Origin of the sequence: Kitasatospora sp. NPDC051164 (assembly GCF_044455625.1) — a bacterium.
Classification (GTDB): domain Bacteria; phylum Actinomycetota; class Actinomycetes; order Streptomycetales; family Streptomycetaceae; genus Kitasatospora.
In genome coordinates this window covers 1-55,229 of record NZ_JBITFB010000047.1, presented here as the reverse complement: position 1 = coordinate 55,229, position 55,229 = coordinate 1, and the positions used below count along the sequence as shown (strand labels likewise).

General features: G+C 73.8%; 53 protein-coding genes and 2 pseudogenes (1 of these 55 running past the window's edge). 20 read left to right on the top strand and 35 right to left on the bottom strand.

Going from position 1 to position 55,229, the window contains the following annotated elements:
• Positions 1–70 carry the final stretch of a serine hydrolase domain-containing protein gene (locus ACIBEC_RS42640; RefSeq protein WP_360509413.1) on the top strand. It extends 1,160 nt beyond the left edge of the window, so the window shows 70 of its 1,230 coding nt (coding positions 1,161–1,230); the start codon falls outside the window, past its left edge; its stop codon occupies positions 68–70.
• A gap of 417 nt (positions 71–487) precedes the next feature.
• Here the strand turns inward: ACIBEC_RS42640 and ACIBEC_RS42635 are convergent.
• The 4 genes and pseudogenes from ACIBEC_RS42635 to ACIBEC_RS42620 all read right to left on the bottom strand — a co-directional run.
• Positions 488–1,036: pseudogene (locus ACIBEC_RS42635) on the bottom strand (acyltransferase family protein); the annotation flags it as partial.
• 9 nt (positions 1,037–1,045) lie between these two features.
• Positions 1,046–1,330: a hypothetical protein gene (locus ACIBEC_RS42630; RefSeq protein WP_360509412.1), complete on the bottom strand. Its 285-nt coding sequence runs from the start codon at positions 1,328–1,330 to the stop codon at positions 1,046–1,048.
• A gap of 145 nt (positions 1,331–1,475) precedes the next feature.
• On the bottom strand, positions 1,476–2,210 hold the full coding sequence (locus ACIBEC_RS42625) for an HAD family hydrolase (RefSeq protein ID WP_360509410.1): 735 nt from the start codon (positions 2,208–2,210) through the stop codon (positions 1,476–1,478).
• Positions 2,211–2,340: 130 nt separating this feature from the next.
• Positions 2,341–2,751 carry an ester cyclase gene (locus ACIBEC_RS42620; RefSeq protein WP_360509408.1) on the bottom strand — a complete coding sequence of 137 codons (411 nt, stop codon included), beginning with the start codon at positions 2,749–2,751 and terminating at the stop codon, positions 2,341–2,343.
• A 193-nt stretch (positions 2,752–2,944) separates the two neighbouring features.
• Here ACIBEC_RS42620 and ACIBEC_RS42615 point away from each other — a divergent pair, with 193 nt between their 5' ends.
• Positions 2,945–3,568: a helix-turn-helix domain-containing protein gene (locus tag ACIBEC_RS42615; protein ID WP_360509406.1), complete on the top strand. Its 624-nt coding sequence runs from the start codon at positions 2,945–2,947 to the stop codon at positions 3,566–3,568.
• A gap of 231 nt (positions 3,569–3,799) precedes the next feature.
• Here the strand turns inward: ACIBEC_RS42615 and ACIBEC_RS42610 are convergent, their stop codons facing one another.
• Positions 3,800–4,165 (bottom strand): transcriptional regulator, encoded by a 366-nt coding sequence (locus tag ACIBEC_RS42610; protein WP_360509404.1) that lies wholly within the window; start codon positions 4,163–4,165, stop codon positions 3,800–3,802.
• 133 nt (positions 4,166–4,298) lie between these two features.
• Here ACIBEC_RS42610 and ACIBEC_RS42605 point away from each other — a divergent pair, with 133 nt between their 5' ends.
• Positions 4,299–5,477: an MFS transporter gene (locus ACIBEC_RS42605; protein ID WP_360509402.1), complete on the top strand. Its 1,179-nt coding sequence runs from the start codon at positions 4,299–4,301 to the stop codon at positions 5,475–5,477.
• A 92-nt stretch (positions 5,478–5,569) separates the two neighbouring features.
• On the opposite strand, the gene pgm is transcribed toward ACIBEC_RS42605, so the two are convergent.
• Together pgm and ACIBEC_RS42595 are read right to left on the bottom strand one after the other, a co-directional pair.
• The gene (gene pgm, locus ACIBEC_RS42600) at positions 5,570–7,210 is read right to left on the bottom strand and encodes a phosphoglucomutase (alpha-D-glucose-1,6-bisphosphate-dependent) (protein ID WP_360509401.1); all 1,641 of its coding nucleotides are present in this window, start codon (positions 7,208–7,210) and stop codon (positions 5,570–5,572) included.
• 138 nt (positions 7,211–7,348) lie between these two features.
• Positions 7,349–7,648: a YciI family protein gene (locus ACIBEC_RS42595; protein WP_360509399.1), complete on the bottom strand. Its 300-nt coding sequence runs from the start codon at positions 7,646–7,648 to the stop codon at positions 7,349–7,351.
• A 304-nt stretch (positions 7,649–7,952) separates the two neighbouring features.
• Here ACIBEC_RS42595 and ACIBEC_RS42590 point away from each other — a divergent pair, with 304 nt between their 5' ends.
• Entirely contained in the window at positions 7,953–8,300 is a 348-nt protein-coding gene (locus ACIBEC_RS42590) for a hypothetical protein (protein ID WP_360509397.1), read from the top strand.
• Positions 8,301–8,363: 63 nt separating this feature from the next.
• On the top strand, positions 8,364–9,866 hold the full coding sequence (locus ACIBEC_RS42585; RefSeq protein ID WP_360509395.1) for an FAD-binding protein: 1,503 nt from the start codon (positions 8,364–8,366) through the stop codon (positions 9,864–9,866).
• Between the two features lie 92 nt (positions 9,867–9,958).
• Here the strand turns inward: ACIBEC_RS42585 and ACIBEC_RS42580 are convergent, their stop codons facing one another.
• Positions 9,959–11,500, bottom strand: coding sequence for a multicopper oxidase domain-containing protein (locus ACIBEC_RS42580; RefSeq protein WP_360509393.1), 1,542 nt, complete (start codon positions 11,498–11,500; stop codon positions 9,959–9,961).
• A gap of 452 nt (positions 11,501–11,952) precedes the next feature.
• Between ACIBEC_RS42580 and ACIBEC_RS42575 the strand changes: the two genes are divergently transcribed.
• The 3 genes from ACIBEC_RS42575 to ACIBEC_RS42565 are packed head-to-tail and all read left to right on the top strand — an operon-like array spanning position 11,953 to position 14,788.
• The gene (locus ACIBEC_RS42575; RefSeq protein WP_360509391.1) at positions 11,953–13,449 is read left to right on the top strand and encodes an aminotransferase class I/II-fold pyridoxal phosphate-dependent enzyme; all 1,497 of its coding nucleotides are present in this window, start codon (positions 11,953–11,955) and stop codon (positions 13,447–13,449) included.
• Positions 13,446–14,114 (top strand): hypothetical protein, encoded by a 669-nt coding sequence (locus ACIBEC_RS42570; protein WP_360509389.1) that lies wholly within the window; start codon positions 13,446–13,448, stop codon positions 14,112–14,114. Before ACIBEC_RS42575 ends, ACIBEC_RS42570 begins: the two co-directional genes overlap by 4 nt.
• Entirely contained in the window at positions 14,111–14,788 is a 678-nt protein-coding gene (locus ACIBEC_RS42565) for a DUF6875 domain-containing protein (RefSeq protein ID WP_360509387.1), read from the top strand. The genes ACIBEC_RS42570 and ACIBEC_RS42565 overlap by 4 nt, the downstream gene beginning before the upstream one ends.
• A 172-nt stretch (positions 14,789–14,960) precedes the next feature.
• On the opposite strand, the gene ACIBEC_RS42560 is transcribed toward ACIBEC_RS42565, so the two are convergent.
• Positions 14,961–15,452, bottom strand: a complete 492-nt coding sequence (locus tag ACIBEC_RS42560) for a cupin domain-containing protein (protein WP_360509385.1) — start codon at positions 15,450–15,452, stop codon at positions 14,961–14,963.
• 142 nt (positions 15,453–15,594) lie between these two features.
• On the opposite strand from ACIBEC_RS42560, the gene ACIBEC_RS42555 reads away from it, so the two are divergent.
• Entirely contained in the window at positions 15,595–16,200 is a 606-nt protein-coding gene (locus ACIBEC_RS42555) for a helix-turn-helix domain-containing protein (protein WP_360509384.1), read from the top strand.
• Positions 16,201–16,353: 153 nt separating this feature from the next.
• Entirely contained in the window at positions 16,354–17,187 is an 834-nt protein-coding gene (locus ACIBEC_RS42550; RefSeq protein WP_360509382.1) for a ribosome-inactivating family protein, read from the top strand.
• Positions 17,188–17,255: 68 nt separating this feature from the next.
• On the opposite strand, the gene ACIBEC_RS42545 is transcribed toward ACIBEC_RS42550, so the two are convergent.
• Genes ACIBEC_RS42545 through ACIBEC_RS42535 form a run of 3 tightly spaced genes read right to left on the bottom strand, consistent with a single transcriptional unit; the run spans position 17,256 to position 19,424 of the window.
• Complete coding sequence (locus tag ACIBEC_RS42545; RefSeq protein WP_360509381.1) at positions 17,256–18,119, bottom strand: ABC transporter permease; 864 nt, start codon at positions 18,117–18,119, stop codon at positions 17,256–17,258.
• Positions 18,079–18,945: an ATP-binding cassette domain-containing protein gene (locus tag ACIBEC_RS42540; protein ID WP_360509379.1), complete on the bottom strand. Its 867-nt coding sequence runs from the start codon at positions 18,943–18,945 to the stop codon at positions 18,079–18,081. Before ACIBEC_RS42540 ends, ACIBEC_RS42545 begins: the two co-directional genes overlap by 41 nt.
• The gene (locus tag ACIBEC_RS42535) at positions 18,942–19,424 is read right to left on the bottom strand and encodes a MarR family winged helix-turn-helix transcriptional regulator (protein ID WP_360509377.1); all 483 of its coding nucleotides are present in this window, start codon (positions 19,422–19,424) and stop codon (positions 18,942–18,944) included. Before ACIBEC_RS42535 ends, ACIBEC_RS42540 begins: the two co-directional genes overlap by 4 nt.
• Before the next feature lie 381 nt (positions 19,425–19,805).
• Between ACIBEC_RS42535 and ACIBEC_RS42530 the strand changes: the two genes are divergently transcribed.
• Positions 19,806–20,525 (top strand): hypothetical protein, encoded by a 720-nt coding sequence (locus tag ACIBEC_RS42530; protein ID WP_360509375.1) that lies wholly within the window; start codon positions 19,806–19,808, stop codon positions 20,523–20,525.
• A 334-nt stretch (positions 20,526–20,859) separates the two neighbouring features.
• On the opposite strand, the gene ACIBEC_RS42525 is transcribed toward ACIBEC_RS42530, so the two are convergent.
• The 13 genes from ACIBEC_RS42525 to ACIBEC_RS42465 form a co-directional block, all read right to left on the bottom strand.
• A complete protein-coding gene (locus ACIBEC_RS42525) occupies positions 20,860–21,270 on the bottom strand; it encodes a hypothetical protein (protein WP_360508446.1) in 411 nt (136 codons plus the stop codon).
• Positions 21,271–21,525: 255 nt separating this feature from the next.
• Positions 21,526–22,419: an alpha/beta fold hydrolase gene (locus ACIBEC_RS42520; RefSeq protein ID WP_360508449.1), complete on the bottom strand. Its 894-nt coding sequence runs from the start codon at positions 22,417–22,419 to the stop codon at positions 21,526–21,528.
• Positions 22,416–23,123, bottom strand: a complete 708-nt coding sequence (locus ACIBEC_RS42515; RefSeq protein WP_360508452.1) for an indole-3-glycerol-phosphate synthase — start codon at positions 23,121–23,123, stop codon at positions 22,416–22,418. Before ACIBEC_RS42515 ends, ACIBEC_RS42520 begins: the two co-directional genes overlap by 4 nt.
• A complete protein-coding gene (locus ACIBEC_RS42510; protein ID WP_360508455.1) occupies positions 23,120–23,896 on the bottom strand; it encodes an N-(5'-phosphoribosyl)anthranilate isomerase in 777 nt (258 codons plus the stop codon). Before ACIBEC_RS42510 ends, ACIBEC_RS42515 begins: the two co-directional genes overlap by 4 nt.
• Positions 23,893–25,038, bottom strand: coding sequence for an acyl-CoA dehydrogenase family protein (locus ACIBEC_RS42505; RefSeq protein ID WP_360508458.1), 1,146 nt, complete (start codon positions 25,036–25,038; stop codon positions 23,893–23,895). The genes ACIBEC_RS42510 and ACIBEC_RS42505 overlap by 4 nt, the downstream gene beginning before the upstream one ends.
• Before the next feature lie 127 nt (positions 25,039–25,165).
• Positions 25,166–25,540: an ectoine synthase gene (locus ACIBEC_RS42500; RefSeq protein ID WP_360508461.1), complete on the bottom strand. Its 375-nt coding sequence runs from the start codon at positions 25,538–25,540 to the stop codon at positions 25,166–25,168.
• Positions 25,534–26,448 (bottom strand): tryptophan synthase subunit alpha, encoded by a 915-nt coding sequence (trpA, locus tag ACIBEC_RS42495; protein ID WP_360508464.1) that lies wholly within the window; start codon positions 26,446–26,448, stop codon positions 25,534–25,536. The genes ACIBEC_RS42500 and trpA overlap by 7 nt, the downstream gene beginning before the upstream one ends.
• A gap of 85 nt (positions 26,449–26,533) precedes the next feature.
• Positions 26,534–27,601, bottom strand: a complete 1,068-nt coding sequence (locus ACIBEC_RS42490) for a hypothetical protein (protein ID WP_360508467.1) — start codon at positions 27,599–27,601, stop codon at positions 26,534–26,536.
• A 3-nt stretch (positions 27,602–27,604) separates the two neighbouring features.
• Positions 27,605–27,874: a phosphopantetheine-binding protein gene (locus ACIBEC_RS42485; protein WP_360508470.1), complete on the bottom strand. Its 270-nt coding sequence runs from the start codon at positions 27,872–27,874 to the stop codon at positions 27,605–27,607.
• A gap of 47 nt (positions 27,875–27,921) precedes the next feature.
• Positions 27,922–29,562: an AMP-binding protein gene (locus ACIBEC_RS42480; RefSeq protein WP_360508473.1), complete on the bottom strand. Its 1,641-nt coding sequence runs from the start codon at positions 29,560–29,562 to the stop codon at positions 27,922–27,924.
• Positions 29,563–29,567: 5 nt separating this feature from the next.
• Complete coding sequence (locus ACIBEC_RS42475; protein ID WP_360508476.1) at positions 29,568–30,398, bottom strand: MaoC/PaaZ C-terminal domain-containing protein; 831 nt, start codon at positions 30,396–30,398, stop codon at positions 29,568–29,570.
• A complete protein-coding gene (locus ACIBEC_RS42470) occupies positions 30,395–31,630 on the bottom strand; it encodes a beta-ketoacyl-[acyl-carrier-protein] synthase family protein (RefSeq protein WP_360508479.1) in 1,236 nt (411 codons plus the stop codon). Before ACIBEC_RS42470 ends, ACIBEC_RS42475 begins: the two co-directional genes overlap by 4 nt.
• A 38-nt stretch (positions 31,631–31,668) precedes the next feature.
• Positions 31,669–32,880, bottom strand: a complete 1,212-nt coding sequence (locus ACIBEC_RS42465; RefSeq protein WP_360508482.1) for an aminotransferase class I/II-fold pyridoxal phosphate-dependent enzyme — start codon at positions 32,878–32,880, stop codon at positions 31,669–31,671.
• Positions 32,881–33,561: 681 nt separating this feature from the next.
• Here ACIBEC_RS42465 and ACIBEC_RS42460 point away from each other — a divergent pair.
• From ACIBEC_RS42460 to ACIBEC_RS42450, 3 genes are all read left to right on the top strand, one after another.
• The gene (locus tag ACIBEC_RS42460; RefSeq protein WP_360508485.1) at positions 33,562–34,434 is read left to right on the top strand and encodes a bacterial transcriptional activator domain-containing protein; all 873 of its coding nucleotides are present in this window, start codon (positions 33,562–33,564) and stop codon (positions 34,432–34,434) included.
• A gap of 567 nt (positions 34,435–35,001) precedes the next feature.
• Positions 35,002–35,355, top strand: coding sequence for a helix-turn-helix domain-containing protein (locus tag ACIBEC_RS42455; protein ID WP_360508488.1), 354 nt, complete (start codon positions 35,002–35,004; stop codon positions 35,353–35,355).
• Positions 35,356–35,567: 212 nt separating this feature from the next.
• Positions 35,568–36,545 carry an aminoglycoside phosphotransferase family protein gene (locus tag ACIBEC_RS42450; RefSeq protein ID WP_360508490.1) on the top strand — a complete coding sequence of 326 codons (978 nt, stop codon included), beginning with the start codon at positions 35,568–35,570 and terminating at the stop codon, positions 36,543–36,545.
• Between the two features lie 439 nt (positions 36,546–36,984).
• Here the strand turns inward: ACIBEC_RS42450 and ACIBEC_RS42445 are convergent, their stop codons facing one another.
• Positions 36,985–37,728, bottom strand: a complete 744-nt coding sequence (locus ACIBEC_RS42445) for an MBL fold metallo-hydrolase (RefSeq protein ID WP_360508493.1) — start codon at positions 37,726–37,728, stop codon at positions 36,985–36,987.
• 1,125 nt (positions 37,729–38,853) lie between these two features.
• On the opposite strand from ACIBEC_RS42445, the gene tpx reads away from it, so the two are divergent.
• Positions 38,854–39,354 carry a thiol peroxidase gene (gene tpx, locus ACIBEC_RS42440; protein WP_360508496.1) on the top strand — a complete coding sequence of 167 codons (501 nt, stop codon included), beginning with the start codon at positions 38,854–38,856 and terminating at the stop codon, positions 39,352–39,354.
• An 887-nt stretch (positions 39,355–40,241) separates the two neighbouring features.
• The gene (locus tag ACIBEC_RS42435; protein ID WP_360508499.1) at positions 40,242–41,075 is read left to right on the top strand and encodes an IS5 family transposase; all 834 of its coding nucleotides are present in this window, start codon (positions 40,242–40,244) and stop codon (positions 41,073–41,075) included.
• Between the two features lie 770 nt (positions 41,076–41,845).
• Here ACIBEC_RS42435 and ACIBEC_RS42430 read toward each other — a convergent pair.
• The 3 genes from ACIBEC_RS42430 to ACIBEC_RS42420 are packed head-to-tail and all read right to left on the bottom strand — an operon-like array spanning position 41,846 to position 43,876.
• On the bottom strand, positions 41,846–42,568 hold the full coding sequence (locus tag ACIBEC_RS42430; protein WP_396290353.1) for an SDR family NAD(P)-dependent oxidoreductase: 723 nt from the start codon (positions 42,566–42,568) through the stop codon (positions 41,846–41,848).
• A gap of 29 nt (positions 42,569–42,597) precedes the next feature.
• A complete protein-coding gene (locus ACIBEC_RS42425) occupies positions 42,598–43,581 on the bottom strand; it encodes a ketoacyl-ACP synthase III (protein WP_360508505.1) in 984 nt (327 codons plus the stop codon).
• 34 nt (positions 43,582–43,615) lie between these two features.
• A complete protein-coding gene (locus tag ACIBEC_RS42420) occupies positions 43,616–43,876 on the bottom strand; it encodes a hypothetical protein (RefSeq protein ID WP_360508507.1) in 261 nt (86 codons plus the stop codon).
• Between the two features lie 1,595 nt (positions 43,877–45,471).
• On the opposite strand from ACIBEC_RS42420, the gene ACIBEC_RS42415 reads away from it, so the two are divergent.
• From ACIBEC_RS42415 to ACIBEC_RS42405, 3 genes are all read left to right on the top strand, one after another.
• Positions 45,472–46,365 carry a class I SAM-dependent methyltransferase gene (locus ACIBEC_RS42415; RefSeq protein WP_360508510.1) on the top strand — a complete coding sequence of 298 codons (894 nt, stop codon included), beginning with the start codon at positions 45,472–45,474 and terminating at the stop codon, positions 46,363–46,365.
• A 57-nt stretch (positions 46,366–46,422) separates the two neighbouring features.
• Positions 46,423–48,285 (top strand): NAD(P)/FAD-dependent oxidoreductase, encoded by a 1,863-nt coding sequence (locus tag ACIBEC_RS42410; protein ID WP_360508513.1) that lies wholly within the window; start codon positions 46,423–46,425, stop codon positions 48,283–48,285.
• A gap of 164 nt (positions 48,286–48,449) precedes the next feature.
• Positions 48,450–49,784 (top strand): M64 family metallopeptidase, encoded by a 1,335-nt coding sequence (locus ACIBEC_RS42405; RefSeq protein ID WP_360508516.1) that lies wholly within the window; start codon positions 48,450–48,452, stop codon positions 49,782–49,784.
• Positions 49,785–49,880: 96 nt separating this feature from the next.
• Here ACIBEC_RS42405 and ACIBEC_RS42400 read toward each other — a convergent pair whose 3' ends face one another.
• Both ACIBEC_RS42400 and zapE read right to left on the bottom strand, forming a co-directional pair.
• On the bottom strand, positions 49,881–50,078 hold the full coding sequence (locus tag ACIBEC_RS42400; RefSeq protein WP_360508519.1) for a hypothetical protein: 198 nt from the start codon (positions 50,076–50,078) through the stop codon (positions 49,881–49,883).
• A gap of 100 nt (positions 50,079–50,178) precedes the next feature.
• On the bottom strand, positions 50,179–51,285 hold the full coding sequence (gene zapE, locus ACIBEC_RS42395) for a cell division protein ZapE (protein WP_360508522.1): 1,107 nt from the start codon (positions 51,283–51,285) through the stop codon (positions 50,179–50,181).
• Positions 51,286–51,604: 319 nt separating this feature from the next.
• Here zapE and ACIBEC_RS42390 point away from each other — a divergent pair, with 319 nt between their 5' ends.
• A complete protein-coding gene (locus tag ACIBEC_RS42390; RefSeq protein WP_360508525.1) occupies positions 51,605–52,789 on the top strand; it encodes a chitinase in 1,185 nt (394 codons plus the stop codon).
• A gap of 93 nt (positions 52,790–52,882) precedes the next feature.
• On the opposite strand, the gene ACIBEC_RS42385 is transcribed toward ACIBEC_RS42390, so the two are convergent.
• The 4 genes and pseudogenes from ACIBEC_RS42385 to ACIBEC_RS42370 form a co-directional block, all read right to left on the bottom strand.
• Positions 52,883–53,248, bottom strand: coding sequence for a hypothetical protein (locus ACIBEC_RS42385; protein WP_360508528.1), 366 nt, complete (start codon positions 53,246–53,248; stop codon positions 52,883–52,885).
• 320 nt (positions 53,249–53,568) lie between these two features.
• Complete coding sequence (locus ACIBEC_RS42380) at positions 53,569–54,171, bottom strand: DUF1772 domain-containing protein (RefSeq protein ID WP_396290348.1); 603 nt, start codon at positions 54,169–54,171, stop codon at positions 53,569–53,571.
• A 204-nt stretch (positions 54,172–54,375) separates the two neighbouring features.
• Positions 54,376–55,023: a hemerythrin domain-containing protein gene (locus ACIBEC_RS42375; RefSeq protein ID WP_360510339.1), complete on the bottom strand. Its 648-nt coding sequence runs from the start codon at positions 55,021–55,023 to the stop codon at positions 54,376–54,378.
• An 83-nt stretch (positions 55,024–55,106) separates the two neighbouring features.
• A pseudogene (locus ACIBEC_RS42370) lies at positions 55,107–55,229 on the bottom strand (NmrA family transcriptional regulator); the annotation flags it as partial.

Sequence of the window (55,229 nt, the reverse complement as noted above, 5' to 3'; positions counted from 1 at the left end):
CCTGGCCCGGGCGATCACCGGGATCGTCACGCCGGACAACGTCTACGACGGGGCGGTGGTCACGCGGTAGGCGCACCGGCCCGGCGGCCCGGCGCCGCCCCGGCCCGCACGGGCGCCGCGGCCGGGGCCCGACGTGCGCTCCGCCGGGGCCGTCCGGGCCGGTTCGGGCGCCGCTCAGCCCGCCCATTCCCTCCCCCGCGCCGCCGTGCCCGCCCGTGCCAGGTGCCGCACCGCGGGCCGTTCCACCACCGTGTACGTCAGCGCCCCCGCCCCCAGCGTCACCGCGAACGCCGCCGGCGTGAGAGCGGCCGCGACCGGGGCGGGGTAGGTGCGCTCGTCCAGGAGCAGCGGGCGGCCGTGGAAGAGGACGACGCCCTGGCAGAGGTAGAAGCCGAAGGAGACGCCCCCGAGCCACTGCCCGAACGGGCGGGCGGGCGGGGGCGGGGTGGTGGAGGTCGCGGTGGGCGGCGGCGCAGACGAGCAGGGCCAGCGGCACCAGCATGGGCCGGGTGAAGTCGTACGGCGAGGGGACAGCGAGGGTGAGCGCGTAGGCGGGCGCGATGAGGAGGGCGGCGGGGGTGAGGCCGGGGCGCGGGGCGAGGCCGGCGGCGACGGCCCGGGCGAGGAGCATGCCGAGGACGAACTCCGGCAGGCGGGCCGGCGGGAAGAGGTAGCCGAACCACAACTGGTCGAGGGATACCGGTAGTTGGGGGATCCGGGGCCGGTCGGGCAGCAGGGCGTCGTCGGCGGCGGCCACGGCCGCGGCGGCCGTCAGGGCCAGGGCGATGGCCGGCCGCAGGCCCCGGTCGGGCAGGCGGCGCAGCGTGCGGTGCAGGAGCGGGAAGAGCAGGTAGAACAGCAGCTCGCAGCAGAGCGACCAACTGGGCATGTTCATACCCGAGTTGATGTTGGGGTCGGGTGATTCGGCGTGCACGAGCAGGAGGTTGGGCAGCCAGGTGCGCATCGGTGCGGTCTGGGCGAACAGCAGGAGCGCGGCCGCCCACATCACCAGGTGGGTGGGGTAGATCCGGGCCAGGCGCCGGCGTCAGAAGGCGCCCGGCTTCTCCCCCTCCCGGGCCGACCGGGTCAGGACGAAGCCGCTGAGGACGAAGAAGAAGGACACTCCGGCGTACCCGGCCTTGGAGGTGGCGTGGGCGAGCGTGCCGGCGAGGGGCCGGTCGGCGAAGAAGGTGAGGGGTGCCTGCGGGCGCAGCGGGTCGGCGGTGAGGAAGGCGTGGAAGAGGAAGACGGCGAGGGCGGCGGCGAAGCGCAGGGCGGTGAGGGTGGGCAGGTGCCCCCCGGACCTGCCGGGATCGCTGTGTGCGCGCATGATCTGACTGTAGGTCACGGACGCGTGGGGCCTGCCCGGGGCGGCTCGCTCCCCCGGCCCCGGGGAAACCCCGGTGCGGGGCGGGTGCGGCCCCGGCGAACGGACGCCCGGCGGACGGCGGACGGCGGACGGCGGAACGGGACCGTCAGCCCTCGCTCGGGGCCGCGCCCAGGGCGGCGGGCAGGGCCTCGAGGGAGTGCAGGACGTGCACGCCGTCCGCCACCGGGGCACCGTCGGCGGACCGGTCGAGCCAGAAGGCGTGCAGGCCCGCGTCGCGGGCGCCGAGCGCGTCGAGGTCGTACTTGTCCCCCACGTAGGCGACCTCGTGCGGGGCCAGGCCCAGGCGCGCGCAGCCGGCCCGGAAGATGCCCGGGGCGGGCTTGGCCTCGCCGTGCTCGTCGGAGCAGACCAGCACGGCGTCGTCGAAGTGACCCAGCAGGCCGACGGCCCGCAGCTTGCCGCGCTGGTGGCCGGCCGAGGAGTTGGAGACGATCCCGAGCCGGTAGGCGGGCGCGAGCGCGGCCAGCACCGGCGCGGCGTCCGGGAACGCGGCCCAGGCCGCGTCGCGGTGCGCCGCGTACCCGGCGAACCAGGCGGCGGCCCGCTCGTCGGACAGGTGCTCGGCGTCGTCCTCGCCCAGGCGGGCGAGGAACTGCCGGGTGCGCTCGTACTGCTGGCCCGCGAAGGTCAGCTCGCCGGCCAGGAACCGCGCGTACTGCTCCTCCATGACGCCGCGCCACAGCGCCACCGCCGCCGCGGGCGCCGGGAAGCGGCCCAGCAGGCCCAGGTCCCGCAGGTGGGCGAGGATGCCGGTCTCCTCCGACCCCGAGTAGTCGAACAAGGTGTCGTCGACGTCGAAGAGCACGCCCCTGATCGGCACGATCCGTCCTTCCCGCTGTCCCCCGGCGCCCCGGATGCGCCCGGAGCCGTACGGGAGCCGTACGGAGCCGTACCCTACGCGAGGCCCGGGCGCCGGGCCCCGGGCGGCAGCCGGGGCACCCGGCCCCGGGTCACTCGCCCTTGAGCTGCTGCACCAGGCCGAGCCGGTCGATGACGGCGTGCCGCTCGCTGATGCGGTCGCCGACGAAGCGGAACAGGGCGAAGGCCTCCGTGCTGACGCGCTTGCCGGTGGCCGGCAGGCCCATCAGCGGGCCGGTGTGGGTGGCCGTCATCCGCCAGCGCACGACGACGTCCTCGCCCTCGCCGAGCAGGTCGAGGATCTCGAACGACGGGTCGCTGTGGGTGGCGTGCACCTCGCGGATGGCGTCCTTGAAGCCCTGCGGGCCGCGGACGTTCTGGTGCAGGCCCTCGCTGGTGACGAAGTCGGCGGTGAACAGCTCGTCGGCGACGTCCACATCCCCGGCCTCAAGTGCCTTGTAGAGGCGGCGGACGGCGTTCTTGCGGTACTCGACGGTGGTCATGGGGGTCCCCTCCCGAGGCGGATGCCAGGCGAACTGCCGAAACGGACTGCCGAAACGGACTGCCGAAACGGATTGCCACATGCGGTGGCAAGCGGATCGCCGAGCGACTTACTGAGCGATCCATCAGTAAGTTAACCTCTTACTGAGCGATTACTCAAGTAGTCGGGACGGCATGGAGAGACGGAGGCCGGGCATGGCCCAGGCGCGAAGCGGTCGGCCCTCGACCGGGGTACGGGAGGCGGTACTCAAGGCGACCGAGGAGGTGCTCGGGGAGGCCGGACTGGCGCTGTCCACCAAGGAGATCGCGCGCCGGGCGGGCGTCGCGGAGTCGAGCATCTTCTACCACTTCGGCGACCGACTGGGCCTGCTCCAGGCCGTCATCGGGCTGCACCTGCCGGCCTTCGCCGACGCGACGGCCATCCTCGGCACACCGGAGGCCGAACCCGAGGCCGACGCTCCCGAAGCCGACCTGGAGGCCGACCTCGCCGCGCTGCTCACCCGCCTCGAACAGTTCTACCGCCGGATCATGCCGATCCTCGGCGCCGTCCAGTCCGACGCCGGGCTGCGCGGGCTGCTCGCCGAGCGCGACGGCGAACTCGGCCCGCACCTCGCCCTCGGGGCGGTCGCCGGCGCCGTCCGTGCCCGCCAGGGCGCCGGCCGGCTCCCCGCCGCGCTCGACCCGTCGGCCGCGGCCCTCCTGCTCGTCGGCGCCGCCCACCAGCGCGCCCTGCACACCCATCTGCTGGGCGAGGCCGCAGCCCGCTTCCTCCCCCCGGTGGCGACCCTCGCCCGCACCCTCGCCCCGGCCTTCCGGTAACCCGCCCTCCGGCAACGCGCCTTCGGACGACAGCCACGCCCGGCACGGCCCGCAGGACGGCGATGGCGACGCCGGGCGCGCGCCGGCCGCGCGCCCGGCCTCGTCGCGGAACCAGGCGCCATGAGCCGGGCCACGGCCCCGGCAGCGGAGTTGCCGCGCACTGGAGTTGCGCGTGCGCCCGGGCGCTCCCCCGGCGCCTCCCCCGGCGCCCCAGGGTGCGATTCCGGCTGCTCAGGCGGGAGTCGCGGCCGCCGCGAGGAGGGCGTCGAGCAGGCCGGGGAAGCGGGTGTCGAGGTCGGCGCGGCGCAGGCGCACGAAGCGGTTGCGGCCGGCGACGCGGGTGGTGGTGACGCCGGCTTCGCGCAGGACGCGCATGTGGTGGGAGACGGTCGACTTGTGCAGGTGCTCCAGGCCGAGGCCGCGGGGGTCGCAGGAGTGCTCGGCATCGTCGGCGTAGCTGAGCAGCAGGGTGAGGCGGACCGGGTCGCCGAGGGCGTGCAGGACGGTGACGAGGTCGATGTCGGCGGCGGCGGGCTGGGGAAGCCGCTCGTCCCCGCCCATGACACTCGCCGCGCTCGTGACACTCGTGACGCTCATGGCGCTCAGCCTCCGGGCCGCTGGGAATGACGGGGAATGAATGGTTTGACAATCATCCACCCATCCCCGAGTGTTTGACGAGCTTCAAACTGTTGCACGTCCATCCAACAATCTGTCATCGGGGGGGCCACCCGTGCCCGTACGTCTGCTCCTGCTCGCCCTCGGCACCTTCGCCATGGGCACCGACTCGATGGTCGTCGCCGGCATCCTCGGCCCGATCTCCGCCGACCTGGGGGTGTCGGTGCCGGCCGCCGGCCAGCTGGTCACCGTCTTCGCGCTCGGCTACGCGCTGCTGGCCCCGGTCCTGGCCGCGCTCACCGCCCGCTGGCCGCGCCGGCGCCTGCTGCTGAGCGCGCTCGCGGTGTTCAGCGCGGCCAACGCGCTCAGCGCGCTCGCCCCCACCTACGGCCTGCTGCTGGCCACCCGGGTGCTGGCGGCCGCCGGCGCCGCCCTCTACACGCCGACCGCCAACGCGGTGGCCACCACCCTGGTCGCCCCCGAACGGCGCGGACGGGCGCTGGCGACCGTGCTCGGCGGGATGACGGTGGCCACCGCCCTGGGCGTGCCGCTGGGCACCTGGGTGGGGCGCGCCGACTGGCGGCTGACGATGTGGCTGGTCACCGCCCTGGGCGTGGCCGCGCTGGCCGGCCTGGCGGTGCTGCTGCGCGACCTGCCCGCCCCCGCCGCCGCCCCCACCCTCGCCGCCCGCCTGGCGCCGCTGGCCCAGCGCCGGGTGCTGGGCGCGGCCGCCACCACGCTGGTGTTCTTCCTCGCCTTCCAGAGCGTCTACATCTACCTGGCCACCGCCGTCTCGGGTGCCACCGGCGGCGACGCCAACCGGCTGAGCCTCGTCCTGCTGACCTGCGGCGTGATGTCGGTGGCCGGCAGCTGGCTGGGCGGGCGCCTGGTGGACCGGGCGGGGGTGCGGCGGGTACTGCTGGCCGGCTCGGCCGTGGCGGCGGGCGCGTTCGCCGCACTGCCGTGGCTGGGGCGCAGCATGCCGGGGGCGCTGGTGTACGCGATGGTGGTGCCGCTGGCGGGGTGGGCGGTGTCGGTGGCGCTGCCGCACCGGTTGGCGTCGATCGATCCGGCGAGCGCGCCGCTGCTGATCTCGCTGAACAGCAGTGCGCTGTACCTGGGGACGGCGGCCGGGGGTGCGGTGGGGTCGGCGGCGGTCGCGGTGCTGGGCGGGCGGTGGTTCCCGCTGGCGGCGGCGGTGCTGGCGGTGGCGGCGTGCGCGGTGGCGGCGGCGACCACGCGTGACGAGCGCCGGGCCGGGCCCGTGGTGGCGGCGGTGCCGGTACGGCCCTGAGCGGCCGGGTGCGGTGCCGGGCGGCCGGGTGCGGTGTCGGCGGTCGTGCGGTGCCCCGGGCCGGTGTCGGCCGGCCCGGGGCTGGGGCGGGTTCAGTTCCCGAGGACCTCGCCGACCAGGGCGCGGGCCTCGTCCTGGACCCGGGCGAGGTGGTCGGGGCCGTGGAAGGACTCGGCGTAGATCTTGTAGACGTCCTCGGTGCCGGAGGGGCGGGCGGCGAACCAGGCGTTGTCGGTGCAGACCTTGATGCCGCCGATGGCGGCGCCGTTGCCGGGGGCGTTGGCGAGGACGGCGGTGATCTTCTCCCCGGCGAGTTCGCCGGCGCCGACCCGTTCGGGGGACAGGCGGGCCAGGCGGGCCTTCTGCTCGCGGTCGGCGGGGGCGTCGACGCGGGCGTAGGCGGGGGCGCCGTGGCGCTTGGTCAGTTCGCCGTAGCGGGCGCTGGGGGTGGTGCCGGTGACGGCGGTGATCTCGGAGGCGAGCAGGGCCAGCAGGATGCCGTCCTTGTCGGTGGTCCACACCCCGCCGTCGCGGCGCAGGAAGGAGGCGCCGGCGCTCTCCTCGCCGCCGAAGCCGATCGAGCCCTCCAGCAGGCCGTCGACGAACCACTTGAAGCCGACCGGGACTTCGACCAGGGTGCGGCCGAGGTCGGCGGCGACGCGGTCGAGCATCGAGGAGGAGACCAGGGTCTTGCCGATGCCGGCGTCGGCGGGCCAGTCGGCGCGGTGGCGGTAGAGGTAGTCGACGGCCACCGCGAGGTAGTGGTTGGGGTTCATCAGGCCGCCGTCGGGGGTGACGATGCCGTGCCGGTCGGCGTCGGCGTCGTTGCCGGTGGCGATGGCGTACTGGTCGCGGCGGGTGATGAGGGAGGCCATCGCGGACGGCGAGGAGCAGTCCATGCGGATCTTGCCGTCCCAGTCCAGGGTCATGAACCGCCAGGTCGGGTCGGTGAGCGGGTTGACGACGGTCAGGTCCAGGCGGTGGGTCTCGGCGATGCGCGCCCAGTAGGCCACCGACGCCCCGCCCAGCGGGTCCGCGCCGATGCGCAGGCCCGCCGCCCGCACCGCGTCCAGGTCCAGGACGGAGGGCAGGTCCTGGACGTAGGCGCCCAGGTAGTCGTGGCGGGCGGTGGTGGCCGCGTTCAGGGCCCGCGCGTAGGGGACCTTCCTCACCCCGCGCAGGCCCTCGCGGATCAGCTCGTTGGCGCGGTCCTGGATGCGCCCGGTGGCCTCGGATCCGGCCGGGCCCCCGCTGGGCGGGTTGTACTTGAAGCCGCCGTCGCGCGGCGGGTTGTGCGAGGGGGTGACCACGATGCCGTCGGCCAGCGCGCGGGGGCTGCGCCGGTTGTGGGCGAGGATCGCGTGGGAGACCGCCGGGGTGGGGGTGTAGCCGTCGGCGGCGTCGATCAGCACGTGCACGCCGTTGGCGGCCAGCACCTCCAGGGCGGTGACCTTGGCCGGCTCCGAGAGGGCGTGGGTGTCCGCGCCCAGGAACAGCGGCCCGCCGACGCCCTGTTCGGCGCGGTACTCGCAGATCGCCTGCGTGGTCGCGGCGATGTGGTCCTCGTTGAACGCCGCGTCCAGCGACGAGCCCCGGTGCCCCGAGGTCCCGAACGCCACCCGCTGCCCGGGCTCCTGCGGATCCGGGCGCAGCGCGTAGTACGCCGTCACCAGCCGCGCCACGTCCACCAGGTCACCGGGCTGCGCCGGCTGCCCGGCCCGTGCGTGTGCCATCCGTCTACTCCCGCCGATTTGCGACTTGTGTGCCGTACCCGTCCTTGCCCGTGCTCACCGATCGTAGCCAGAACGCGACGGTGCCCCGAACCGCGGCAGGCGGTCCGGGGCACGGCGGCACAACTCTTTCCCGCGGGCTCAGCCGGGCAGCTGCTGGCGGTAGGCGTCCAGGACGGGCGCGGTGGTGGTGGCGAGGAACTCCGTCACCGTGTACGCGGTCAGCCCGGCGACCACGAACGGGTCGGTGGCCACCAGCGCCTCGATCGCGGCCCGGTCCTCCCCCACCGCCAGGATGATCCCGCCGTCGCGCGGCACCTTGCGCCCCGAGGCGAGGAAGGTGCCCGCCGCGTAGTGCGCCTCCAGCCACGCGACGTGCTGCGCCAGCGCGGCGTCGATCTGCTCCAGCGGTGCGGTGTAGCTCAGCTCGAGAATGAACATGCGCCCAGGCTAGTCCGGCCGCCGCCAGGGCTTCCCGCCGGCGGCCCCTTCCCCGGGCCCCGGGAGGGTGCCGACCCCAATCCTGCCAGGTCAGGCAAGGTTTCGGTAGGACGCAGCGCACCCCGTTTTCGTCTTGCCGCGCGGTGGGCGCGGCCCGCAGACTCGTGCGACATCCCCTCCCCCTCTCCACGGCCTGACGTGCCGTCGCCCCGCTGCGGGCGGCCGGTGCGTGGCGCCGTCGTGCCCGCGGGCCGCGTGAGGAGGGGGGCGGGGAGCGAGCGAAGCGACGAAGGGGGACACACCCATGAGCGGGACGAACGTGCACGGGGACCTGGTGCTGAAGGCGCGCGTGCGGCTGCTGAGCCACAACGAGCGGGTGCTGCACGGCGAGGAGGGGCTGTGGGTGTACCGGACGCTGTTCGCGGTGAGCCCGCAGGTGTACGCCTTCAAGCTGGCCCTGGTGCTGCGGGAGGCGGCCGAGGGCCCGCGGGTGGCGCACCTGCCCGAGGCGCGGGAGGCGCTGCTGGCGCAGGCCCGGGCGGCGGCGGCGAGCATCCCGGCCGGCGCGCCGGCGTACCAGGTGCGGATGTGGGAGCACACGGTGACGGACCTTCGGCTGACGGAGCAGCAGGCGGGGCGTGCGGGGCGGTAGGTGGCCGCGGGATGGTTGCGGTACGACAATCCCTTTGTGACGACTGATCGGAGAGATTCTTATATGAGCAGGTCAGGGCTGTCGCGGCGTGCGCTTCTCGCCGGTGCCGCCGCGGGTGCGGGCGGCGCCGTCGTCGGCTGGGACACCTCGGCGCGGGCGTGGGCCGCCGAGCCGGGTGCCGGTGTCGCGCGACTTCCCGCCCTGGACGGGGTGGTGACGCTGCAGGGGGCGGATCTGGAGCGGTTCTCCTCCGATTTCGGGCACCTGGTGTCCGCGGCGCCGCGGGCGGTGCTGCGGCCCGGCTCGGTGCGCGATGTGCAGCGGGTGGTGGCGTTCGCCGCCCGGCACCGGATCCCGGTGGCGGTCAACGGGCAGAGCGGGGACGTGGCGCAGGTCGGCGAGGCGGGGCTGGAGTCGCACTCCAGCTACGGGCAGGCCAACCCCCGCGGCGGGATCGCGATCGACGCGCGCGGCCTGTCGAAGGTCGTCTCGGTGCGGCCCGGGCGTGCGGTGGTGGAGGCCGGGGCGACCTGGGCGCAGGTGGTCGAGGCGGGGCTGGCGCAGGGCTGGGTGCCGCCGTGCCTGACGGACTATCTGCACCTTTCGGTGGGCGGGACGCTGAGCGTGGGCGGGATCGGCGGCGCGGTGCAGCGCTACGGCCTGCAGGCGGACCGGGTGCTGGAGGTGGAGGTGGTGACCGGCACCGGGGAGCTGGTGACGGCGTCGCCCGCGCGCGAGCGGGAACTGTTCGAGGCGGTGCTGGCCGGCGGCGGGCAGGCCGGGATCATCGTGCGGGCGACGCTGGCGCTGGTGCCGGTGCGCGAGCGCGCCCACGTGTTCCAGCTGTTCTACGACGACCTGGACACCTACCTGGCCGACCAGGAGAAGGTGCTGGCCCAGGGCCGGTTCGACCTGCAGGTCGGCGACGTGGAGCGCAGCGCGGACGGGTCGCGGTGGCGGTACAAGGCGGAGCTGGTGGCGTTCGCGGACGCGGGGCAGGCGGTGGACCGGGAGGCGCTGCCGGCGGGGCTGTCGCCGGCGGCGGGCGGGGTGTCGGTGGTGGAGCAGGGCTGGCGCGAGTACGCGTTCCGGGTGGACGCGTTCGCGGGGTACCTGCGGGCGGCGGGGCTGTGGGGGCTGGCGAAGCCGTGGCTGAGCGTGTTCCTGCCCGCGTCGACGGCGCGGGTGTTCATGGCGGAGGCGGCCGAGGTGCTGACGGCGGCGGATCTGGGGGCGGGGCTGCTGCTGTTCTACCCGTACGCGCGGGAGCGGGTGCGGGCGCCGCTGGCGGTGCTGCCGCAGGAGGCGGTGGGCTGGCACTTCGACCTGCTGGCGTTCCCGGGGCCGGGGGCGGACACGGCGGCGATGCTGGAGCGCAACCGGCGGCTGTACGACCGGGCGGTCGAGCTGGGCGGCAAGCGGTACCTGATCGGGGCGGTGCCGGGGATGACGGGGGCGGACTGGCGGCGTCACTACGGGGGGCTGTGGGAGCGGGTGGTGCGGGCCAAGCGCCGTTTCGACCCGGCGGGGATCCTGGCCCCCGGGCAGGGCATCCACGCGTCCTGACGGGCCGTCGATCCGGCCTGCCGTACGGCCCGGGGCCCGGGCGGTACGGCGGGCCGGTGTGCGTCAGCCGGGTGTGTGTCAGCCGGTGTGCGTCAGGCGATCTCCATCTGCGCCATCATCCCCATCGCCGAGTGGTCCAGCAGGTGGCAGTGGTACGGGTAGCGGCCGCGGTAGGAGTCGAAGGTGGCGTGCAGGCGCACGCTCTCGCCGGGCAGCAGGCGCACGGTGTCCTTGAGGCCGGCCTCTTCGGGGCCGGGTGCCGTGCCGTTGCGCTCGAGGACGCGGAACTGCACCAGGTGCAGGTGGAAGTTGTGCGGGACGTCGGTGTTGGCGTTGACGACGGTCCAGATCTCCGAGGTGCCGAAGGCCACCGCCGCGTCCACGCGCGCCGGGTCGTACACCTTGCCGTCGATCAGGCCGCGCGCGGCGCCCGGGGTCTCGTCGACCTTGAGCACGACGGTGCGTTCGCGGGCCGCCGCGCCGAGGGCGGGCAGGGTGCGCAGCCGGTCGGGGACGCTGCTGGGGTCGGGGGCGGAGCGCACGATGTCGAAGCGCATGACCTGGCCGACGTGTTCGGCGGGGCCCGGCGGCATGGAGTTGGTGAGGACCACGGAGGAGCCGATGGGGTAGCGGGAGAAGTCGATGACGACGTCGGCGCGTTCCCCGGGTGAGAGGTCGATCGTGTCGGTGGTGTGGGGGCGTTCCAGCAGGCCGCCGTCGGAGCCGATCTGGGTGATCGGGCCGCCGTCGGCCAGGCGCAGGGAGAAGAAGCGCAGGTTGGAGGAGTTGAGCAGGCGCAGCCGGTAGCGGCGGGCGGCGACCTCGGCCTTGGGCCAGGGGCGGCCGTTGGCGAGGATGGTGGTGCGGTTGAAGGGGTCGTCCATGCGGTAGACGAGGTGGCCGGAGGCGTCGAAGCGGGCGTCGCGCAGGGCGATGGGCAGGTCGTAGCGGCCGGCGGGCAGCGGCAGGGCGGTTTCGGTGGCGTCGGTGAGCAGGTAGGTGCCGGCCAGGCCCCGGTAGACGTGTTCGGATTCCGTGTGGTGGGCGTGGTCGTGGAACCACAAGCTCGCGTGGGGCTGGTCGTTGGGGTAGGTGTAGGTGCGGCTGGCGCCGGCGCCGAGCAGGTTCATCGGGCCGCCGTCGCTGGCGACGGGCACCTTGGAGCCGTGCAGGTGGACCGAGACGGCGTCGTCCAGCAGGTTGGTCTGGCGCACGACCACGGGCCGTCCGGAGCGGGCGCGGATGACAGGGCCGGGGAAGGCGCCGTTGTAGGTGAGGACCTCGGTGCGGTGCCCGGGCAGGATGCGGGCGAAGGAGCGGAGCATGGTGACGGTGTAGGTGTCGGCGCCGCCGTCGGTGGAGACGGGGCTGAGCACCGGGGGCAGCGGCAGCGTGGTGGTGAACTTCGGGGCCAGGGCGGGCCCGGTGTCCGGGCCCGGGTCGGGGGCGTCGGTGCCCGCGGGGTGGGTGTGGCCGGCCGCGGCCTGCGCGGCGGCGGTGTCCTGGCCGGCGGCGGCGTCCTGCGCGGACGCGGCGGGGGCGGCGGAGGCGGCCGGGCGTACCGCGGTGCGCACGAGCAGGACCCCTCCCCCGGTCGCCAGGGCGGCGCCGATCATCCTGCGTCTGGTCACCATCGCGCGTTCCTCCCGCATGCTGCTCCCCCGCGCGCCCGGCGGGTGCCGGGGCGGCCTGGTCCGGGGGTGATTGCAGCAGCGCCGCCTTGCGCGCGGCTGGGGTCCGGCTGGGGCGGGCGGGCGGTGCGGGAGTGCGCGGCAAGGCGGTGCGGGCGGGCGTGGCGCCGCGGTGGCCGGGGGTGGTTTCGGGGTGCGGCGGCGGTGAGCTGCGGGTGTTGCGGGCGGCTTGCGCGGCGCCACGACCGTGGCTCGGGACGCACTCGAGGAACGCTCGCGAGGCGGGGCAGCCCCGGGCCCGGTGGGCTCGCGGCACGCTCGGCTCGCACTCACGGAGCACTCGGCTCACGGAGCACTCGGCAAGCACTCCCGGAGCACTCGGCTCGCGGAGGACTCGGCTCGCGCAGCACTCGGCTCGCGGAGGACTCGAAGGACTCGAAGGGAAGGGCCCCAGCGTGGACCTGCGGTACTGGCTGCCGAGGGCGGCCGAGGTGGCCGAACGGTGGGGGGAGCGGTTCGGGCCTTTCGCCGCGCACCCCTCGCACCTGGTGGACGAGGCGGACTTCGCCGTCGCGTTCGAGCGCTTCGCCAAGCGCCTGGAGCACAACTACCCGTTCTTCCACCCGCGTTACGCCGGGCAGATGGTCAAGCCCCCGCACCCGGCGGCGCTGGTCGGCTACCTGACGGCGATGCGCTTCAACCCCAACAACCACGCCTACGAGGGCGGGCCGGCCACCAATGACATGGAACGCGAGTGCGTGGCCCAGCTCGCCGCGATGTTCGGCCTGCCCGCGCACGTGGGCCACCTGACCAGCAGTGGCACCATCGCCAATCTGGAGGCGCTGTACGTGGCGCGCCAGAGCCACCCCGGCCGGGGCGTCGCCTACAGCGCGCAGGCGCACTACACGCACAGCCGGATGTGCCACGTGCTGGGCGTCGACGGGTACGCGGTCGCCGCCGACGCCCAGGGGCGCATGGACGCGGGCGCGCTGGAGGAGCTGCTGCGCACCGGGCGGGTGGGCACGGTCGTCGTCACCTGCGGCACCACCGGGCTCGGCGCGGTCGACCCGGTGCACGAGGTGCTGGCGCTGGCGCGCCGGTACGGGGCGCGGGTGCACGTGGACGCCGCCTACGGCGGGTTCTTCGCGGTGCTGGCCGCCGACGACGCGCGGGCGGCGGAGCTTCGCATCGACCCGGCGCCGTGGCGGGCGATCGCCGGCTGCGACTCGGTGACCGTCGACCCGCACAAGCACGGCCTGCAGCCCTACGGCTGCGGCGCGGTGCTGTTCGCCGACCCCGCCATCGGCCGGCACTTCGCCCACGACTCCCCGTACACCTACTTCACCGACGCCGAACTGCACCTGGGCGAGATCAGCCTGGAGTGCTCGCGCGCGGGCGCCTCGGCCGCCGCCCTGTGGCTGACCCTGCAACTGCTGCCGCTCACCCCGGACGGACTGGGCGCCGGACTGGCCGCGGGCCGGCGTGCCGCCCTGGCCTGGGCCGACCTGATCGAGGCCAGTGGCGAACTGACGCTGCACCAGCGGCCGCAGCTGGACATCGTCACCTACTTCCCCACCCCGACCGCCCTGTCCACGCCGCCCGCGCCGCCCGCGCTGTCCGCGATCGACGCCGCGAGCGAGCGCGTCCTGCGCCGGGGCACGGCCGACGAGCACGACCCCGTGTACCTGAGCGTGCTGCGCGTGGACGCCGCCGACTTCACCCGCCGCCACCCGGACGTCACCGCCGACGCCGAGAGCGCCCGGGTGCTGCGCAGCGTGCTGATCAAGCCCGAGGCGGAGGCGTGGCTGCCGCGCCTGCACGCGCGCGTCGCCGCGCTGGCCGCCGAAGCCGTCGAACCGCCCGCCCCCTCGTACGCCGAACCGCCTGCCCGCCCGTCCGTCCCCACACCCGCCCCCTCGTCCGTCGCCTCGCCCGAGGAGAGTGTCCGTTGACCACCGCCACCGCCACCGCCCGGCGGCCCGCCGTCCGCGCCGCCGTACGCCGGGCCCGCCCCGACGAGGCGCCCGCCCTGGCCCGGCTGCTCGCCGACGCCTTCGCCGACGACGCGCTGATGCTCTGGGCCTTCCCCGACCCCGACCACCGCGCGCGGGTGCTGCCCGCCTTCTTCCGCGTCCACCTGGAGCAGTGCCTGGCCCACGACGGCGTCGTGGTCGCCCACGAGGACACCGCGTACGGGAGGCTGCTGGGGGCGCTGCTGTTCCTGCCCCCGGGCGTGTGGGAGGACCCGGGGCGCGCCGACGGCGCCGCCACCCGCGCCCTGACCGAGGCCATCGACGCCGGGCACCACGGCGAGTCCGCCCGGCGCCTGGCCGCCATCACCCACCTGCAGACGCGCCGCCACCCGCGCCACCGCCCCCACCACTACCTCGCGTTCGTCGGGGTGCGCCCCGACGCCCGCACCGCCGGCGCCGCCGAGGCGATGCTGAACGCCGTCCTGGCTCAGGTCGACGCCGACGGCCAGGCCGCCTACGCCGAGACCAGCTCCGTGGGCGGCGCCCACCTGTGCGCCACCCACGGCTTCACCCGCTTCGGCGAGGCCATCGCCCTGCCCGGCGGCGGGCCCCGCCTGGCCCCGATGTGGCGGGGGCCCCGGTGACCGCGCCCGCCACCGCCACCGCCGGCGCCCTGCGCCTGTTCAGCGCCGAGCGCATCGACGCGGGAGGGGCCGCGGCCCACCCCGAGGCCGTCGAGGTCCTCGCCTGGGCCCGCCGCTTCCTCACCACCGCCCACCCCGACCTCGGCCGCAGCGGCCCCGTCTGCCCCTACACCCAGCCCTCGCTGCGCCGCGGCCTGTTCCACATCGCCGTCCCCGACGGCAGCGACAGCGGCGACGGCGGCGGCGACCTGCCGGCGCTGGTGGGTGAACTGCGCGCCCGCTACGAGGAGTTGCTCGCCGAGCTGAGCGAGGAGTCGGACCGCGAGCTGCTGACCGTGCTGCTGGTGCTGCCCGGCCTGGACCGGACCGACTCCACCGCGCTGGACGAGGCGCAGCGCAAGGCCAAGGACGAGTTCGTCGAACAGGGCCTGATGATCGGGCAGTTCCACCCGGGGTGTGAGGAGCCGGGCCTGTGGAACCGGTCGTTCCGGCCGCTGCGCGCGCCGGTGCCGCTGCTCGCGGTGCGCAAGCTGCTGGTCTTCGACCTGCCGTTCCTGACCGGTGACGAGGCCCATCTGAACCACTACCTGGCCCGTTTCGCGCCCGAGGTCCCGGCCCGGATCCGTGACCAGTTGGTCACCAGCGTCCGCGCCCACCAGCGGGCCGCCGCCTGACCGCCCCCTCCCCCGGGGGGGGGGGGGGGGCGGGGGGGGGGGGGGGGGGCCCGGCGCCCGCGCCCCCGCCCCCCCCCCCCCCCCCGGGGGCGGGGCGGGGGGCGCCCCCCCCCCCCCCCCGCGCCCCTGTTTTCGGCCTGTCGCCGGGGGTGCCGGGCCCGTTCGGGCAGTGTCAGTCTTCCCGGTCGGGCATCGCCATGGTCGCGGGGACGTAGCGCATGCCGTACTGCGCGCCGATCCCGTTGACCTTGGCCAGGTCCATGCGGCCGTCGGGGGTGCGCAGGGCGGGGCCGGCGGCGAAGACGTCGGCGAGGTACTGGTCCCAGCCGCCGGGGGTGGAGACCTGCAGGCAGCGGGCGGGGGGCTGGGAGGCGTTGCGCATGGCGTGCGGGACGCCGTGCGGGAGCAGGGCGCACATGCCGGTCTCCAGGCGGTGGGTGCGGCCGTCGTAGTCGATCTCCATGGCGCCCTCGAGCACGTAGACGAACTCGTCCATCCGCTCGTGCACGTGGAGCGGGACGTCGATGTCCAGCTGGTTGACCAGGACGGCGGCCCGGCCCTCGGTGTCGGCGGTGGTGGCCTTGATGCCGAAGCCGGGCGGCAGCGGGACGCCGACCTGCCGGTTCTCGGTGGGCTGGAGGACGAAGAATCGTTCGCTGTTCATGGAGTTGGCTCCCCCTCGGGTGTGGGCCGCGTGTTTGGCCGGGCGCGGCGCATCGCGGGCTGGGCGCATGGCGCGCCCACCCCCTATACTGATCCGGAATCGGATTCCGGTTCCGTTTCGATGCTAGGAAGGGGCGCGTACGGTGTCAACGCGATCGGCCGACGGGAGCGAAGCCGGCGGCGAGGGCGGGACCGGCGGTGAGCGGCGCCCGCGCGCCGATGTGGCCCGCAACCGGGCCCGGCTGCTCGCCGCGGCGCGCGCGCTGTTCACCGAACGCGGCGACCAGGTGCAACTGCCGGACGTGGCACGGGCGGCCGGGGTCGGCATGGGGACCGTCTACCGCCACTTCCCCACCCGGGAGGCCCTCGTCGAGGCCGCGGCCGAGGACCGCTTCGCGGGGATCCTCGCCTTCGCCCGCGCCCTGGCCGACGAGGACCGCGACGATCCCGTCCTCGCCTACCTGCACCACGTCGGCGAGGTCCTGGAGAGCGACCGCGGCCTGTCCGCCGCCGTCGAGGCGCTGCGCGGCACCCCCGGCTCCGCGCCGCTGGGCCGCACCCGCGCCGAACTCGAGGAAGCCGTCGCGGTGTTGATCGAGCGCGCCCGCCGCGGCGGCACGATCCGCGCCGACGCCACCGTCGCCGACGTCCACCTGCTGGTCGGCGCGATCTCGGCCACCGTGCGCACCGGCAGCGGCCCGTGGCGCCGCCTGCTCGACCTCACCGTGCAGGGCCTGCGCCCCCGGTAGTCGCCCGCCCGCGAGCCCCGGCAGCGGCCGCCCGGTACGCACAGCGGCCACGGCCGGTGCGCGGAGCGGAAACCCGGGCGCGGGCGTTCGCCGTAGCGTCCTGAACGCCACCGCCGGAGGAGAACTGGCGGCCGTTCAGGAACTGGAAAGCAATTGCTGAAGAAAATCTGGTCCGCGCTGCTGTCGACGGCCATGGCCGCGGGCCTGGTCGCCGCGCTGGGCTCCCCGGCGCACGCCACCGACGAGAAGGTGACCGCCTGGAACGTCTCGAACATCACCAGCCGGGGTGCGCAGCACGCCCAGAACTACTGGAGCGTCATCGACTTCATCCACCGCAACAGCTACGGGAATGACACCAGCGTCCCGCGGCTGCGGCAGACCACCACCGAGCGGCACCTGATCCAGGTCCGGGTGATGGACGGCAATGACCATCTCACCTCCCTCTACCTGTGGTCGGACAACCTGTACGTGGCCGGCTTCTACTCCCCGGTCGCCAACCAGCACTTCGTGTTCGCCGACGGCCGTACGCAGCAGTTCCAGACCGCGCTCGAAATCCGCAACGCGCGCATCATGCCGAACACCGGGAACTACACCGCGCTGCCCGGCGGCAACAACCGGGAGAACCTGGTCCTCGAACCCGAGACGATCTACAACGCCATGCAGACGCTCCACCGGGCGACGGAGTACAACGACAACGTCGGGCGGGCCCTGCTGATCGCGATCCAGCTCTTCTCCGAGGCCTCGCGGTTCGCCCCGATCTTCGACAACATCCGCACCAACATCCGGGACTGGACCCACCACCCGCTGGGCGGCGCCAACGCCGACCTGGAGAACCAGTGGGGCCGGATCTCGGACTTCGCGAACGCGGTGGGGGTGCATGGCGAGAGTCGGCAGATCACGGTCCTGGGCCACGTCGTGTGGACGCTGACCGAGCTGGTGGCCGCCCTTGGCTTCGTCGAACTCAACGGCGGCCAGTCCAGGCTCTGACGGGCCGCGGGGGTGCCGGGTGCGGGGAGTCGGGTGGTCCGGCTTCCCGCGCCCGGCACCCTCCGTACCTAGCGGGCCAGGCGGCCCAGCAGCGCGGAGGCGGCGGCGATGCCCGCCAGGGTGGCGGCGGTGAGGACGGCGAAGTCCAGCGGCAGGTGGGAGGGGGTGCCGATGAGCAGGCCGCGCAGGGCGTCGACCTGGTAGCTGAGCGGGTTGGCCTTGCTGACGGCCTGCAGCCAGCCCGGCATCAGGGCCACCGGGTAGAGGGCGTTGGAAGCGAAGAACAGCGGCATGGTGATGGCCTGGCCGATGCCCATCAGCCGGTCGCGGGTGAGCACGATCCCGGCGATCGCCATCGACAGGCAGGAGAAGAACGCCGAGCCGAGCAGCACCGCCGCCACCACCCCCAGCAGACGCAGCGGGTTCCAGGTCATGGCGACGCCGAGGGCGGCGGCGATCAGCACGACGACGACGGCCTGCAGGACGGCCTTGACGCCGGCGGCGAAGGCCTTGCCGGTCACCAGGGCGGCGCGCGGGGTGGGGGTGACCAGCAGTTTGGTGAGGACGCCGGAGTCCCGCTCCCAGATGATCATGATGCCGTAGAAGATCGCGATGAACATCGCGGACTGGGCGATGATGCCGGGGGCGAGGTAGTCCAGGTAGGGGATGCCGCCGGTGGGGATGGCCTTGAGGCGGGTGAAGGTCTGGCCGAAGACCAGCAGCCACAGGGCGGGTTGGATCGCCCGGGTGTACAGCTCGGTGCGGTCGTGGCGCAGTTTCTGCAGTTCGACCGCGCACATCGCGGTGATGCGGGCGGGTACCAGGCGCCAGCCGGTGCGGGCGCGCGGGGGTACCAGCAGCAGGGAGAGGTCGGGGCCGGCGGCGGGGGGTTCAGCCGACGCGGCCTGCGGTGCGGCGGGTACGGCGGACATCGCCGAAGTCTCCTTCCGTGGCGTCGGCCAGGTCGCGGCCGGCGAAGTGGCGGAACACGTCGTCGAGGGTGGGGGCGTCGTGGCCCGGCGTGTGCGGGCCGGGGTCCTCGCGGCGGACCCGGTCCTTGAGTTCGGCGGGGGTGCCCAGTGCCCGGATGCGGCCGCGGTCCATGAGGGCGATGCGGTCGCAGTGGCGGTCGGCCTCGTCCATGTAGTGGGTGGTGACCAGGACGGTCATGCCGGTGGCCTTGCGGACGGCGTCCACGCGTTCCCACACGCCGGTGCGGGCGATCGGGTCCAGGCCGATGGTGGGTTCGTCCATCACCAGCAGGCGCGGGGCGCTGACCAGGGCCTGGGCGAGTTCGAGGCGGCGCACCATGCCGCCGGAGTAGGTGGCGGCCATCCGGTCGGCGGCCTCGGTGAGGTCGACGGCCGCCAGTGCCTGGGCGACGCGTTCGGCGCGTTCGGCGCGCGGGACGTCGAAGACGCGGGCGAACAGGGCGACGTTCTCCCGCCCGGTCAGCCCGGACTCGGCGGACAGCTGCTGGGGAACGTAGCCGAGCAGGCGCCGTACCTCCATGGGGCGGCGGGTGGCGTCGTGGCCGAAGACGCGCACCATGCCGGCGCCGACGGGCAGCAGGGTGGTGATCGCGCGGATGGTGGTGGTCTTGCCCGCGCCGTTGGGTCCGAGCAGGCCGAACACCTCGCCGGTGCGGACGGTGAGGTCGATGCCGTCCACGGCCCGGGTCTCGTGGCCCTTGCCGCGCCCGTGCCGGAAGACGTACTCCAGTCCCCGGCACACCACCGCCTGCGCCTGCTCGCTCATCGCCCCTGCTCCCCCGGCAGGTCGCGCAGGGCCTGCGCGACCTGCCGCAGCGCGGGCAGCGCCTCGGCCAGGGCCTGCTGCCGGTCGGCGGGCAGGCCGGCCACGGCCTCCTCCATCAGCGCGCGCCGGCGCCGGCGCCAGGCCTCGATCCGCTCCACGGCCGCGTCCGTGACGTACAGCAGCGCGGCCCGGCGGTCGGCGGGGTCCACCTCCCGGCGCAGCAGGCCCTGCGCGGCGAGCTGGTTGACCAGGGTGGACACGGAGTTCCCGGCCAGGCACAGCTCCTCGGCGGCGTCCGAGACCCGCAGTCCGGGGCTGTCCGTCACCAGGTGCAGCAGTTCCACCTGCGCCCCGCGCAGCCGCGGCTGTTCCATCGTGGCGCGCAGGCGCCGGCGGACCATGCGCTGGATCCCGACGAGGAGGGCGGACAGCTCGTCGGCCGGCGCGACATCGAGCGGTGCGAGCTGCGGCGCGGTCATACCCTCATTTTAGCTCTCAGTGAGAGCTATCCGTCGAGGGCGCACGGGGGGACCCGGGCGCGCGCGGCCCGCGCGCGCTTCGAGGACGCGGGCGGCCTGCGGGTGCCATGACGTCGGGATGCCGCGGACGGGGACGAAGCGGGCGCCGAGCGGGCTGCTCGTCTTCTGCGGGGGGACGGTCCGGCGGGTTTCGCGCCGCCCCCGCCGCCCGGGGCGGCGGGGCCTTCGGCGGCCGGGGCGGAAGTGCCGCCCGGGGCGCTCTGGCGCCGCCGGAGGATCTCTGACAACATCTCAGCCGACGTGAACGAAACGTGTGCCAATCGTTCACGTTGCCCGCACAAAACCGGTCGTAGAGCGTTGTCGAGAGATACGAGGCCTGCCATGAAGACCTTACGGACCCACACCTCGCACCTGGTGACGGTCGTGCTGCTGCTCCTGGGCATGATGACCGCCGCGAGCGCGCAGGCGCAGGCGGCCCCGCAGCGGCTCGCCGGCAGCACGACCATCTGCTCCTTCTCCCCCGTCCCGGCCGGGTGGGTCGTCACCAGCTCGTACAGCAGCTGGGGCTGTCCCGGCTCCGGCGTCTCGTACACGATCACCGACACCGCCGGGCAGACCAATCTCGCCATCTGCTCCTTCTCCCCCAAGCCGGCCGGGTGGGTGGTGACCAGCTCGTACAGCACCGGCAACTGCGCGGGCAGCGGCATCGCCTACGGCTTCCACAACGTGGCCAACGACACCAACGTCGGCGTGTGCTCGATGTCGCCGATCCCGACCGGGTGGGTGATCAGCAGCTCGTACAGCAGCGGCAACTGCGCCGGCACCGGCGTCGCCTACACCCTCCACAACACGGTCAACGACACCAGCGCCGGCGCGTGCTCCATGACCCCGGTCCCGGCCGGGTGGGTCGTCACCAGCTCGTACAGCAGCGGCAACTGCGTCGGCACCGGCGTCGCCTACACCCTCTTCAAGATCACCACACAGACCTCCGCCGTCGTGTGCTCCTTTTCCCCGCTCCCCGCCGGGTGGGTCGTCAGCAGCTACTACCCCAGCAGCAACTGCTACGGCAGCGGCGTCGCCTACTCCATCCGGAAGGCCTGACCCGCAGCTGCACGGACGGACGGACGGCTGTCACCGCGGAGCGCCGGCCGGACCCCCACGAAGCCCCGCCGCCCCGTCACCCGGGGCGGCGGGGCCCTCGGCGTCCTGGGCGTCCTGGGCGGACGCAACCCGCGCGCCGCGCAGCCGCGGCTCGTCCATGGTCTGGCGCAGAGCGATCGGTCCACGGGATCGGAGGCGACGGCTCCTTCTGACGGTGCCGGCGGGCGGGCGGGCGGGGGCGCCCCGCTGCCCCGCCGGGGCGGGGCCGGCCGGGGCGGGGCGGGGCGGGGCGGGGCGGGCGGGCGCCGGATGGGGCCCGCCCGGCCGAAGGGGCTCAGTTCTTGACGTACCAGGGGGTGATGAATCCCTTGTGGGTGCGGTCGCGGGACCAGGTCGTCACGCCGTCGGAGCCCAGGGCGTTGATGGTGAAGTCGAGGTCGTCGAGCTTCTTGCTGAACGTCACCTTGCCGGTGAAGTAGCCGCCCAGCGAGTTCCAGCTGCTGGTGGTGGTGCGGAACCAGACGGCGTGGTCGAGGCCGATCACGAAGTCCACCCACTCGCCGGTGCGCAGCAGCCAGGGGCTCTCGCCGTCGCCGTAGGCGCCGCCGCAGTAGAAGCTGCCGTTGTCGAAGCCGAGCTTGCTGGTGCAGACCTGGGGGAGGTCGCCGGCCTGTGCGGGGGTGGCGGCCAGTGCGGTGGTGGCGAGCAGGGCGAGGGTGGCGAGCGCGGTCGCGGTCTTGTTCACGGAGGCCTCCGGCGGGGTGGGACGGGCAGGGCAGGGCCAGGGCAGGGGACGGCCGTGGCGTAAGGCCGGCGGTCGTCCGCGCGGGCCTTGGGTGCCCATCCTTGCGCAGCGGCTGATGCTTGATCAACTTCTGGTGCCGCGGGCGGTCCGTGTGCGGACCGGCCGTGTCCGGGAAGGCGTTTTTCTTGCCCTGTGCGGGAGTTGGCGGGCGCTGGGGTGAACCTTGTGGCCGCGCCGGCCGTTCCCGGCGGCCGGTCAGACGGCGGCGAGGGCGGGGGCCGGGGCGGGGCGGGTGCGGCAGTCGTCGGTGAAGGCGAGGGCGCGCAGGTGGTAGGGGCGGGCGGCGTGGCCGAGGGAGAGGTTGTGGCCGGCGCCGTGGGCGGTGACCAGGCGGGCCAGGCCGTGGGGGAAGGCGGCGGTCAGTGCGGTGCGGGCGGCCGGATCCAGGCGCCACCAGTGCTCGTGTTCGGCCAGGGTCAGGCGCACCGGGACCCGGACGCGGGCGGCGAGGGCGCTGTAGCGGGCGGGCCAGTCGGCGAGTTCGCGGGATTCGAGGGCGGGGACGGGGGTGAGCAGGGTGCGGGCGGCGTGGAAGGTGCCGGGCGGGTAGAGGCCCAGGGGGCCCCAGTTGAGGCGGCCGCCGCCGGCGAGGTCGTCGGGGCGCTCCCACGCGCCGGGGGTGTAGTGCTGGGCGAGGCCGTTGAGGTCGGCGCCGAGCAGGGGCAGGCGGGGGTGGTGGGGCCAGTGGGCGGCGAGGGTCAGGGCGATCTTGCCGCCGAAGGAGTGGGCGAGGAGTTGGACGCCGGCGCCGGTGGGGTGGGCGCGGGCGTAGTCGGTGAGGGCGGCGTGGAGGGTGGCGGCCTGGTCGGCGATGAGCTGGCCGTGCGGGAGGCGGTGGGCGGAGGCGCCGTGGCCGGGGCGGTCGAGGGCCAGGACGGTGTAGCCGAGGTCGGCGGCGAGGGTGAGCAGGCTGGTGTCGGGGTGGGCGGGGCCGGCGAAGTAGGCGGCGCGCATGCCGCGGCCGTGGATGGCGAGGATGACGGCTTTGGGTTCGCCGTGTTCGGGTTCGGCGACCAGGGCGGACAGGGGGATGCCGTCGGCGTCCAGGACGAGGGAGCGGGTGCGGGTGCGCGGCGGGTGGGTGCTCATGCGGCGGCCCCGGCGCGGGCGGCGTCGAGGGTGGTGAGCCAGGTGTCGATGTCGTCGGTGCGCAGCAGGGCGGTGCCGACCAGGAGTGCGGCGTAGCCGGCGTCGAGGAGGCGGGCGGCGGTGTCGGGGCCGGTGATGGCGGAGGCGGAGACGGGGGCGCGGCAGCCGGCGGCGCGGACGGCGGGTAGCAGGCGCAGGCTGCGCTCGAGGTCGCCGGGGTCGCGTTCGCGGGTGCGGATGTCCTTGTTGTTGACGGCGATGACGCACTGGTCGGTGTGGGGCAGGTGGTCGAGTTCGTGGTCGTGGGTGATCTCGACGAAGGGGGTCAGGCCCAGGCCGAGGGCGCAGGTGACGAGGCGGCGCAGGGAGGTGGCGGGCAGCAGGGCTGCGGTGAGCAGGACGGCGGAGGCGCCCATGGCGTGGGCGGCTTCGAGTTGGGCGGGGCGGGTGAGGAAGTCTTTTTGCAGGACGGGCAGGGTGGTGGCGGCGGTGACCTCGCGCAGCAGGCGGGTGGTGCCGCCGAACCAGCGGCCGGTGACGACGGACAGGCAGGGGGCGCCGGCCTGTTCGTAGCGGGTGACGAGGTCGGTGACGGTGCGGGGGCCGAGGAGGTCGGTGCCGTGGGGGTCGCGGAGTTTGACTTCCATGATGAGGGGGCGCTCGGCGGTGAGGAGGGCGTCGAGGAAGCCGGTGGGATGGCTCATGCGGTGGCCTCCTGGAGGCGGGGGTGCCAGGCGCGGGTGAGGGCGGTGACGGCGTCGCGGGTGAGGCGGCCGGTGCGGTCGCGGGCGGCGGTGTCGATGTCGGCGCCGGCGTAGAGGGGGTGGTCGGTGACGGTGCGGTAGGTGTCGCGGTTGGTGGTGTCGAGGCCGCCAGCGAGGAGGAAGGGGGTGTTCAGGCGGGGCAGCAGGGCGTGGATGTGGTGGGGGTCCAGGCTCTGGCCGGTGGAGCCGATGCGGCCGTCGTCGGTGACGGTGTCGAGCAGGAACAGGTCGCATCCGGCGCGTTCGAAGGCAGGGGTGAAGGCCCGTTCGAGGCAGCGTCCTCTGGCGAGGTGGAGGACTTTGACGAGGACGGCGTAGGGCAGTCGTTCGCGCAGGTCGGCGACGAGGGCGGGGCTCTGGTAGGCGTGGAGCTGGATCCAGCGGATGCCGGTGGCGCGGGCGAGGCGGGCGAGGTGGTCGGCGTCGTCGAGGAAGGTGACGAGGACGGGTTCCAGGCCCAGGCGGATGGCGGTGGCGGCGAGGTCGGCGAGGTCGTCGGTGGTGAGGTCGGCGGGGCCGCCGGGGATGCCGTGCCACAGGCCGACCAGGGTGGGGCCGGTGTCGGCGAGCAGGGCGAGGTCGGCGCGGGTGCGGGCGCCGCACACCTTGAGGTGGCCGGGGCGCAGCGCGAGCCCGGGCGCCGGCGCGGCGGGGGGCGGCACGGCGGGGGCGGCGGGGGCTGCGGGGGCGGGTGGTGCGGCGGGGGCGGTCATTTGCCGAGTCCGAGCATGGCGGCGATGCGGTTGTACTGGATCTCGTTGCTGCCGGAGTAGATGGTGCCGGCAACCGCGTTGCGGACGTCCTTCTCCAGTCCGTACTCGGACATGTAGCCGTTGCCGCCGAAGACCTGGACGGCGGCGAGCGAGGTGGCGAGGTTGGATTCGCTGGTGAGGAGTTTGGCGATGGCCATGTCGACGGTGACGTTGTCGCCGGCTTCGAGGCGCTGGGCGGTGTCGTAGAGCCATTTGCGGGCGGTCTCGAGGCGGATCTTGGTGTCGACGATCTTGTTGGCGACGGACTGGTAGGAGCCGATGGGCTTGCCGAAGGACATGCGGGTCTTGGCGTAGTCGAGGCAGCGGGCGAGGCGGTGCTGCATCTCGCCGGTGTTGACGATGAAGGAGTAGAGGATCTCGCGTTTCATGACGTGGTCCAGGACCATGAAGCCGCCGCCGACCCGGCCCAGGACGCGGTCCTTGGGCACGCGTACGTCGTCGAGGAAGAGTTCGGACAGCGGGGAGGTGCGCAGGCCCATCTTCTTGATGGGGTTGCCGCAGGTCAGGCCGGGGGTGTCGGCGTCGAGGAGGAAGGCGGTGACGCCCAGCGCCCCGCCCTGGGGGTGGGTGCGGGCGTAGACGACGATGACGTCGGCGACGGGGCCGTTGGAGACGAAGGTCTTGGCGCCGGTGAGGACGAAGTGGTCGCCGTCGCGCACGGCGCGGGTGCGCATCTGCATGGCGTCGGAGCCGCTGTCGGATTCGGTGATGGCGTGGGCGCCGATGGCTTCGCCGGAGGCGATGCGCGGCAGGTAGGCCTCTTTGAGGGCGGGTGAGCCGAAGGCCTGCAGGGGGACGCCGGTGGAGGCGAGGGAGGTGGTGACGGAGAAGTTGAGGCCGCCGTCGCGGCAGGCGTGGCCGAGGCCTTCGAGGACGTACATGGTGGTGAGCAGGGATTGGCCCAGGCCGCCGTAGCGTTCGTCGAAGGGCAGGGCGAGGATGCCGGTCTTCTGGATCAGGCGCCACTTGTCGTGGGAGAAGGCGGCCTGTTCGTCGCCTTCGATGTGGCCGGCGCTCAGGTCGTCGCCGAAGCGGGCCAGGCCCTCGCGCAGGGCCTTCTGGTCGGCGTTCCAGCGGATCACGGTGTTGCCGCCTTCCTCCCGGGCCCGTGACCGGGCCCGGGGTGGCAGGCCGGCGTCGGGCGCCGGCGCTCGTCTGAACAGAGGTCCTCGCGGACGGAAGGTCTCGCCTGGGGCCTGTGGGCGGGCCCTAGTAGGCGGAGGAGGAGTGGGCGTCGAGCTGGTGGACCTCGTCGCCGCGCAGGGCCGGGGAGAAGACGCAGACCAGGCGCAGGTCCTCGTGGGGGCTGGCGATCAGGTAGTGGGCGTCGTGCTCGTCGAGGGCGTAGAGGCGGCCGGGGGTGATGGGGTGGGTGTTGCCGTCCATGTCGACGACCTCGCCGGAGCCGGCGATGCAGTAGCAGGCCTCGAGGTGGTTGCGGTATTCGAGGCGGGACTTGGTGCCGGCGTTGACGATGGTGTCGGTGAGGCTGTAGCCGAGGCCGTCGCCGGCCACCAGGAAGCGGCGGGACAGGCCGTTGCCCCATTCGACGGTCTTCACGTCGGCGATGTCGCGGATCAGCATGCGGGGTGTTCCTCTCGGGTGGTGGTGCCGGCGGGTGTGAGGGCGGTACCGGTGGTGGTGCCAGGGGTGGTGGTGCCGATGGTGGTGCCAGGGGTGGTGGTGCCGGTGGTGGTGGTGGTGCGTCCGCCGGGTGCGTCCGGGTGCGGGGGACGGGTGGGGCGGAGGTCGGTGAGGAAGGCGCCCAACTCCCCCACGGCGTCGAGGCCGTGGGTGTGGGCGTGCTCCAGGCGGGCGACGGCGGCGGAGCCGACGATCGCCGCATCCGCGCCGCTGTCGGCGACGGCGGCCAGGTCGGCGGCGGTCTTGACGCCGAAGCCGACGGCGACGGCGGTGTCGGGGGCGGCGCGGCGCAGCGCGGTGACGGTGTCGGCGAGCGTGTGGTGGCCGGTGGCGGGGGTGGTGCCGGAGCGGCCGTAGTGGGCGACGAGGTAGACGTAGGCGCCGGTGGCGCCGTGGGCGGCGTCGGCGAGGACCTGGGGGGTGGAGGCGGGGTAGCAGGTGGTGACCTGGGGCAGGCCCGTTGCGCGCATCGCGTGCTGCCAGGCGGGGCGCACGCGTGGGGGCAGGGCGTGGACGAGCAGGGCGCGGGCTCCGGCCTGGGCGATGGCCCGGGTGGTGGTGGCGGGGTCGCGGTGGCGCAGGCTGTGGCTCCAGTCGGCGAGCAGGGCGACCTTGAGGCGGGTCAACCGCGGGGTGAGGTCGGCGAGTTCGGCCAGGACGGTGTCCAGGGTGGTGCCGGCCTGGAGGGCGCGGGCGGCGGAGCGGCGGATGACGGGGCCGTCGGTGGGCGAGTCGGGGAAGGGCACGGCGAGTTCGAGGACGTCCACGCCGTGGGTGTCGAGCATGAGGGCGAGGTCGGCCAGGGGGGCGGCGGGGTCGCCGGCGTTGAGGAAGACGGCCAGGCCCAACTCGCCCGGGGGGAAGAGGGGTCCTGGGGGGACCGGTCCTGGGGGGAGGGGTTCCGGGGGGAGGGGTTCCGGGGGGAAGAGGGGGTCAGACACCGGCTGCCTCCTGGCGGCGGGCGCCGGAGGCGGCGCCGGGTGGGGTTCCGGGGCGGGCGCGCAGGCGTTCGGCCAGGGCGCGGGGGGCGCCGTCGGCGAGGGCGTCCAGGGCGGCGGTGTACGCGGTGGCCCAGTGGGTGTGGCGGCCGGAGGCGAGGGCGAGGGCGGCGGCGTTGAGGGCGATCGTGTGGGTCGCGGTGGGGCCGGCCTGGGCGGCGAGGGCGCGCAGGAAGTGGCCGGTGAGGTCGTCGGGGTGGGGTGCGAGGTCGGCGAGGGTGCCGGTGGCGGGGGCGACGGAGCCGGCGGGCAGGTGGATGGCGCCGTCGGGGGTGTGGAGGGTGTTGTCGGCGAAGGGCAGGAGTTCGTCGGCGCCGGCGTTGTTGTGGGCCAGCCACAGGGTGCGGCCGGTGACGTGGTCGGCGAGGTGGCGCAGCGTGTCGAGGGGGGCGGTGGCGCCGGCGCCGGTGAGTTGGGCGGTGACGGGGACGGTGGCGATGAGGGGGCCGAGGGTGTTGAGGGCGTGGCCGAAGGGTTTGAGGGTGAGGGGGTAGAGGGTGCGGGCGAGGCGGGTGAGGGCGGGCGGGTAGACGTGGGGGCCGGCGAAGGCGATGCCGTGGTGGGCGAGGTGGTCGGCGGTGGCGGTGTGGCTGGAGGTGAGGGTGATGCCGAGGCGTTCGAGGAGGTCGACGGAGCCGGTGGCGCTGGTGTAGGCGCGGGAGCCGGTTTTGACGACGGGGATGCCCATGGCGGCGGCGGTGAGGGCGGCGGCGGTGGAGAGGTTGAAGGTGGCGGGGCCGCCGCCGGTGCCGACGATGTTGACGCTGGCGGGGTGGGTGGGGCCGGGGTGGGGGGCGCGTTCGGTGAGGGAGGTGGTGAGGGCGGTGAGGGTGGCCGGGTCGGGCAGGCGGGTGGTGAGGCTGGCCAGCAGGGCCGCCGCCTGGGCCCGGTCGCTGTCGCGGGCCGGGCCCAGGGTGCGGTGTTCCAGCTGGTCCCACCACGAGCGCCAGGCGTCCAGGGGGACGGGGCGGCCGGCGAGGAGTGCGGTGAGGGCCGGGTGCATGGGTCAGCGGCCGGCCGTGGCGGTGGCCGCGGTGCGGCGCTGGGTGATGAAGGCGTCGATGGCGGTGACGGAGCGGAAGTTGTTGGGGTCCAGGTCGGTGTCGTCGACGGGCAGGGCGAAGTGGTCTTCGACCCAGGCGATGAGTTTGAGGACGCCGAGGCTGTCGATGACGCCGTCGGAGAGCAGGTCGTGGTCGTCGGCGAGCTGGTCGGGGGTGACGTCGGGCAGGAATTCCTCGATCAGGAACCGCTTGATCCGGTCGATGTTGCTCATGGTGGCAACTCCCTTGCGTGGTAACGGAAATGGGACAGGGGTGGTGGTCAGGGGGCGGGCAGGACGGCTTTGCGGTCGACCTTGCCGGTGGCGGTTTTGGCGAGGGGCTCGTCGTGGATGGCGAGTTTCTCGGGGACGGCGGCGCGTGGCAGGTTGCGGGCCAGGTGTTCGCGCAGGGTGAGGGTGTTGAGGGCGGAGCCGGGGGTGCGCTGGACGGCGGCGTGCAGGCGTTTGCCGGTCAGCGGGTCGGGGGCGGCGGCGACGGCGGCTTCCAGGACCTCGGGGTGGGTGAGCAGGACGCGTTCGACCTCGGCGGTGTTGACGGCGACGCCGCGGACCTTGACCTGGAAGTCGGCGCGGCCGGTGAGGTGGACGCGGCCCTGGTCGTCGCGGGTGACGAGGTCCCCGGTGCGAAACCACCGCCGTCCGGGGCCGGCGCCTTCGGGCTGGGTGGTGAAGCGGCCCGTGTCGCGGGAGCGGTCCAGGTAGCCGGCCGCCTGGAAGGGGGTGGAGACGTACAGTTCGCCGCTGCCCGCGCCGTTGACGGGGGTGCCGTCGGGGGCTGCGATGACGGTGCGGACCCCGGGCAGCGGGGATCCGATGGGCACGGGCAGGGCGGCGGCGGCGTCCAGGCGGTCCAGGCGGTGCCAGAAGCTGTCGTTGGTCTCGGTGCAGCCGTAGATGTTGTAGAGGCCGGCGCCCGGGAGCAGGGCGGGCAGGGCGGCGAGGGTGCGGGCGTCGATGGCGTCGCCGGTGAACACGGCGTGCTCGACGCTGTCCAGCACCGTGGCGCCCGCGTCCTGGCCGGCGCCCTGCCCGGCGGCGTGGCCGGCGGCGTGGCCGGCGGCGTGGCCGGCGGCCTGGACGAGCAGGGCGTAGGCCAGGGGGACGGCCTGCAGGACGTGCGGGCGGTGGCGGGTCAGCTGGGTGAGCAGGTGGCGGCCGCTGAGGGCGTGGGCGGGGTCGATGAGCAGGCAGGTGCCGCCGGCGGCGAGAGTGGCCCACACGTCGAGCAGGGCGAGGTCGAAGTTCAGCGGCGCGTAGTTGGCGACGGTGCGGCCGGGGCCGAGGTCGAAGGTGTCGTGGGCCCAGGCGGTGAAGCGGTCGACGGCGCTCTGCGCGAGGGGGACGATCTTGGGCAGGTCGGTGGAGCCGGAGGTGGTGAGCATGAAGGAGGTGCCGGCCGCGAGGGTGGGCACGGGTGCGACCTGGGCCAGGACGGGCAGGGCGGGGGTGTCCTGGCCGAGGGGGGCGAGCAGGCGGCGGGCGCCGGCCTGGGCGAAGAGGGCGGCCAGCAGCGCGGGGGCGAGCTGCGGGGAGGGCAGCAGGAAGGGGCGGCGTTCCATCAGACAGGCCAGGACCAGGGCGATCGCCGCGGGCGACTTGACGGCGAGCAGGCCCACCGGCTCCCCCGGCGCCAGCCGCAGGGCGCTCAGGCGCCGGCGCTCGGCCTCGGCGAGGGCGGCGAGTTCGCCGTAGCTGGTGGCCTGGTCGTGCCACAGCAGGGCGGGCGCGTGGGGGCGGGCCCGGGCGTGGGCGGTGAACGCGTCGGGCAGCGGCAGCGGCGCCGGGGCAGCCTGGGCGGTGCGGGGGGTCCCGGCGGTGCGGGCGGTCCCGGCGGTGCGGGCGGTCCCGGGGTTGTGGAAGGTCCCGGCGGTGGGGGCGGTCCCGGGGTTGTGGGTGGTCATCGGGTTCACTCCCCCGCCGGGGCGATCCGCGCCCAGCCGGCCTTGACGGCGGTCCCCGCGTCGGTGGCGACCGTGAACCGCACCACCGTGGCGCCGTCGTAGGGCTGCAGGGTCAGGCGCAGTGCGGTACCGGGGCGGGTGGGGGCGGCGAAGCGGGCGCCGAGGGCGGTGACGCGGGCGGGGTCGGCGCCGGCGTGGCGGTCGGTGATCTCCTCGGCGGCGAGTGCGACCAGGTGCATGCCGTGGGTGATGGTGCCGGGGAAGCCGGCCGTGCGGGCGGCGGTGTCGTCGAGGTGGATCGGGTTGAGGTCGCCGGAGGCGGCCGCGTAGGCGGCGGTGTCGGCGGCCGTCAGGGCGCGGGTGAGGGTGAGCGGTGCGCCGTGGGGGGTGGTGCCGGGGTGGGCGGCGGGGGCGAGGGTGCCGTACGGCTCGGTGCGGGTGGCGCCGAGCAGGAGGGCGGAGGTGGCGAGGTCGGCGACCGGGGTGCCGGTGTCCGCCCGGGTGAGGCGGGTGGTCAGGGCCAGGCGGGTGCCGCGGGCCTCGCGGCGCACCGCGCTCACCTCGACGGCGATGTCGAGGCCGCCGGGGGTGAGGGGGGTGTGGGTGTGGATGTCCTGGGCGAGGTGGACCACGCCGGTGAAGCCGGGGTCGCCGGCGGTCAGGGCGGTGACGGTGTGCTGGGCCAGGGCGTGGGCGGCGACGAAGGGGTGCGCGGGGCACGCCCCGGCGCGGTCCGCGGCGGTGAGGCCGGTGCGGGCCGCGGCGCGGTAGGCGTCCAGGTCCCGTGCGGTGACGCTCAGCCGGGTGCGCCGCAGGGGCGGGGAGGTCGTGGTCATAGCGGGGTCACCACCAGGGTCGCGTTGTGGCCGCCGAAGCCGAACGAGTTGGACAGCACCGGGCCCAGTCGGATGGGGCGCGCGGCGGTGTGGACGACGTCGAGGTCCAGGCCCTCTTCGGTCTTCTCGTGGTTGGCGGTGGGAGGGACGGTGCGGGTGTTCATGGCCTCGATGGCGGCGATCAGCTCGACGGCGCCGGCGGCGCCGATCAGGTGGCCGATGGCGCCCTTGGTGGAGGTGACCGGCACGCCGTGGGGGCCGAACACGGTGCGCAGGGCGGCGGCTTCGGCGCGGTCGTTGTGCACGGTGGAGGTGCCGTGGGCGTTCACGTGGGCGATGTCGGCGGGGGTGAGGCCGGCGTCGGCCAGGGCGGCGCGCATCGCCGCCACGGCGCCGGCGCCGTCGGGGCGCGGGTTGGACAGGTGGTAGGCGTCCGAGGTGGAGCCGTAGCCGGCGAGCAGCGCGTGGGGGCGGGCGCCGCGGGCGTTCGCGTCGGCGAGGCGTTCCAGGACGAGGAAGCCGGCGCCTTCGCCCATCACGAAGCCGTCGCGTTCGGTGTCGAAGGGGCGGGAGGCGCGGGCGGGGTCGTCGTTGCGCAGGGAGTGCGCGCCGAGGTTGCCGAACGCGGCGAGGGTGACCGGGGTGAGGGTGGCCTCGCAGCCGCCGGCGAGGACGACGTCGGCGCGTCCGCTCTCCAGCAGCAGCGCGGCGTGGCCGATCGCGTCCGCGCTGGAGGCGCAGGTCGTGGCGATCGTCAGCGCCGGTCCGCTCCAGGAAAGGCGCATCGCGATCTGCGCGGCGGCCGCGTTGGGCATGGTGACCAGCGGCATCAGCGGGGAGACCCGCAGCGGCCCGTGCCCGGTGTACAGGGCGGATTCACGGTCGCTGGTGGTGCGTCCGCCCACCGCGTTGCCGACCACGATCGCGCTGCGTCCCGGTTGCGGTTCGGGGCTTCCGGCGTCGCGGTGGGCGGCCAGCGCGGCCAGGGTGCCGTAGTGGGCGAACGGGTCGAGGCGGCGGGCGTCCTTGGCCGGCACCGGGCCGGCGGCGGGCAGGCCGGTGACGCGGCAGCCCAGGCGCACCTTGTGGCGGGCCAGGGCCGGGTCGTCCAGGGCGGTGGCGGTGGAGCGCCCGGAGGCGACGGTTCGCCAGAACTCCCGGACGGTGTGGCCGGCGGGGCTGACCACGCCGAGGCCGGTGACGGCGATCGGCGGGCGGGCGGGCGGGGCCATGGCTTCCTCTCCTGTCCAGGCCGGGTGGTGGCGGGTGTTCAGATCAGGCCGGTCTGGGCGGCGGCGCTCAGGAACGCGTCGGCGGCGAAGTCGATGTCGGCCGCGGTGTGGCGGGCGGTGACCGCGATGCGCAGCCGGGCCAGGTCGTTGGGCACGGCGGGGGTGACCACGGGCAGGCCGATGACGCCGGCCTTGCGGCAGGCGGTGGCGTAGTCGTAGGCGGCGTCGTCGGTGCCGGCGATGACGGGCAGCACGGCGGTGGTGGAGTCCATGGTGGAGATGCCGGCCGCGTTCAGGCGCTCGCGCAGGCGCTGGGCCTGGAGCTGGGTGTGGGTGACGCGTTCGGGTTCGCGGCGCAGGATCCGCAGGGACTCCAGGGCAGCGCCGGTTTGGGCGGGGCCCAGGGCGGCGGAGAACAGGAACGGGCGGGCGGCGTAGCGCAGGTGGCCGATGAGGTCGTGGCTGCCGGCGACCCAGCCGCCCATGGAGGGGATGGCCTTGGAGAGGGTGCCGAGTTTGACGTCGACGCGCACCTGGTGGCCGAAGTGTTCCTCGATGCCGCCGCCGGTGGCGCCGATGACGCCGAGGGCGTGGGCCTCGTCGACCATGAGCAGGGCGTCGTAGCGGTCGCAGACCTCGCGCAGTTCGGGCAGCGGGGCGATGTCGCCGTCCATGGAGTAGACGCTGTCGACGATGACCAGGCGTACCCCGGTGGGGGCGGCGGCCTTGAGGCGGCGCTCGAGGTGGTCGACGTCGTTGTGGCGGAAACGGGTCACGGTGGCCCCGGACAGGCGGCAGCCGTCGACGATGGAGGCGTGGTCGTACTTGTCGATCAGGACGGTGTCGCCCTGGCCGACCAGGGCGCCCACGGTGCCGACGTTGGCGGCGTAGCCGGAGCCGAAGACCAGGGCACGCTCGCGGTGGGCGTAGCTGGCGACCTCGGCTTCCAGTTCCTCGTGCAGCGGGATGGTGCCGGCCAGGGCGCGCACGCCGTGGTTGCCGGTGCCGTAGACGTCGACGGCGGCCTTGGCGGCGGCGACCACGCGCTCGTCGCCGGCCAGGCCGAGGTAGCTGTAGCCGGACATCATGAGCAGGCGCTCGCCGTCGAGGTCGCAGTAGGCGCTGTCGCGTTCCATGGTGTAGGCGACGAAGCTGTTGCGCCGGGAGGGGTCGGACTCCAGTGCGGCCACCCGGGCATTCGTTGCGGCGAGCTTCGGCTCCAGGCGGTCCCATGCTCCGGTGGCGTTCACGGGCGTTTCTCCTTCACGGCGTCACGGCTTCGAGGGCTTTCACAGGTCTCACGGGTCTCACGGCTTCGCGGGTATCGCGGCTTCGCGGGTCTCACGGGTCTCACGGCTTCGCGGGTCTCACGGCTTCGCGGGTATCGCGGGTCTCACGGCTTCGCGGGTATCGCGGGTATCGCGGGTATCGCGGGTTTTCGCGGGCGGTTCTTCGGCGGCGTTCCGGGTGGCGTTCCGGTTTGTTTCCGGTTTCCGTCCGGTTCGTTTCCGGAGGTTTCCCGGCGGGGCGTTTCACGGTGGCTGCGGGCGGGATTTCTCGAAGCCTTCACGCGGGCTGCTCAAGGATGGCTACATTTCTACGGCAGGATGCGCAAGGCGTCCGCAATAGCCGCTTCTTTGGCCTGCGGAAACCATCTGACGTGCGGAAACCTTGCGCCCACGACGCATCGACCGGCCGGCGGGTATGTTTTCGCGGCCGGTGTTGACACCGCGCCTCGCGCCGAATGTATGGTCAAAATCCGCCGAAACCGAACGGCTGGTCGGCGGCGCATCCGTCCCGTTCCGGGTTTACCGCTTTCCCATGCCGACAGCCCGGCACGGGCCGTCACTTCCGCTTTGCCTCAAGGGGGTTGGAGCTACGTTGAACGGCTTCAGGGAAGACAGTCCGTCCGGCAGATCGGGGGCGCGGCGATGCTGATCCGCCTCACCGGCCTGGTCGCGATCGAGCACGAGAACGGTGCCCCGCAGCACCTGTCCAGCGCCCAGGCCCAGGTGGCGTTCGCCCGCCTGGTCCTGGAGCGCTCCGGCGGCACCAGCCGCGACCAGCTGGCCGACACCATCTGGCCCGACGGCCTGCCCGACACCTGGGCCTCGGCCCTGCGCAGCGTGGTCAGCCGGGTACGGGCCTTCGTCACCGACCCTGGCCAGGGGCCGGGCGCCACCCCGCTGATCGCCCAGGGCGGGCGCTACGTGCTGCGCCTGCCGGCCGACGCGGCGGTGGACCTGGAAGCCGCCGCCTGCGCCGTCGGCGAAGCCGGCGAGGCCCTGGCGGCGCGCAGCCACGCGGTGGCCCAGCAACTGGCCGCCGGCGCGCTGGCCAACCTGCGCGGCTCGTTCCTGCCCGACCACGAGGGCGACTGGGCGCAAGGGGTACGCGAACACGTCGAGGAACTGCGCATCAGCGCACTGGAGACCGCGAGCCTGGCCGCCTCCGCCCTCGGCGAGGAACACCACGCGCTGCGCTGGGCCGACGAGGCGGTGCGCCGCGCCCCGTTCCGCGAAAGCGCCTACCGCTGCCGCATGGAAGCCCTCGCCGCCTCCGGCAACCGCGCCGAGGCCCTGCGCTGCTACCAGCAGCTGCGCCAGGTCCTGGCCGAGGAACTGGGCATCGACCCGGCCGCCGAGACCCAGGAGCTCTACCTCGCCCTGCTGCGCACCCCCACCCCCGCACCCCCCGCCCCGTCGGCGGTACGGCCGGTGGACCCGGTCCTGATGGGCATCTTCGAACCCCTCGCCCTCACCCGCCTGCCCCGCCCCGCCCCCACCCCGGCCCGCGCCGCCTGACCGGGGCCACCCCCCTCTCCCTCTCCTCTCCCCGCATCTGTCCCCTCTCCCCGCGCCCCCGACAAGGGGCGCGGGGAGAGGGGCACGCACCGCCGGCCCCTCCCGCACCCACCCGCCCGGCCCCGCCCGGCGCACCCCAGGCGCACGCCGCTCCCCTACCGCGCCCCGCCCCCACCACACACCCACCCGCCCGGCACCCACCCGCCCGGCACCCACCACCGGGCACGCACCGCCGGCCCGGCTCCCCGCGCGACCGTCCTCCCGTCCGGCCCGTCCGGTGGCCCCCTCCCGTCCCCACCACGCACCCACCCGCCCCTTCCCCGTCCCGCTCTCCCCCCGGCGCCCCCGGTCCGCTTCCCCGCGCGACCACCCGCCCGTCCGGCCCTGCCCGCTGGGCACGCTCCGTCCCGGCGGGCCCCTTGCGCCCCTCGGGTGTGTTGCGGAGGTGTTGCGGTGGGCGTGGCAGATGGGTCGGGCGTAGTAGCGTCGGGGCGTGAAGTCGCGCGCACGGCGCGGTTTTTGACCATGGGACGGACGGGGGTCGAGTGTTGGGAAGGGGTGGTGGGTGTGGGACGGGCACGCGTGGCGGCGCGGATGATCGAGCACCCTGGTGTGGAGGACGTGAGCGTCCAGCGGGTGCTGGAGGCGCTCGCTGATCCGGCCCGCAGGTCGGTGGTGCGCACGCTCGCGCACTCGGGAGCCGATCTGAGTTGCGGTTCCTTCGACTTGCCGGTCGGGCGTTCGACCTCCAGTCACCACTTCAGCGTGCTGCGCGAGGCGGGACTGCTGCGCCAGTACTACGTGGGGACCACCAAGATGAACGCGTTGCGCAGCGAGGAGCTGGAGGACCGTTTCCCGGGCCTGTTGTCGGCGGTGGTGGCCGCCGCCGACGCGGAGGCCCTGGACACCGCACCCTCCTGACAGGTTCCGATGATCCGTCAACTCCGGTCGGCGAGAACACTCTTGCCGATCGCGGGCGCCGTTTCCGGGTGCCAGTTCCCGGCGCCGGGGTGCGGGTGCCGGTGGGCGGGTGCCGGTGGGCGGGTGCCGGTGGGCGGGTGCCAGTGGGCCTCGGCCGTGGCGTCGGGGCCCTCGGGGAGGCGGGCGGAGCGGGGCGCGTAGGCTGTCCGTCCATGATCGGGAACGCCGGGACCGGGGACGACGGGCAGGGCTGGGCCGCGACCCTGCGGTGGGTCCAGGGCGCGCTCGCGCCCGGTGAGCGGATCGCGCAGGTGACGGCGCTCAAGGGCGGGTGGACCTCGCGGATGCGCCGCCTGGACATCGAACGCCCGGGCGGCGACGGCCCGTACGCGCTGGTGCTGCGCTCCTTCGTCACGCCGTTCTACCGCCGCCACGCCCCGGCCCTGCTGGCCCGCGAGGCCGGCGTGCTGGGCCTGCTGGAGAGCGGCGGCGTCCCGGCCGCGCGCCTGTTCTCCCTCGACGAGCACGGCGCGGCCTGCGACCACCCGTCGCTGGTGATGACGCACCTTCCCGGCGGTGTGCGCCTGGCCCAGGACGCGGACACCGGCCGGCGCGCGGACCTGCTGGCCGCCCAGCTCGCCGCCGTCCACGCCGTCGAGGTCGGTGAGCAGCGGCGCCCGCGCGCCTGGCAGGCGTGGACGGCCCCCGACCTCGTCCGCGTCCCCGGGCACACGCGGCGCCCCGCGCTGTGGGCGCGGGCGGTGGAGGCGATCCGCCGCGAGGCGCCCGCGCACCGCCCGTGCTTCCTGCACCGCGACTTCCACCCCGGCAACGTGCTGTTCACCGGCGCCGGGGAGCAGCTGGCGGTCAGCGGGGTGGTCGACTGGGTGGAGACGTCCTGGGGCCCGGCCGACCTGGACGTCGCCCACTGCTCCACCGCGCTGGCCCTGCTCCACGGCCCCGCGGCCGGCCTGGCCTTCGCCGAGCGCTACCGCAACGCCGGCGGCCGCCCCCTCGCCGAGGGCGGCGACCACCTGTACTGGCGGCTGCTGGACGCCCTCGCCTTCGCCCCGGACGCGGAGAAAGTCGCCGTCCCCTGGCGCGAACTGGGCCGCACCGACCTGACCCCGGACGTCCTGATTGCCCGTCTGGAGGACTACCTGCAAGCCCTGTTCGACCGCTACGCCTGACCGCCCCCGCCTACCGGCCCCGGCCCTCCCGCGACCGGAACAGGCACCCGCGCGCCGGCGTTCGACGTGGTGCCCGACGGCCGGGCCTACCCGCCGGCGAGGTCCGCGCGGCGGCGCCCCTTGACGGTCGAGGGCGTCCCGGTAGCGTCCCGGTCGTACGGCATCCTTGATCGCCACGGCTTCCGGGACCGCGGCCTCGGCGGCGTCGCTCACGGTCCGGCTTTCGGCAACCGGGCCGCCCCGCCCCCCGTTCCCGCCGCCTTCGTTCCCGCCGCCTTCGTTCCCGCCGGTGTGCTCTGCCGCGTCGCCATGCCCCACTCCCTCTCCTGCCCCCGGACGGGTCGGTGTGCCATCCGGTTTCCGGCGTGGACGGCGTACGGATCCGGCCGTCCCCGCACGCTGCGAAACCGCCGCCGGTCCCGCGGACGGCCGGGGCCGCTCACAGGGGCAGCTGCAGGTCCTCCTCGGCGGCGGTGACGTCGCCTCCGAAGGCGCGGCGGGCCTCGGCGAGCGCGACGGTGCGGTCGGTACCGGGCCAGAAGTGGGTGAGCAGGAGCCGGGCCGCGCCGGCCCGCTTGGCCCACTGCCCGGCCTGGGCGGCGCTCAGCAGGTACGGGTCGCCGGGGCCGTCACCGCACACGGTGGCACCGGCGACGAACAGGTCGGCGCCGGCGGCCAGGCCGGCCAGGCCCGGGCCGGGACCCGCGTCGCCGCTGTAGGCGAGGGTGAGACCCGGGGCACTCAGGCGCACGCCCGCGTGCGGGACATGGTGAGGCAGCGGCACGGTGTCCAGACGCAGCGGGCCCGCGCGGTGGGAGGCGGTGGCGGTGGCGGGCAGGGGGCGGATGTCGAAGACGTCGTGGAGGTCTTCGGTGGGTTCCATCGCCTGGACGCGGGTGACGACGCCGGGAGTGCAGTACAGGGGCAGGCGGGGCGGGCGGGCAGCGGCGAAGTAGCGGGCCCGGCACAGGGCGCTGAGGTCGGCACAGTGGTCGGGGTGTTCATGGGTGATGACGACGGCGTCGAGGCCGGTGACGCCGGTGTGCTCGAGCAGGCGGGGGAAAGTGGCGTAGCCGAGGTCGAGAACGAGGCGGTAGCCGTCGTACTCGAGGAGGAACCCGCTGGCGGCCCGGCCCGCTTCGGGATAGGCGGCACTGGTCCCCAGGACGGTGAGTCGACGCACCCGGCGATGCTCTCACAGACGGGATGACGCCCTGTCACGGCCCGAACTGCGGGCCCGGACTGCGGGCCCGGACTGCGGGCCCGGACTGCGGGCGTGGACTGCGGGCGTGGACTGCGGGCGTGGACTGCGGGCGTGGGGCCCGGCTGCGGAACCGGGACGGGGAATCTTCTCGGGGGCCGCCGTGGTCCTCGGCAGCGGTAACCGCCGCCGGGCAGAGTACGACCACGCCACCCGTCAGAGCCCCCGATGACCACCCCGGCCCGCGATGCGGCCACGGACACGGGCGGAGCCGTGCCGGGCCCGCGCCCCTCCTCCCCGGACAACCACGCACCACCGCCACCGGCGCCGCACGCCCCCCAGACACCCCCCGCCAGGCCGTCCAGGCCCTCGACACCCTCCTCGACGAGGCCGTCTCCGCCATCCCTTCCCCCGCCGCGCCACCGCGACGCCCGGCCCGCTCCACCGGACACAGCACCACCGCCACCGCCACCGGAAGCGGAAGCGGAAGCGGTGGACACTGCCCCGGCCGCGCCACGGCTACCGGCATCGGCACCGCCGCCGGCACCCGCGCGCGCCACACCACCGCCAGGGTCGGCGAAGCCGAGTACGGCGCCCTACCCGGCACCACCGAACGCGGCCGACGCGCCCACGGCCACACCGTCACCTCCGTCCGCCCCGCCCGGCCCGGCCCGGCCCGCCGTAGTCGCCCGCACCCGGGCCGGCCACCGCCCCGCCCTGCCGTTCGGCGCCGCCGGCAACACCGCCCTTCCAGGCCACCGTCCGCCCCATCCCCGTCATCCGCGGCCGCGACCCCATCCGCACCCCCGCCCCCGCCCCCGAACCCGCCCTCCCCGACGGCAGCCCCGGGATCCTCCCCCGGTACGGCGGCCCCTTCCGGTCCACCTGGCCCCTCCCCCGCCCCGGCGCGCCACCGCCACCGCCACCACACGGACCCCCCGCCCCTGCCCCTGCCCTCGCTTGCGCCCGCCCCTCCTTCCGCCCCTCCTCGGGGCAGGCACGTGGGGGCGGGGGTGTCCAGCCGGTGGTCGCCCGGCGGACGGAACACGGGCGGGCAGTAGGATCGGCGGCGTTGCACACCCGTACACCGCTGGTAGGAGGCTTTTCATGGCTCAGGTCACGCTGAAGGGGAACCCGGTCGAGGTCGGCGGCGCGCTGCCCGCCTCGGGCAGCCAGGCCCCGGCGTTCACGCTGGTCGGCACGGGACTGGCGGACACCTCGCTGAACGACTTCGCGGGCGCCCGCAAGGTCCTCAACATCTTCCCCAGCATCGACACCCCCACCTGCGCGACGTCGGTGCGCACCTTCAACGCCCAGGCCGGCGCGCTGGACAACACCGTCGTCCTCTGCATCTCCGCCGACCTGCCCTTCGCGCAGGCCCGGTTCTGCGGCGCCGAGGGCCTGGACAACGTCAAGACCCTCTCCACCCTGCGCGGACGCGACTTCCACGACGCCTACGGCGTGGCCATCAACTCCGGGCCGCTGGCCGGCCTGACCGCCCGCGCCGTGGTCGTCCTGGACGAGAACGACACCGTCCTGCACACCGAACTCGTCGCCGAGATCGCCGACGAGCCGAACTACGAGGCCGCCCTCGCCGCCCTCAACTGACCCACCCCACGCGCCCCGGCGCGCGTGCACGCGGCGGCCCGCGTCCCCACCCCACCCGCTACGGCGGGCAGGAAAAAAGGGGGGGATACGGGCCGCCGCCCCCGTTCCCCCACTTCCCCCCTCCGCCCCTCCCCTCTCAGCCCCTCCCCCCTCCGCCCCTCCCCCGCATCCGCCCGCCCCTTTCTCGCGCGGGCAGCCGGCCCGGCCAAGAACCCGCCCGGGCCGAAACCCCGCCCACCCCGCGTCCCCCGCCACCATGCCCACCGCCACCGCGCCCGCGCACATACCCCCGCACCAGGTCCGCGACGAGGAACCCGCCACGGTCCCGGGAACAGCCGAGCGGCCCCGAGACGCAGAAGAAGACCACCGCGACCCGGGACCACCACGACCAGCACCCCGCATCCGGCCGGCACCGGGCCGGAGCACGCGGACACGGACCTGACGGATGCACACCCCTTCGGCCGACAGCGACGACCACCGCCCGCACCGCCGCCCACGGCCCGGCCCCCGGACACGAAGCCACCCACACCCCCACCCGCCCCTGTCGGAGCCGGGACGCGGCCACCACCACCCCGGCCCCGCTCCCGGAGAACACCCCGGCCCCCGCACACCCGCACCACCGCCGACAGCACCGCCTCCCCCGGGTCGCGCCCGGAGGGCGGGCACGCCCCGCCCCAAGCCCGGGCACCGCCCCCGCCCGAACCCCGGCACCCGCACCGCCCGGGGCACGCCCCCGGCCCCGGCCGGAACGGGCCCGGCCGGAACGGGCCCGGCCGGTACGGGCCCGCAGGACCGGGAGACGGATGCCCCACCCGGCGGGCACGCCGCCCGCCCCGGCCTCGCCTGTCGGAGAGTGTCTCGTTCGGGGACCAGTCGTTCCGTAGCGCGTGGACACAGGTGAACGGTCGGTCCCGGACGAGCTGTGGGACCTGTTCCAGCGCGTCGTGCCCGAGCCTGCGGTACGGCCACAGGGCGGGCGCCGACGGCGGGCCGGCGACCGCCAGGTGCCGGCCGCAATCGTGTTCGTGACCAGCACCGGGGGCAGCCGGCGCCGGCTCCCGCCCGTGTCCGGAGCGCCCTGGCAGAGCGCCCACCGGCGCTTCACCGCATGGACCGCCGCACGCGTGTGGGCCAAGCTCTACCACGTCGTCCCGGACGAACTCGGGGCCGGCGGAGAACTCGACCGGTCGCGGGCGGCGATCGATCCAGCGAGCATCCACGCTCTCACCAAGGGGCCACCGACCGGACCGAATCCGACCGACCACGGCGAGAAGGAATCAAAGATCCACCTGATCTACGACCGCAACGCCACCCCGCTCGCGGTCGGCCCCTGCGGAGCGAACCTCCACGACGGCCAGGCCCTCGAACCGCTCCTGGCCCCGATCCCGCCCACCCGCTCCCGACGCGGGCCACGTCGCCGACGGCCCGCCAAGCCGCACGCGGACACAGCCCACGACCGCCCCTTCACCCGGCGTCTCCTGCGCGAGCACGGCATCACCGCCCGCATCGCCCGGCCGGGCGTGGACTCAAGCCAGCACCCGGGGACACCACCGCCGGGTCGCCGAACACACGATCACGTGGCCGGGCGCCTCCCGCCGGCTCAACCGGCGCCACGAGCACTACGAGCGCAGAGCCTGACGGCTCAGCTGCCGGGCATCCGGGCGGCCAGGAGCGCGAGGAACCCGTCCAGCAGCGACCGGTCGGCGCCCGGCACCACGTAATGGCGAAAGACACCGCCCTCGGCAACCACCCTCGAGCACGCCCAGTCGAGCAACTCGAACCTGGCACGCAGGTAACCGCCTCCTGAAGCGACAACCTCGGCGCCCTCGGGTGACACCACGACACGATGGGTGGCGCCACATCCACACTCGTCGCACACCAGCGGGACCCCGCCCATTCCCGCGAGGCGTCACAGGCGCCGGGCAGGCGAGTTCACGACCGGGACACACCGCCACACTCAGACGACCCGACACCCGCACAACCTACGGTCTCAACCCCCAGACGGGACACTCCTCCAGAGCCGGGGCATGGCCACCACCCCGGCCCTGGCCCCCGCACCCGCCCGCCTACCGCCTACCGCCTACCGCCTACCGCCTACCGCCTCGGGCTCGTCTCCGACCCCCGGCCAGAACCCGCCCGAACCCGCCCGACCCCCCGGAGCCCGTACCACCGCAGGCCCCCGGCCGGTACGAGCCAGGAGCAGGGACGGGCATACCGGCTCCGGCCCGGCCTCCTCCTGTCCCGCGCCCGTCCTGTCCCGCGCCCGGACACCGGCCCCCGGTACCCGTACCGGCGGGCAACGAGTGCGCCCCGCCCCCGAACGGTAAGAGCCGGGGACGGGGACGGGGACGGGGGCGGAGCGGGACCCGGGGACAGGGGCGGCGGGCCCCGGCCACCGGCCCCCCGAAGCCCGAACCGCCCGACGACGGGTGCGCCCCCGCCCCCGGACGGCAGGAACCGGGGACGGGGACAGGGCCGGGCCGGGGGCGGGTCAGGTGATGGAAGCGCCGGAGTCGATGCTGATGACCTGGCCGGTCATGCAGTCCTGGTCGAGGAACAGGGTGATCGAGCGGGCGACCTCACCCGGGGTGACGAAACGCGGCACGGGGACCTTGTCACGCATGCCGGCGACGACGTGCTCGGGCAGCGTGTCCGTCATACCGGTGATCATGAAGCCGGGTGACAGGGCATTGACGGTCACCCCCCGACGCCCGCACTCCGCCGCCAGAGTACGGGTCAGACCGATCAGCCCCGCCTTGGACGCCGAGTAGGCGGTCTGCCCGGCCGTCGCGATCAGCGCGGACGGAGACACGATGTTGACGATGCGTCCCCAACGCGCGCGCAGCATCGCCGGCACACACACCCGCGCCGTGTGGAAGGAACCGACGAGATTGGTGTCGATCACCTGCCGCCACTGCGCCGGGTCCTGCATGGCCATCAGCGCGTCCTTGCGGACCGCGCCGTTGTTGACGAGCACCTCCACCGGCCCCAGCGCCTCCCGGACCCGCTCGTACATGGCACCGACCTGCTCGAAGTCCGCGACGTCACCGGTGACCATGACATGGTCGTTGGACAACCGCGCGCAGGTCTTCTCCGCCCCCGCACGGGAACTGTTGTAGTGGACCGCGACACGGCACCCGGCCGCGTCCAGCGCCACCGCCAGCTCACTGCCCAACCCGCCGGACGCACCGGTGACCAACGCCACCGGCGCCACCGGACGCACCCCGAAAGCCTCCCTGCCGCTCACCGGACGCCTCCCCAGGTCATCAGGACCGAGCCCCACGTCATCCCCGCGCCGAAACCGGCCAGCAACACCGTGTCACCGTCCTTGATCCGCCCCGCGTCCAGCGCCTCCGCCAACGCGATCGGGATCGACCCCGAAGCCGTGTTGCCGTACCGCTCGAGATTGGTGACCAGACGATCGGCGGGAATCCCGGTATGGGCGAGCACCGAGTTGATGATGCGGATGTTCGCCTGATGCGGAACCACATGGTCCACATCCCCCGCGCCGGCCTTCGCCTGTTCCAGGGTCTCGCGGATCGTACGGACCGTGTAGCGCACGGCATTGAGATAGATCTCATTGCCGTTGATCTGCGCGTAGTGCAGACCCTGCGCCACGGTGTCCGCGGTGGTGGGCATCCGCGAACCACCCGCCAGGACCTTCAGACTGTCCTTGCACGAGCCGTCCGCACCCAGGTTCCACGCCCGGATCCGCTCCACCGGACCCGGAACCAGGACCACCGCGCCCGCACCGTCACCCACCAGGATCGACAGGTCCCGATCCGCGGGATTCGCCGTCAACGTGTGCGTGTCCGAACCGATCACCAGGACCGGCCGCGGATCCATACGCATCAGACCCACCGCCGTGACCAGCGCATACACGAAACCCGCACACTCCGAGTTCACATCATGCGCACTGCCCGCGATCCCCAACTCGTCATGCACGAACGCCGACGTCGCCGGCGAAGGCTGTTCCGGAGTAGCCGTCGCCACGATCAGATGCGCGATATCCGCACCCGTCAGACCCGCCCGCTCCAACGCCCGGCGCCCCGCCTCCACCGCCATCGACGCCGTGCTCTGCCCCGGCCCCACCGCCCGCCGCTCCCGGATCCCGCACCGCGACACGATCCAGTGCTCGTCCACACCGAAACGCTCCGCGAGCTCCGCACTGGTCACCACCCGCTCGGGCACCGACATCCCCCAGCCGGTGACGTCGAAACCACTCATCACCCCGCCCCTCTCCTCCCCACCCCCCGCGGCCTCAACGACCCTCACCCGGCACAAGCGCCAGGATCCGCTCGTGAACCACCCGCAACGTCGTCGAGTCGTCGATGTCCGCGAACAACGACTCATCCGCCGGAATGTGCGGGTACTGGTTCTGGAACCCGTACAGCCACTCCATCAAATCCAGCGAGTCCACGTCCGCGATGTGCTGCAACGCCGCGTCCGCGTCGATCTCCTGCGCACCGGACACCGCCTGCAACTGCTGGGCCAGGTCCTCGATGGTCGGGATCTGCGACATGAGTGATCGTTTCCTCTCCTCGCCCGCCCCCCACAACAGGGAAACGGACAGCTGTCAACGCGTCGAATAGGGAACAAACAAGGAAGCCGACCCACCAGGCCCGCCACCCGAACAAGACACGAAAGAGACCAACACAACACCCCCCAGACCACCCACCAGACCACCCACCGGTCCGCCCGCCACGTCCCGCCCTCACACACCACGCGCCCGACACAGGCACCACAAGGACCAGACACAACAGAACAAACAGACCAAACAGACCGGATAGACCGGATAGACCGGACGGCCGGACGGCCGGACGGCCGGAAGGACCGGACGGCCGGAAGGACCAGCGGACCGCCCCCACAACAGAAGGAACGGCACAGGCCCGAACACGCACCACCCCGCCCGCCGAAACCAGATGAGACGAGACGAAAGGGAAGCAACCCGGCCACGAAGACCGCGTGCCTTGTCGAAACCGCATGAAACCCCCACCCACGCAAACGCCCCGCAACCCCCCACCCCCACCCCCCTTGCGCACCACTTGCGAGACACACGCTTACCTGACCCCACAACACACCGCACCCGCACGCCCACCGGCACACCACCAACCAGCACCAACCCGACCACCACGAACAACCAACCCGGCCACCAGCACCACCAGCCGGCCGGAACGACCAGCACAACCCGCCACCAGCACCAGCCGCCCGGGCCGACAGGCCCGCCGGCAGGCAGGCAGGCAGGCACACCGCACGGACCGCACCCAACGGCCCGCCACCAACCCACCAGCCCACCGGCACCACCCGGTACGCGCACCGGACCGGCAGTGGCCGCGGAAAGCACCAACAACCCACACAGGCAGGCCGGTTCAACGCGGCACGACCGCAACCACGCGCCACCCGGCACCACCGGGCAGCGCGCCGGACCCGCCGGCCACACGTGAAGCAACAGCGACACGCACTGGCAGGCCGGCTCGGCAGAGCACAGCCACGTACAGCCCACCCGGCACCACCGGGCAGCGCGCCGGACCCGCCGGCCACACGTGAAGCAACAGCGACACGCACAAGCAGGCCGGCTCGGCAGAGCACAGCCACGCACACCCCACCCGGCACCACCCGGCAAGCGCGCCGGACCGGCAAGCCACGCGGAAAGCACCAACAACCCACACGGGCAGGCCGGTTCAGCACGGCACGACCGCAACCACGCGCCACCCGGCACCACCGGGCAGCGCGCCGGACCGGCCGGCCACACGTGAAGCAACAGCGACACGCACAAGCAGGCCGGCTCGGCAGAGCACAGCCACGCACACCCCACCCGGCACCACCGGGCAGCGCGCCGGACCGGCAGGCCACGCGGAAAGCACCAACAACCCACACAAGCAAGCCCGTTCAACGCGGCACGACCGCAACCACGCGCCACCCGGCACCACCGGGCAAGCGCGCAGGACCCGCCGGCCACACGGAAAGCACCAACACCCCGCACTGGCAGACCGGTTCAGCACACACGGCCACGCACACGCCGCCTTGTGCGGGCGGCGCCTACGGCCCGCACGGCGCCGCCGGCGCCCGGACCCGCATTCCCCTGTATCCGCCACCACCACTCGAGGGGCCCATCCCATGACCACCGTCGAAGCCCGCTCCATCAACCCCGACGTCGAGGCCATCCGCCACCACTACGAAGTCCCCAACGAGCTGTACCGGCTCATCCTGGGCCCGACCATGATGTACTCCGGCGGCTACTGGGAAGACGGCGAAGACCTCGTCGCCGTCCTGGACGAAGCCCAGGAACGCAAGCTCGACGCCTTCACCGACCTCGCCCGCGCCGCCCACAGCACCAAGGTCCTCGACATCGGCTGCGGCTGGGGCACCATGCTCAACCGCCTCACCACCGTCCACGGCGTCCACCGCGCCGTAGGCGTCACCCTCTCCCGCACCCAGGCCGACTTCGTCCACGCCCTGGGCAACCCCGCCATCGAAGCCCGCGTGGAAAGCTGGGAAGACCACCGCCTCACCCCAGGCGAGGAAGCCTACGACGCCGCGTTCTGCATCAACGCCCTCGAACACTTCGTGCTCTCCTCCCTCACCCCCAAGGAACGCACCCAGCGCTACCGCGTCTTCTTCAAGCAGGTCCACTCCCTCCTCAAGCCCGGCGCCCGCTTCGTCCTGCACACCATGACCGTCGAGAACCCGCCCCTGCGCCGCCAGCTCCTCGACGACCTCAAATTCCTCCAGCGCGAAGAATTCGAAGGCTGCCACATCCCCCGCCTGCCCGAACTCGCCTCCGGCCTCGACGGCCTCTTCGAAGTCACCGAGATCCGCAACGAACCCGAATCCTTCGCCCGCGCCTGCCGCGCCTGGCTCCAACTCCTCGCCGCCCGCCGCGACGAAGCCGTCACCATGACCGACGAAACCACCGTCGCCCGCTTCGAACGCTACCTCGACATCTTCGCCTACACCCTCGAAGACCACATCTTCAACAACTTCCGCGTCACCCTCACCCGCCGCCCCTGACCCACCCAGGCCACCCAGAACCAACCACCGGCCACCCCAGAACAGGACACCCACACCATGACCACCACCCCCGACCGCACCACCCCCACCACACCCCACACCCACACCACGGCCCCCACCGCCCCCGCGGCGGGGGCCACCCCCCACCCCCACACCACCACACCCACCACCGCCGGCACAGCCACCACAGCCCCGGGCGCCACCGCCGCCCGCACGACCACCACCACAGCCCCGGCCACCACAGCCGCCACCACTACCACAGCCCCGGCCACCACAGCCGCCACCACCACGGCCCCGGCCCCGGCCGCCACCGTCACCGCCGCCGGCGCGGCCACCACCACCCCCGCACACACCCCCGCCGACGCCCCCACGCCCGCCACCACCACCCACACCACCGACGGCCCCGCCGTACGCCACCTCAAAGTCGCCGTCATCGGCGCCGGCATCTCCGGCCTCGGCACCGCCATCGGCCTCCTACGCGCCGGCGAAAACGACTTCCTCGTCTTCGAACGCGCCGACGACCTCGGCGGCACCTGGCGCGACAACACCTACCCCGGCTGCGCCTGCGACGTCCAAGCCCACCTCTACTCCTACTCCTTCGCCCGCAACCCCGAATGGAAATCCACCTTCGCCACCCAAGCCGAAGTCCACGCCTACCTCAAAGACTGCGCCCACCGCTACGGCGTCCAACCCCACCTACGCTACGGCCACGAACTCCTCGAAGCCCGCTGGAACGACACCCACCACCACTGGAACCTCCACACCACCCACGGCCACTACACCGCCCAAATCCTCGTCACCGGCACCGGCTACCTCTCCGACCCCGCCCTGCCCGACATCCCCGGCCTCGACACCTTCACCGGCACCGTCTTCCACTCCTCCCAATGGCGCCACGACCACGACCTCACCGGCCGCAACATCGCCGTCATCGGCACCGGCGCCTCCGCCATCCAATTCGTCCCCGAAATCCAACCCCACGTCGCCCGCCTCGACCTCTACCAACGCACACCCCCCTGGATCGCCGCCAAACCCGACAAACCCAACACCCCCCGCCACACCTGGATGCTCCGCCACCTCCCCGGCTACCAACACTTCCGCCGCACCTTCAACAAAAACGGCCGCGAAATCATCGCCTTCTTCATGTCCCGCCCCTCCCGCACCACCGGCATGAAAAACATGGCCGCCGGCCACCTCAAAAAATCCGTCCCCGACCCCACCCTCCGCAAACGCCTCACCCCCGACTACACCGTCGGCTGCAAACGCCTCCTCTTCTCCAACACCTGGTACCCCGCCATCCAACAACCCAACGTCAACATCATCTCCGACACCATCACCCACATCGGCCCCACCCACATCACCACCACCAACGGAACCCAACGCCACATCGACACCATCATCCTCGCCACCGGCTTCACCGCCACCAACCGCCCCATCGCCCACCGCATCCACGGCCGCAACGGCACCACCCTCGCCCACACCTGGAACACCCACGGCATGACCGCCCACCGCGGCACCACCATCCACGGCTACCCCAACCTCTTCATGATCCTCGGCCCCAACACCACCCTCGGCCACTCCTCCCAAACCGTCATCATCGAAGCCCAAATCACCTACATCCTCAACGCCCTCAAAACCCTCAACACCCACCACCTCACCACCCTCGAACCCCACCAACAAGCCCAAACCACCTACAACCACACCCTCCAAACCCGCCTCAAAAACACCGTCTGGAACACCGGCGGCTGCCACAGCTGGTACACCGACACCCACCACAACAACCCCTCCATCTGGCCCACCTACACCTGGCGCTTCACCCACCAAACCCGCCACCTCGACCTCACCAACTACCAAACCACCACCCACACCAACCACACCACCACACCCAAACCCACCAAACCCCACACCCCCAACAACACCTGACACCCAGCCACAGCGCGGTGCTCCCGGCTCATCGCGTGGCGCGTCTCGGCTGTCGCCCGGTTCCAGTGAATCGAGTAAAGCCCGGCGGGGCACCGCATGATTGTCAGGTCCCCGACATGGGAAGGAGGCAGGCCACAGACCGCTCACCGGGGAGGACAACACCCGTGCACCGCATCGCCGCCAGAACCACCACCGCCCTGCTCGCCGCCGCCCTCGCATCAGCACTCCTCGGCTCCGCTCCCGCCTGGAGCGCGCCCGCCGACAACGCGCCGACCAGCGGCGGGCCGGCCTCCGCAGCACCCACCCGTCAGGTGGAGGCCTTCGCCGAGGACGGCAGCATCGCCCGTGTCCAGGCCCCGGCCGCGTCTCCCTTCGTCGCCGCTCCGGCCCAGGGCGCGGCTGCGGTGCGGGGCGACGGCGATGTGACGCCGCTGGTCAGCAGTGGCGACCCGGCGACCAAGCTGGACGTGGTGGTGATCGGCGACGGCTACGCCGCGCAGGAGCAGCAGAAGTTCCTCACGGACGCGGCCGAGAAGTGGCGCGAGGTGACCGCCGTCGAGCCGTACGCCACCTACCGCGGGCTGTTCAACGTCTGGGCGGTGTCGGCGGTTTCGCCGGAGTCGGGGGTGACCGGGGATCCGGACCAGGCGACGGTGCGGCACACCGCGCTGGGCTCGTACTTCTGGTGCGACGGCGTGGAGCGGCTGCTCTGCGTCGATGAGAAGGCGGTCGAGCGGTACGCGGCGAAGGCCCCGCAGGCGGACCTGGTGCTGGTGGTGGCCAACAGCGCCAAGTACGGCGGCGCCGGCTACAACGACGTCAAGTCGTCGCTCGGCTACGAGGGCATCGCCACGGTGGCGGGCGGGAACGCCAAGTCCGGGCAGATCGCGGTGCACGAGACCGGGCACTCGCTGGGCAAGCTCGCCGACGAGTACGCGTACGACGGCCAGGGCACGTACCAGGGCGACGAGCCGGCCCAGGCCAACATCAGCACGCTGACGGCCGATCGGATGCAGCAGCAGGGCACCAAGTGGTCCCGCTGGCTCGGGCAGGCCTCCCCGGACGGCGGGACGGTCGGCGCGTACGAGGGCGGCGGCTACTACCCGGCCGGGCTGTACCGGCCGACCGATAACTCGATCATGCGCTCCCTCGGGCGGGAGTTCAACCTGCCCGGGCGCGAGGCGATGATCGCCGGCTTCTACCGGCACGCCACCCCGCTCACCAGTCCCACCGCCACCGGCAGTTGGCTCACGGCGGCCGACCGCCTGAGCGTCGGCCTGCCGGTGCCCGGCACCCGGCTGCGCTGGTTCCTGGACGGGCGCGAGCTGCCCCGGCTCACCGGCCGCACCGCGCTGGACCTCGCCGAGCTCAAGCTGACCGGGCCCCGCACCCGGCCGCACCTCCTCACCGCCGTCGCGACCGACCCCACCCCGGCCGTGGTGGACCCGGCGCTGCGCGCGAACCTGACCGCGAGCCTGTCCTGGCTGGTGACACGCTAGGCCGCATCTTGCTGATCATCTGATCGCTGGTGTGGTGTGCCGTTTGACTGACGCATCGTGGGCGCGGCCAGAGCCGTTGGTGCACATCGCAGGCATCTACCTCTGGGCCGCCCCCTGATCCAAAGGAGGACCCTGGCGCAGTGGGACGGCGTAGACGGGCTCCTGGCCGAAGGCCGTGAAGCCCGTCTTCCACAGGATCGGGCCGGACGTGGCCACGTTGGCCTTGAGCAGGGCCATCGTCGCCCCGTGCGTCACCCCGTAGGGCAGCCGGGCGTCGAGCACCCCCCGGTGCACTCCCCGGCCCTGCCAAGGCAGGGGGACGGCCGCTGCACTGTGTTGGCGACCGTGTTGGGAACGGAGCCGGTGTCTGCGGCCCCGGAGCCCGGCCCCGTCGTCAGGCAGACCTGAGCAGGGCGAGGCGGCTCGCGGTCCGGTCCAGGTCGCGGAACAGGTTCTCGTCGGGGGTCGGGTCGCCGATCGGGTCGGCACCGATCAGCACCAGCCGGACGTCCCGGTCGCAGCAGATGTCGACCAGGTCGGCGAAGCGCCGTCGCCCGTCCGGGGTCGTGTCGGCCAGCGGCGGTACGCCGGTGAGCACCAGGGTGGCGAAGCGTTCGGTGAGCGCCAGCTGGTCGGCGGCCGAGGTCAGCCCCTCGCACAGCTCGGTGAAGCCGAACCACGCCTCGCCGTCGCGGACCGCCGACGCCGGCAGCGGGCGGCCGTGCACGACTATCTCGGCCGCCTCGCCCGCGGTCGGCGGGGTGAGGCCGAGCGCGTGCAGGCCGCTCGTGTCCCCGGTCCGCAGCCGCGCGCCCTGCGTGAAGCGTTGCGGACCGCCGTCCACCGGCTGCCGCTCCGACTCCGGATCCCGCTCCCGGCGGAAGTCCACCGGGCCCGCGATCTCCACCACGTCCATCCGCTCCTCGATCAGCCGGATCGTCGGCTCGAACAGGTGGTGGTAGAGCGGGTTCGGCATCAGCCCGGCGGGCGGGTAGTTGGAGGTGGTGACCAGGGTGATCCGCCGGTCCAGCAGGTTCCGGAAGAGTCGGGCGACCAGCATCGCGTCCCCGGCGTCGTGGGCGTGGAACTCGTCGAAGACCAGTACCCGGCAGTGGTCGAGCAGTTCGTCCACGGCCCGGTCGACCGCTGCCACCCGCTCGCCGGCGGAGTCCCGGTGCGGGTCGGCGGTGTGCAGGGCGACGCCCTCGTGCAGGCGGCGGAAGAAGTCGTGGAAGTGCAGCCGCCGCTTGTGCGAGGTGGCCAGCCCGTCCAGGAAGGTGTCCACGAGCCAGCTCTTGCCCCGGCCCACCGGGCCCCACAGGTAGACGTGGCGCGGAGGGCGGCGGTGGAGCAGCCCGGTGCGGGCGAGTTCCCCGGCGAGCCGCGACAACCGCTCGACGGCGGGCCGCTGTGCCGGGTCCACGGCGAAACCGCGCTGCTCGGCGGCTCGCGGGAAGTGTGCCAGCATCGCCTCGTACTGCTTCGTCGCCCTGTCCGTCACGTCCGCCGACCCTAACAGGGGGTCAGGATCCGGTGGTCCCCGGGCCTGCCGACGGAGGCCGGGCCGGCCATCAGGAGGGCAAGTGGTCCAGACCTATTGACGGCCCATCGGCACGCTCCTACGATTCCCAGCGGCTGCACCACACCCCCTGCCGGGTGACGACGTGTGTGTCACGGCTGCGCCACCCGGGCCGTCGACACGCGCCGCGGCCGGGCTTCCCGCCGACCGACCACCCCCACGTCACCTCGCCATGGCCACCCCCACGCCGCCCCACCTCCACGGGGCGTGTCAGCCATGGCCGGAAGGGAGCTAGACCGTCATGGCCCACCGTACGTTCCGCCCTGCCCTGCGCCGGGCAGGCCACCGCACCCACCACACCCGCCGGAGCGCGCGCCTGCTCGGCGCCCTGGCGCTCGCTATCGCCGCGATCGCCCCCACCACCGCCACGGCCTCCGCCGCCACCACCGCGCCCGCCACGGCCATCGCCCGCCCCACATCCACCACGCCCCCCACACCCACCGCCGCCGCCGCAGCCACCGGCTGCGGACAGCAGCAGCGCCCGGCCCGCAAGGTGCTGCAGGGCTACTGGGAGAACTGGGACGGCGCCGCCAACGGCGTGCACCCGCCGCTGGGCTGGATCCCGTTGACCGACCAGCGGATCACCGGCCACGGCTACAACGTGGTCACCACCGCCTTCCCCGTCATCCTCTCCGACGGCACCGCGCTCTGGCAGAACGGCATGGACACCGGCGTCAAGGTCCCCACCCCGGACGAGGTCTGTGCCGCCAAGGCGAGCGGCCTGACCGTCCTGATGTCCATCGGCGGCGCGGCGGCCGGCATCGACCTGTCCGACAGCGCCGTCGCCGACCGCTTCGTCTCCACCATCGTGCCGATCCTGCAGGCCAACCACTTCGACGGCATCGACATCGACATCGAGACCGGCCTGGTCGGCAGCGGCAGCATCACCTCGCTGTCGCCCTCCCAGGCCAACCTGATCCGCATCATCGACGGCGTCCTCGCCGCCATGCCGCCCGGCTTCGGCCTCACCATGGCTCCAGAAACCGCCTACGTCACCGGCGCGAGCATCGTCTACGGCTCGATCTGGGGCGCCTACCTGCCGGTCATCAAGAAGTACCTGGACAACGGGCGGCTCTGGTGGCTGAACATGCAGTACTACAACGGCAGCATGTACGGCTGCTCCGGTGACTCCTACTCGGCCGGCACCGTCCAGGGCTTCACGGCCCAGACCACCTGCCTGAACAACGGCCTGACCGTCCAGGGCACCACGATCCGCGTCCCGTACGACAAGCAGGTCCCCGGTCTGCCCGCGCAGCCGGGCGCGGGCGGCGGCTACCTGAGCACCGGGCAGGTCGCCCAGGCTTGGAACTCCTACGGCAGCGGGGCGTTCAGCAGCCTCAAGGGGCTGATGACCTGGTCCGTCAACTGGGACGGTTCGAAGAACTGGGCCTTCGGCAACAATGTCCTTTCCCTTCAGGGGCGTTGACGTACCGACAGGAACGGTAACGGCGCCGACACGGCCGGGCCCGGCAGCGCACCGCTGCCGGGCCCGGCCGTTCCCGCGGGCGCCTCTCCCCCGTCAGCCCGGGCGGCGCTGCCGTGGCACCTCCGGCGGGCGGCGCCGCAGCGGCGCCAACTCGCGTTCCAGAGTGCGGACGTCCAGCGCGATCCGGGCCGCGATCTCGCGCGGGCCGGTGCCGGCGGGCAGCCGGCGCGACCAGGAGCGGGGCTTGGCCGGGCCGTCCTGGACCATGTGGAAGTTGAGCCTGACCACGTCGGCGATGTCGACCAGGCTCACCAGGATCCGGGTGTCGGCGAGGTCGATGCTCACCTCGTTGCCGATACACGAGCACGCCACCAGGCCCTCGATGTCCTCTTCGGCCAGGTACCTGGCCAGGGGTACCGCCCTCCCCCGGACCAGAAACGGACGATCTGCCGGACTCACCGGCCCCGCCTCCTCCCCAGCACGCGTACGGTGCCGCGGCCGCGGCGCAAGCGCGCCGCAACAGACCGGGCCCGCCCATGCTCCACCACATCCGGGTCCTGCGCCAACTCGATGTCTCTCCAAGTGATTTGGGCGAAGTCACCGACCCGGCGCACCGGCGCACGCTCCGGCGCACCCGGCCACGTGGCGCAGTTCGACCCGGCCTCGTCCGGTCCGGTTCAGTCCGCACCGGACCGGGCGGGTCCGGTCCGGACCGGGGAGAACGCGCAGGCGCCCGTCCGCAGGTGGCGGACGGGCACCCGAGGCGGTGCGGACGGGCCTCAGCGGCCGGCGCGTCCGAACCGGCCGTGCAGCACCAGGGAGCGGGTCAGCGCGAGCACGCCGCCCGTGCACAGCGCCGTACGAAGCATGTTGACCGGCACCCAGGTGTCGGCGAACTTGGCCCGCACGGCCGCGAGGTCCTGGATCTGGGACGGGTCACCGGCCGCCGCCAGCTGGTTGTTGAGCGGGATGTTGACGCCCATCGTCACCAGCAGCGCCACCACGTACAGCACCGTCGCCGCCGCCGCCCACAGCGCCGCCTGCCGACGACCCGCCTTGTGCTGCAGCCACGCCGCCAGACCCGTCGCCGCGAACGCCCCGACGAACACCAGGCCGAACATGCCGTTCTCGATGGACTTGTTGATGTGCTGCATCGCCGTCACGTACGTCCGGTCATCACTCGCCGCCAAACCGGGCATCACCGACACGTCGAAGGCGAAGAACAGCCCCGCCATCAACCCCATCGCGACGGTGGCACCCACCAACAGCGGCCCGGTCGCCTTGCTCTGCCCGACGGCGTGCGCCGAACTCCCCATCCCCACACCTCCGATGGCCGACGGCGCGGAGTACGACAGCGGAACCGCGGTCTGATCCGAACGCATCTCAGGACCCCTTCACTCTCCCGGCCCGCGGGCTGCGGTGCCGACGAACGTGGTACACACGACACCGCCCACGGTGCGGTGCGTCGCGCAACGGAAGCGCGACTACCGGAACTGCGGCCCGCCGGAGGGCACTTGCGGCCTCTTGCGGTGCCTGGCGGCGCCTGGCACCGCCGGGTACTGCCCGGCAGTACCCGGCACCGCCACTCAGAGCACCGGTGCCAGGCTGCGCCGGTACCGCCGTTCCAGCACCGTCCGCCCGATCAGCCGCACCGGGGCCGGGATGGTGGCCGACACCGCCCGGACGGCGGCCGCGTCCGCGCCGTCGAACATCCAGGGCTGCAGGTAGGTCATCACCCGGGTCGGCGCGCTCTGGATGATCCGGCGCTCGACCCGCAGGTACTCGTCGACCGGCAGGCCGGCCAGCGCCGGGAACACCACCGGTTCCTCATGTCCGAGGTGATCGCGCACCAGGGCCTCGAACGCCTGTGCGGCCTCCGGCAGTTCGGTGCGCAGGCCGGAGCCGAGCACCCCTGCCACCCGTCGCATCGACCGGTCCAGCGCCTCGTGGTCCTCCTCCAGGACCCCGCCGCCGTCGAAGCCGGCCATCCGGCCACGCAGGTACGGCCAGAGGGTCTCGTCCTCGCTGTGGTGGTGCCAGTCGATCACCGCGCGCAGCCGCCCGAACCACTCCGCCAGCTCCGCCGTGGATCCCGACGAGCCGCGTGCGGCAGCGGCGCTCAGCCGTGCCGCGTCGCGGCGCATCGCCACGTGCATCAGGCCGAAGCCCTTGATGTGGCCGGGCAGTGTGCCGATGCCCTGCTCGCTCGACCAGACCGTTGTGCCGTCCGACATGACCAGACCTCCAGAGTCCGTTCAGCTTCCCTTCCAACACCCGTCCGGGGGAGGCCGGTTGGGGCCACCAGGGACGAGCCGGCTCATACGTTCCACACGCCCGAGGCGGCAGCCTCACGGGCGTAGTCCGCGAAGTCCCGCGGCTCACGACCCAACGCCCGCCGCACCCCGTCACCCAACGACGCGTTGCGACCATCCAGGATCAC

What these genes read in the sequence shown, in the direction of transcription:
- ACIBEC_RS42630 (WP_360509412.1), bottom strand. Translation starts at nt 1,330, where the DNA reads ATGCGCGCACACAGCGATCCCGGCAGGTCCGGGGGGCACCTGCCCACC.
- ACIBEC_RS42620 (WP_360509408.1), bottom strand. Translation starts at nt 2,751, where the DNA reads ATGACCACCGTCGAGTACCGCAAGAACGCCGTCCGCCGCCTCTACAAG.
- ACIBEC_RS42615 (WP_360509406.1), top strand. Translation starts at nt 2,945, where the DNA reads ATGGCCCAGGCGCGAAGCGGTCGGCCCTCGACCGGGGTACGGGAGGCG.
- ACIBEC_RS42610 (WP_360509404.1), bottom strand. Translation starts at nt 4,165, where the DNA reads ATGAGCGTCACGAGTGTCACGAGCGCGGCGAGTGTCATGGGCGGGGAC.
- pgm (WP_360509401.1), bottom strand. Translation starts at nt 7,210, where the DNA reads ATGGCACACGCACGGGCCGGGCAGCCGGCGCAGCCCGGTGACCTGGTG.
- ACIBEC_RS42595 (WP_360509399.1), bottom strand. Translation starts at nt 7,648, where the DNA reads ATGTTCATTCTCGAGCTGAGCTACACCGCACCGCTGGAGCAGATCGAC.
- ACIBEC_RS42590 (WP_360509397.1), top strand. Translation starts at nt 7,953, where the DNA reads ATGAGCGGGACGAACGTGCACGGGGACCTGGTGCTGAAGGCGCGCGTG.
- ACIBEC_RS42585 (WP_360509395.1), top strand. Translation starts at nt 8,364, where the DNA reads ATGAGCAGGTCAGGGCTGTCGCGGCGTGCGCTTCTCGCCGGTGCCGCC.
- ACIBEC_RS42580 (WP_360509393.1), bottom strand. Translation starts at nt 11,500, where the DNA reads ATGGTGACCAGACGCAGGATGATCGGCGCCGCCCTGGCGACCGGGGGA.
- ACIBEC_RS42560 (WP_360509385.1), bottom strand. Translation starts at nt 15,452, where the DNA reads ATGAACAGCGAACGATTCTTCGTCCTCCAGCCCACCGAGAACCGGCAG.
- ACIBEC_RS42545 (WP_360509381.1), bottom strand. Translation starts at nt 18,119, where the DNA reads ATGTCCGCCGTACCCGCCGCACCGCAGGCCGCGTCGGCTGAACCCCCC.
- ACIBEC_RS42540 (WP_360509379.1), bottom strand. Translation starts at nt 18,945, where the DNA reads ATGAGCGAGCAGGCGCAGGCGGTGGTGTGCCGGGGACTGGAGTACGTC.
- ACIBEC_RS42535 (WP_360509377.1), bottom strand. Translation starts at nt 19,424, where the DNA reads ATGACCGCGCCGCAGCTCGCACCGCTCGATGTCGCGCCGGCCGACGAG.
- ACIBEC_RS42530 (WP_360509375.1), top strand. Translation starts at nt 19,806, where the DNA reads ATGAAGACCTTACGGACCCACACCTCGCACCTGGTGACGGTCGTGCTG.
- ACIBEC_RS42520 (WP_360508449.1), bottom strand. Translation starts at nt 22,419, where the DNA reads ATGAGCACCCACCCGCCGCGCACCCGCACCCGCTCCCTCGTCCTGGAC.
- ACIBEC_RS42515 (WP_360508452.1), bottom strand. Translation starts at nt 23,123, where the DNA reads ATGAGCCATCCCACCGGCTTCCTCGACGCCCTCCTCACCGCCGAGCGC.
- ACIBEC_RS42510 (WP_360508455.1), bottom strand. Translation starts at nt 23,896, where the DNA reads ATGACCGCCCCCGCCGCACCACCCGCCCCCGCAGCCCCCGCCGCCCCC.
- ACIBEC_RS42500 (WP_360508461.1), bottom strand. Translation starts at nt 25,540, where the DNA reads ATGCTGATCCGCGACATCGCCGACGTGAAGACCGTCGAATGGGGCAAC.
- ACIBEC_RS42490 (WP_360508467.1), bottom strand. Translation starts at nt 27,601, where the DNA reads ATGCACCCGGCCCTCACCGCACTCCTCGCCGGCCGCCCCGTCCCCCTG.
- ACIBEC_RS42485 (WP_360508470.1), bottom strand. Translation starts at nt 27,874, where the DNA reads ATGAGCAACATCGACCGGATCAAGCGGTTCCTGATCGAGGAATTCCTG.
- ACIBEC_RS42480 (WP_360508473.1), bottom strand. Translation starts at nt 29,562, where the DNA reads ATGACCACCCACAACCCCGGGACCGCCCCCACCGCCGGGACCTTCCAC.
- ACIBEC_RS42475 (WP_360508476.1), bottom strand. Translation starts at nt 30,398, where the DNA reads ATGACCACGACCTCCCCGCCCCTGCGGCGCACCCGGCTGAGCGTCACC.
- ACIBEC_RS42470 (WP_360508479.1), bottom strand. Translation starts at nt 31,630, where the DNA reads ATGGCCCCGCCCGCCCGCCCGCCGATCGCCGTCACCGGCCTCGGCGTG.
- ACIBEC_RS42460 (WP_360508485.1), top strand. Translation starts at nt 33,562, where the DNA reads ATGCTGATCCGCCTCACCGGCCTGGTCGCGATCGAGCACGAGAACGGT.
- ACIBEC_RS42450 (WP_360508490.1), top strand. Translation starts at nt 35,568, where the DNA reads ATGATCGGGAACGCCGGGACCGGGGACGACGGGCAGGGCTGGGCCGCG.
- tpx (WP_360508496.1), top strand. Translation starts at nt 38,854, where the DNA reads ATGGCTCAGGTCACGCTGAAGGGGAACCCGGTCGAGGTCGGCGGCGCG.
- ACIBEC_RS42425 (WP_360508505.1), bottom strand. Translation starts at nt 43,581, where the DNA reads ATGAGTGGTTTCGACGTCACCGGCTGGGGGATGTCGGTGCCCGAGCGG.
- ACIBEC_RS42420 (WP_360508507.1), bottom strand. Translation starts at nt 43,876, where the DNA reads ATGTCGCAGATCCCGACCATCGAGGACCTGGCCCAGCAGTTGCAGGCG.
- ACIBEC_RS42415 (WP_360508510.1), top strand. Translation starts at nt 45,472, where the DNA reads ATGACCACCGTCGAAGCCCGCTCCATCAACCCCGACGTCGAGGCCATC.
- ACIBEC_RS42410 (WP_360508513.1), top strand. Translation starts at nt 46,423, where the DNA reads ATGACCACCACCCCCGACCGCACCACCCCCACCACACCCCACACCCAC.
- ACIBEC_RS42390 (WP_360508525.1), top strand. Translation starts at nt 51,605, where the DNA reads ATGGCCCACCGTACGTTCCGCCCTGCCCTGCGCCGGGCAGGCCACCGC.
- ACIBEC_RS42380 (WP_396290348.1), bottom strand. Translation starts at nt 54,171, where the DNA reads ATGCGTTCGGATCAGACCGCGGTTCCGCTGTCGTACTCCGCGCCGTCG.
- ACIBEC_RS42375 (WP_360510339.1), bottom strand. Translation starts at nt 55,023, where the DNA reads ATGTCGGACGGCACAACGGTCTGGTCGAGCGAGCAGGGCATCGGCACA.